Source organism: Micromonospora sp. NPDC005257 (genome assembly GCF_042872445.1).
GTDB lineage: Bacteria > Actinomycetota > Actinomycetes > Mycobacteriales > Micromonosporaceae > Micromonospora.
In genome coordinates this window covers 57394-113424 of the sequence record NZ_JBIAKL010000008.1, presented here as the reverse complement: position 1 = coordinate 113424, position 56031 = coordinate 57394, and the positions used below count along the sequence as shown (strand labels likewise).

General features: G+C 73.7%; 58 protein-coding genes (2 of these 58 cut by a window edge). 18 read left to right on the top strand and 40 right to left on the bottom strand.

Annotation, left to right across the window (positions count from 1 at the left end; translation table 11 throughout):
- Positions 1 to 697, top strand: partial view of a DNA-processing protein DprA gene (locus tag ACFYO8_RS18315; protein ID WP_354865755.1) — the 3' portion only. The gene continues 482 nt to the left of window position 1, outside the view; 697 of the gene's 1179 nt are visible here — the last part of the coding sequence; its start codon lies beyond the left edge, outside the window; its stop codon occupies positions 695 to 697.
- 5 nt (positions 698 to 702) lie between these two features.
- Here ACFYO8_RS18315 and ACFYO8_RS18310 read toward each other — a convergent pair whose 3' ends face one another.
- The gene (locus ACFYO8_RS18310) at positions 703 to 1044 is read right to left on the bottom strand and encodes a hypothetical protein (RefSeq protein WP_355095848.1); all 342 of its coding nucleotides are present in this window, start codon (positions 1042 to 1044) and stop codon (positions 703 to 705) included.
- A 394-nt stretch (positions 1045 to 1438) separates the two neighbouring features.
- Here ACFYO8_RS18310 and ACFYO8_RS18305 point away from each other — a divergent pair, with 394 nt between their 5' ends.
- Positions 1439 to 2422: a tyrosine recombinase XerC gene (locus ACFYO8_RS18305; protein ID WP_354866016.1), complete on the top strand. Its 984-nt coding sequence runs from the start codon at positions 1439 to 1441 to the stop codon at positions 2420 to 2422.
- 160 nt (positions 2423 to 2582) lie between these two features.
- Positions 2583 to 3764, top strand: coding sequence for an aminotransferase class V-fold PLP-dependent enzyme (locus ACFYO8_RS18300; protein WP_354865759.1), 1182 nt, complete (start codon positions 2583 to 2585; stop codon positions 3762 to 3764).
- Between the two features lie 70 nt (positions 3765 to 3834).
- Here the strand turns inward: ACFYO8_RS18300 and ACFYO8_RS18295 are convergent, their stop codons facing one another.
- Positions 3835 to 4443, bottom strand: coding sequence for a murein hydrolase activator EnvC family protein (locus ACFYO8_RS18295; protein WP_387187424.1), 609 nt, complete (start codon positions 4441 to 4443; stop codon positions 3835 to 3837).
- A 131-nt stretch (positions 4444 to 4574) separates the two neighbouring features.
- On the opposite strand from ACFYO8_RS18295, the gene ACFYO8_RS18290 reads away from it, so the two are divergent.
- Both ACFYO8_RS18290 and ACFYO8_RS18285 read left to right on the top strand, forming a co-directional pair.
- Positions 4575 to 5234: a methyltransferase domain-containing protein gene (locus ACFYO8_RS18290; protein ID WP_354865761.1), complete on the top strand. Its 660-nt coding sequence runs from the start codon at positions 4575 to 4577 to the stop codon at positions 5232 to 5234.
- Positions 5231 to 6337, top strand: a complete 1107-nt coding sequence (locus tag ACFYO8_RS18285; RefSeq protein ID WP_354865763.1) for a sulfite oxidase — start codon at positions 5231 to 5233, stop codon at positions 6335 to 6337. The genes ACFYO8_RS18290 and ACFYO8_RS18285 overlap by 4 nt, the downstream gene beginning before the upstream one ends.
- A gap of 25 nt (positions 6338 to 6362) precedes the next feature.
- Here the strand turns inward: ACFYO8_RS18285 and ACFYO8_RS18280 are convergent, their stop codons facing one another.
- The 12 genes from ACFYO8_RS18280 to proS all read right to left on the bottom strand — a co-directional run bounded on the left by ACFYO8_RS18280 (position 6363) and on the right by proS (position 14687).
- Positions 6363 to 6686: a DUF2469 domain-containing protein gene (locus ACFYO8_RS18280; protein WP_011905215.1), complete on the bottom strand. Its 324-nt coding sequence runs from the start codon at positions 6684 to 6686 to the stop codon at positions 6363 to 6365.
- On the bottom strand, positions 6683 to 7561 hold the full coding sequence (locus ACFYO8_RS18275) for a ribonuclease HII (protein WP_354865766.1): 879 nt from the start codon (positions 7559 to 7561) through the stop codon (positions 6683 to 6685). Before ACFYO8_RS18275 ends, ACFYO8_RS18280 begins: the two co-directional genes overlap by 4 nt.
- On the bottom strand, positions 7555 to 8022 hold the full coding sequence (locus ACFYO8_RS18270) for an NUDIX domain-containing protein (RefSeq protein ID WP_354865768.1): 468 nt from the start codon (positions 8020 to 8022) through the stop codon (positions 7555 to 7557). The genes ACFYO8_RS18275 and ACFYO8_RS18270 overlap by 7 nt, the downstream gene beginning before the upstream one ends.
- 90 nt (positions 8023 to 8112) lie before the next feature.
- Positions 8113 to 8745: a signal peptidase I gene (gene lepB / locus ACFYO8_RS18265; RefSeq protein WP_354865770.1), complete on the bottom strand. Its 633-nt coding sequence runs from the start codon at positions 8743 to 8745 to the stop codon at positions 8113 to 8115.
- Complete coding sequence (gene lepB / locus ACFYO8_RS18260) at positions 8742 to 9623, bottom strand: signal peptidase I (protein ID WP_354865772.1); 882 nt, start codon at positions 9621 to 9623, stop codon at positions 8742 to 8744. Before lepB (ACFYO8_RS18260) ends, lepB (ACFYO8_RS18265) begins: the two co-directional genes overlap by 4 nt.
- Before the next feature lie 169 nt (positions 9624 to 9792).
- A complete protein-coding gene (gene rplS / locus ACFYO8_RS18255; RefSeq protein ID WP_354865774.1) occupies positions 9793 to 10152 on the bottom strand; it encodes a 50S ribosomal protein L19 in 360 nt (119 codons plus the stop codon).
- Positions 10153 to 10292: 140 nt separating this feature from the next.
- Positions 10293 to 11081 (bottom strand): tRNA (guanosine(37)-N1)-methyltransferase TrmD, encoded by a 789-nt coding sequence (trmD, locus tag ACFYO8_RS18250; protein ID WP_354865776.1) that lies wholly within the window; start codon positions 11079 to 11081, stop codon positions 10293 to 10295.
- 27 nt (positions 11082 to 11108) lie between these two features.
- Positions 11109 to 11648 (bottom strand): ribosome maturation factor RimM, encoded by a 540-nt coding sequence (gene rimM / locus ACFYO8_RS18245; RefSeq protein ID WP_354865778.1) that lies wholly within the window; start codon positions 11646 to 11648, stop codon positions 11109 to 11111.
- Positions 11648 to 11908 (bottom strand): RNA-binding protein, encoded by a 261-nt coding sequence (locus ACFYO8_RS18240; RefSeq protein ID WP_030500803.1) that lies wholly within the window; start codon positions 11906 to 11908, stop codon positions 11648 to 11650. Before ACFYO8_RS18240 ends, rimM begins: the two co-directional genes overlap by 1 nt.
- Positions 11883 to 12359, bottom strand: a complete 477-nt coding sequence (gene rpsP, locus ACFYO8_RS18235; protein WP_354865780.1) for a 30S ribosomal protein S16 — start codon at positions 12357 to 12359, stop codon at positions 11883 to 11885. Before rpsP ends, ACFYO8_RS18240 begins: the two co-directional genes overlap by 26 nt.
- Before the next feature lie 242 nt (positions 12360 to 12601).
- Positions 12602 to 13222 (bottom strand): DUF402 domain-containing protein, encoded by a 621-nt coding sequence (locus ACFYO8_RS18230; protein WP_354865782.1) that lies wholly within the window; start codon positions 13220 to 13222, stop codon positions 12602 to 12604.
- Between the two features lie 49 nt (positions 13223 to 13271).
- Positions 13272 to 14687, bottom strand: a complete 1416-nt coding sequence (gene proS / locus ACFYO8_RS18225; protein WP_354865784.1) for a proline--tRNA ligase — start codon at positions 14685 to 14687, stop codon at positions 13272 to 13274.
- A gap of 93 nt (positions 14688 to 14780) precedes the next feature.
- Here proS and ACFYO8_RS18220 point away from each other — a divergent pair, with 93 nt between their 5' ends.
- The gene (locus tag ACFYO8_RS18220; RefSeq protein WP_354865786.1) at positions 14781 to 15356 is read left to right on the top strand and encodes a TetR family transcriptional regulator; all 576 of its coding nucleotides are present in this window, start codon (positions 14781 to 14783) and stop codon (positions 15354 to 15356) included.
- 12 nt (positions 15357 to 15368) lie between these two features.
- Here the strand turns inward: ACFYO8_RS18220 and ACFYO8_RS18215 are convergent, their stop codons facing one another.
- From ACFYO8_RS18215 to ftsY, 8 genes are all read right to left on the bottom strand, one after another.
- Complete coding sequence (locus tag ACFYO8_RS18215; RefSeq protein WP_354865788.1) at positions 15369 to 16448, bottom strand: amidohydrolase family protein; 1080 nt, start codon at positions 16446 to 16448, stop codon at positions 15369 to 15371.
- 91 nt (positions 16449 to 16539) lie between these two features.
- Positions 16540 to 18093, bottom strand: a complete 1554-nt coding sequence (gene ffh / locus ACFYO8_RS18210) for a signal recognition particle protein (RefSeq protein WP_355015020.1) — start codon at positions 18091 to 18093, stop codon at positions 16540 to 16542.
- A 64-nt stretch (positions 18094 to 18157) separates the two neighbouring features.
- Positions 18158 to 18637 (bottom strand): ATP-binding cassette domain-containing protein, encoded by a 480-nt coding sequence (locus tag ACFYO8_RS18205; RefSeq protein ID WP_355015019.1) that lies wholly within the window; start codon positions 18635 to 18637, stop codon positions 18158 to 18160.
- Between the two features lie 128 nt (positions 18638 to 18765).
- Positions 18766 to 21027 (bottom strand): [protein-PII] uridylyltransferase, encoded by a 2262-nt coding sequence (locus ACFYO8_RS18200; protein ID WP_357707669.1) that lies wholly within the window; start codon positions 21025 to 21027, stop codon positions 18766 to 18768.
- 17 nt (positions 21028 to 21044) lie between these two features.
- The gene (locus ACFYO8_RS18195) at positions 21045 to 21383 is read right to left on the bottom strand and encodes a P-II family nitrogen regulator (protein ID WP_013284578.1); all 339 of its coding nucleotides are present in this window, start codon (positions 21381 to 21383) and stop codon (positions 21045 to 21047) included.
- Positions 21384 to 21408: 25 nt separating this feature from the next.
- Positions 21409 to 22764 (bottom strand): ammonium transporter, encoded by a 1356-nt coding sequence (locus ACFYO8_RS18190; RefSeq protein WP_354865802.1) that lies wholly within the window; start codon positions 22762 to 22764, stop codon positions 21409 to 21411.
- Positions 22765 to 22931: 167 nt separating this feature from the next.
- A complete protein-coding gene (locus ACFYO8_RS18185; protein ID WP_269701506.1) occupies positions 22932 to 23795 on the bottom strand; it encodes an aminoglycoside phosphotransferase family protein in 864 nt (287 codons plus the stop codon).
- A gap of 8 nt (positions 23796 to 23803) precedes the next feature.
- Positions 23804 to 24994 (bottom strand): signal recognition particle-docking protein FtsY, encoded by a 1191-nt coding sequence (ftsY, locus tag ACFYO8_RS18180; protein WP_355015017.1) that lies wholly within the window; start codon positions 24992 to 24994, stop codon positions 23804 to 23806.
- Between the two features lie 146 nt (positions 24995 to 25140).
- Between ftsY and ACFYO8_RS18175 the strand changes: the two genes are divergently transcribed.
- From ACFYO8_RS18175 to ACFYO8_RS18155, 5 genes are all read left to right on the top strand, one after another.
- Positions 25141 to 26853, top strand: coding sequence for an alkaline phosphatase D family protein (locus tag ACFYO8_RS18175; RefSeq protein ID WP_357707666.1), 1713 nt, complete (start codon positions 25141 to 25143; stop codon positions 26851 to 26853).
- On the top strand, positions 26850 to 27293 hold the full coding sequence (locus tag ACFYO8_RS18170) for a MarR family transcriptional regulator (RefSeq protein ID WP_354865808.1): 444 nt from the start codon (positions 26850 to 26852) through the stop codon (positions 27291 to 27293). The genes ACFYO8_RS18175 and ACFYO8_RS18170 overlap by 4 nt, the downstream gene beginning before the upstream one ends.
- Positions 27294 to 27399: 106 nt before the next feature.
- Entirely contained in the window at positions 27400 to 28989 is a 1590-nt protein-coding gene (locus ACFYO8_RS18165; RefSeq protein WP_354865810.1) for an MDR family MFS transporter, read from the top strand.
- A gap of 2 nt (positions 28990 to 28991) precedes the next feature.
- Positions 28992 to 29480 (top strand): universal stress protein, encoded by a 489-nt coding sequence (locus ACFYO8_RS18160; protein WP_387257350.1) that lies wholly within the window; start codon positions 28992 to 28994, stop codon positions 29478 to 29480.
- A 52-nt stretch (positions 29481 to 29532) separates the two neighbouring features.
- Positions 29533 to 30063, top strand: a complete 531-nt coding sequence (locus ACFYO8_RS18155; protein WP_252449419.1) for a DinB family protein — start codon at positions 29533 to 29535, stop codon at positions 30061 to 30063.
- A gap of 6 nt (positions 30064 to 30069) precedes the next feature.
- On the opposite strand, the gene ACFYO8_RS18150 is transcribed toward ACFYO8_RS18155, so the two are convergent.
- From ACFYO8_RS18150 to ACFYO8_RS18140, 3 genes are all read right to left on the bottom strand, one after another.
- Positions 30070 to 30687, bottom strand: coding sequence for an HAD family hydrolase (locus ACFYO8_RS18150; protein WP_120571189.1), 618 nt, complete (start codon positions 30685 to 30687; stop codon positions 30070 to 30072).
- Positions 30684 to 34283: a chromosome segregation protein SMC gene (gene smc / locus ACFYO8_RS18145; RefSeq protein ID WP_252449420.1), complete on the bottom strand. Its 3600-nt coding sequence runs from the start codon at positions 34281 to 34283 to the stop codon at positions 30684 to 30686. Before smc ends, ACFYO8_RS18150 begins: the two co-directional genes overlap by 4 nt.
- 315 nt (positions 34284 to 34598) lie before the next feature.
- On the bottom strand, positions 34599 to 34793 hold the full coding sequence (locus tag ACFYO8_RS18140; protein ID WP_354866020.1) for a hypothetical protein: 195 nt from the start codon (positions 34791 to 34793) through the stop codon (positions 34599 to 34601).
- A gap of 372 nt (positions 34794 to 35165) precedes the next feature.
- Here ACFYO8_RS18140 and ACFYO8_RS18135 point away from each other — a divergent pair, with 372 nt between their 5' ends.
- Together ACFYO8_RS18135 and ACFYO8_RS18130 are read left to right on the top strand one after the other, a co-directional pair.
- Positions 35166 to 36377: a CAP domain-containing protein gene (locus tag ACFYO8_RS18135; RefSeq protein WP_355015014.1), complete on the top strand. Its 1212-nt coding sequence runs from the start codon at positions 35166 to 35168 to the stop codon at positions 36375 to 36377.
- 77 nt (positions 36378 to 36454) lie between these two features.
- The gene (locus ACFYO8_RS18130) at positions 36455 to 37324 is read left to right on the top strand and encodes an endo alpha-1,4 polygalactosaminidase (protein ID WP_354865822.1); all 870 of its coding nucleotides are present in this window, start codon (positions 36455 to 36457) and stop codon (positions 37322 to 37324) included.
- Between the two features lie 148 nt (positions 37325 to 37472).
- On the opposite strand, the gene ACFYO8_RS18125 is transcribed toward ACFYO8_RS18130, so the two are convergent.
- The 9 genes from ACFYO8_RS18125 to rsmD form a co-directional block, all read right to left on the bottom strand.
- A complete protein-coding gene (locus tag ACFYO8_RS18125) occupies positions 37473 to 39686 on the bottom strand; it encodes an MMPL family transporter (RefSeq protein ID WP_355015013.1) in 2214 nt (737 codons plus the stop codon).
- A gap of 239 nt (positions 39687 to 39925) precedes the next feature.
- Entirely contained in the window at positions 39926 to 40783 is an 858-nt protein-coding gene (gene mutM / locus ACFYO8_RS18120; protein ID WP_354865826.1) for a bifunctional DNA-formamidopyrimidine glycosylase/DNA-(apurinic or apyrimidinic site) lyase, read from the bottom strand.
- On the bottom strand, positions 40776 to 41570 hold the full coding sequence (rnc, locus tag ACFYO8_RS18115) for a ribonuclease III (protein WP_354865828.1): 795 nt from the start codon (positions 41568 to 41570) through the stop codon (positions 40776 to 40778). Before rnc ends, mutM begins: the two co-directional genes overlap by 8 nt.
- The gene (locus ACFYO8_RS18110; RefSeq protein WP_354866022.1) at positions 41567 to 42526 is read right to left on the bottom strand and encodes a phosphate acyltransferase PlsX; all 960 of its coding nucleotides are present in this window, start codon (positions 42524 to 42526) and stop codon (positions 41567 to 41569) included. Before ACFYO8_RS18110 ends, rnc begins: the two co-directional genes overlap by 4 nt.
- Before the next feature lie 132 nt (positions 42527 to 42658).
- A complete protein-coding gene (gene rpmF, locus ACFYO8_RS18105) occupies positions 42659 to 42832 on the bottom strand; it encodes a 50S ribosomal protein L32 (RefSeq protein ID WP_030500827.1) in 174 nt (57 codons plus the stop codon).
- Between the two features lie 5 nt (positions 42833 to 42837).
- Complete coding sequence (locus ACFYO8_RS18100) at positions 42838 to 43401, bottom strand: YceD family protein (RefSeq protein WP_354865830.1); 564 nt, start codon at positions 43399 to 43401, stop codon at positions 42838 to 42840.
- A 124-nt stretch (positions 43402 to 43525) separates the two neighbouring features.
- Positions 43526 to 44023 carry a hypothetical protein gene (locus tag ACFYO8_RS18095; RefSeq protein WP_354865832.1) on the bottom strand — a complete coding sequence of 166 codons (498 nt, stop codon included), beginning with the start codon at positions 44021 to 44023 and terminating at the stop codon, positions 43526 to 43528.
- Between the two features lie 245 nt (positions 44024 to 44268).
- Complete coding sequence (coaD, locus tag ACFYO8_RS18090) at positions 44269 to 44745, bottom strand: pantetheine-phosphate adenylyltransferase (protein ID WP_354865834.1); 477 nt, start codon at positions 44743 to 44745, stop codon at positions 44269 to 44271.
- Positions 44742 to 45305 (bottom strand): 16S rRNA (guanine(966)-N(2))-methyltransferase RsmD, encoded by a 564-nt coding sequence (gene rsmD / locus ACFYO8_RS18085; RefSeq protein WP_354865836.1) that lies wholly within the window; start codon positions 45303 to 45305, stop codon positions 44742 to 44744. The genes coaD and rsmD overlap by 4 nt, the downstream gene beginning before the upstream one ends.
- 246 nt (positions 45306 to 45551) lie before the next feature.
- Here rsmD and ACFYO8_RS18080 point away from each other — a divergent pair, with 246 nt between their 5' ends.
- On the top strand, positions 45552 to 46514 hold the full coding sequence (locus ACFYO8_RS18080) for a cell wall anchor protein (protein ID WP_355015012.1): 963 nt from the start codon (positions 45552 to 45554) through the stop codon (positions 46512 to 46514).
- A 65-nt stretch (positions 46515 to 46579) separates the two neighbouring features.
- Here the strand turns inward: ACFYO8_RS18080 and ACFYO8_RS18075 are convergent, their stop codons facing one another.
- The 3 genes from ACFYO8_RS18075 to ACFYO8_RS18065 all read right to left on the bottom strand — a co-directional run bounded on the left by ACFYO8_RS18075 (position 46580) and on the right by ACFYO8_RS18065 (position 51419).
- A complete protein-coding gene (locus ACFYO8_RS18075; RefSeq protein WP_355015011.1) occupies positions 46580 to 47515 on the bottom strand; it encodes a serine hydrolase domain-containing protein in 936 nt (311 codons plus the stop codon).
- Between the two features lie 92 nt (positions 47516 to 47607).
- On the bottom strand, positions 47608 to 49809 hold the full coding sequence (gene recG / locus ACFYO8_RS18070) for an ATP-dependent DNA helicase RecG (protein WP_355015010.1): 2202 nt from the start codon (positions 49807 to 49809) through the stop codon (positions 47608 to 47610).
- The gene (locus ACFYO8_RS18065; protein ID WP_355093680.1) at positions 49806 to 51419 is read right to left on the bottom strand and encodes a DAK2 domain-containing protein; all 1614 of its coding nucleotides are present in this window, start codon (positions 51417 to 51419) and stop codon (positions 49806 to 49808) included. Before ACFYO8_RS18065 ends, recG begins: the two co-directional genes overlap by 4 nt.
- 210 nt (positions 51420 to 51629) lie before the next feature.
- On the opposite strand from ACFYO8_RS18065, the gene rpmB reads away from it, so the two are divergent.
- Together rpmB and ACFYO8_RS18055 are read left to right on the top strand one after the other, a co-directional pair.
- The gene (rpmB, locus tag ACFYO8_RS18060; protein WP_013284551.1) at positions 51630 to 51821 is read left to right on the top strand and encodes a 50S ribosomal protein L28; all 192 of its coding nucleotides are present in this window, start codon (positions 51630 to 51632) and stop codon (positions 51819 to 51821) included.
- 225 nt (positions 51822 to 52046) lie between these two features.
- Positions 52047 to 53303, top strand: coding sequence for an ATP-grasp domain-containing protein (locus tag ACFYO8_RS18055; protein ID WP_355093682.1), 1257 nt, complete (start codon positions 52047 to 52049; stop codon positions 53301 to 53303).
- On the opposite strand, the gene ACFYO8_RS18050 is transcribed toward ACFYO8_RS18055, so the two are convergent.
- Positions 53300 to 53767, bottom strand: a complete 468-nt coding sequence (locus ACFYO8_RS18050) for a GNAT family N-acetyltransferase (protein ID WP_354865848.1) — start codon at positions 53765 to 53767, stop codon at positions 53300 to 53302. The genes ACFYO8_RS18055 and ACFYO8_RS18050 overlap by 4 nt on opposite strands.
- A gap of 76 nt (positions 53768 to 53843) precedes the next feature.
- Entirely contained in the window at positions 53844 to 54791 is a 948-nt protein-coding gene (locus tag ACFYO8_RS18045) for a thiamine-phosphate kinase (RefSeq protein ID WP_355093684.1), read from the bottom strand.
- 162 nt (positions 54792 to 54953) lie between these two features.
- Between ACFYO8_RS18045 and ACFYO8_RS18040 the strand changes: the two genes are divergently transcribed.
- Both ACFYO8_RS18040 and ACFYO8_RS18035 read left to right on the top strand, forming a co-directional pair.
- Positions 54954 to 55187: an Lrp/AsnC ligand binding domain-containing protein gene (locus tag ACFYO8_RS18040; protein ID WP_013284547.1), complete on the top strand. Its 234-nt coding sequence runs from the start codon at positions 54954 to 54956 to the stop codon at positions 55185 to 55187.
- Positions 55188 to 55778, top strand: a complete 591-nt coding sequence (locus tag ACFYO8_RS18035; protein ID WP_354865851.1) for a DUF3515 domain-containing protein — start codon at positions 55188 to 55190, stop codon at positions 55776 to 55778.
- Positions 55779 to 55793: 15 nt separating this feature from the next.
- Here ACFYO8_RS18035 and ACFYO8_RS18030 read toward each other — a convergent pair whose 3' ends face one another.
- Positions 55794 to 56031, bottom strand: partial view of a D-alanine--D-alanine ligase family protein gene (locus ACFYO8_RS18030; RefSeq protein WP_355093686.1) — the 3' portion only. The gene runs 866 nt beyond the window's last position; the window shows 238 of its 1104 coding nt (coding positions 867-1104); the start codon falls outside the window, past its right edge; its stop codon occupies positions 55794 to 55796.

Sequence of the window (56031 nt, the reverse complement as noted above, 5' to 3'; positions counted from 1 at the left end):
GTGGACGGTGGTGTCCGGTGGCGCGTTCGGCATCGACGCCGCAGCGCATCGCGGGGCATTGACAGCGGGCGGACGCACCGTCGCCGTGCTCGCCTGCGGGGTGGACCGGCCGTACCCGATGGGCAACGCCGCGCTGTTCGACCGCATCGCCGACACCGGCCTACTGGTGAGCGAATGGACTCCCGGCGCGGAGCCGCTGCGCCCACGGTTCCTCATCCGCAACCGGGTCATCGCGGCGGCGACGAACGGCACGGTGCTGGTCGAGGCCGCCGCCCGCAGCGGCGCCACCCAGACACTCAACCGGGCGCTCGGCCTGCACCGGCCCGCCATGGTGGTGCCGGGCCCGGTGACCTCAGCGATGTCCGTCGGCGGGCACGAGGTGCTGCGGGAACAGCCGCGGGCCCGGCTGGTCACGAACGTCGCGCACGTGCTGGAGGAGGTGGGACGCATCGGGTACGACCTCGCTCCGCCCGCGCGAGCGCCCGAACGTCCACGGGACCGGCTCGACGAGGAGGCCACCCAGGTACTGGAGGCACTGCCCCGCCGCCGTGCCCTCGACCTGGAGAGCGTCGCGGCACGCGCGGGGATGGACCTGCGCACCACCATGCGCAAGCTGTCCATGCTGGAGGAACTGGCGATGGTGGTACGCCGCGACGACGGCTACGCCCTCGCACCGCCACCGGCAGCCCACCCGTGAACGCGTCAGTCGCCCTCGAACCGGATCTCGGCGTCGCGGCGCTCGGCGCATCGGTGGACGAGCCGGGCCAGCCGGCGGACGTGGTCGGCCTCCGCCTGCGCCCGGGCCACCTCGGCCAGGCACCGCAGCTCGGCGAGCAGCTGCGCCAGGCGCTCGGCGCCCACTGTCAGCTCACCGAGCGGGTCGACGCGGTCCAGCAGTGGGGTCCGGCCACCGCCGCGGACACGCTTGAGCAGGTCGAGCAGCAGATCCTGCGGGTCCGCCACCACCTCGATCGAGACGTACACGGGTCGGCGGCGGCTGTCGCCCGCGGATACCTGCCGGTAGAGGACGGCGTCCACTCCCACTCTCGGCCCTCCTCGTAGCGGCGTCACCGACGCGGGGACGCGTTCGCCCGATCGCGGCCGGATCGACCTCCGTCGGGGTCGGCTCGGGCCACGCTGCCCGCCGGTCGCCGCACCGGAGCGTGCCGCAGCATGAGTTTCCCCTGTCCAGACCCGCTTCTGCCACCCCACTCAGCGCGCCGGCAGGTAATCGACGCCGGGAGACGGGAACCACGGCCGGGCCGACACGGCGAACGGCGGGGATGGCGGCACGGCGAACGTGGGGCCTCCAGCCTTACGCTGGGGCGGTGACGGCTGTCCGCCTCCCCCGCCGCGAGCGCGTGCGCTCGGGCCGGATGCCGCGGTGAGCAGGCAGCGGCGCGGCACGCGGGACGCGCACGAGGAACTGCCTGCCTCGATGCGCGAGGCGGTGGACGACTTCGCCGACCACCTGTCGCGGGTGCGTAACCGCTCCGTCCACACCGTCCGGGCGTACGTCACGGATCTGGTGTCGCTGCTGGACCACGCGGCCCGGATGGGCTGCGCGGAGTTGCCGGAGCTGGACCTCGCCGTGGTGCGTAGCTGGCTGGCGAAGCAGCGGACCATGGGAGCGGCCCGGACGACGATGGCGCGGCGTGCAGCCGCGGCCCGGACCTTCAGCGCCTGGGCGCACCGGACCGGCCTGCTCGCCGACGACGTGGCGGCGCCACTGGCCAGCCCTCGGGCCCGGCGGGAGCTGCCCACCGTGCTGCGGGCCGACCAGGCCGCCGCTCTGGTGGAGGCCCCGTCGCGGCAGCGCCCGAGCCCGGCCGAGGCCGACCGCCCGAGGGTCCACCTCGACCGCGCCGGGCTCGGACGAAGGGTCGCCGCCGAATCGGCCGGCGACGCGCCGCCCGACGCGGTGCTGCTGCGCGACCGGCTGCTGCTGGAACTGCTCTACGGCACCGGGGTACGCGTCAGCGAGGCGTGCGGCCTGGACGTCACCGACGTCGACCAGGCCCGCCGGGTGGTACGTGTGCTCGGCAAGGGCGGGCGGGAACGCTCGGTGCCCTACGGGGTGCCGGCGCAGCGCGCGCTCGACACCTGGCTGCGCGACGGCCGGCCCGCCCTGGTGGCCCCGGGCTCGGGCCGGGCGCTGCTGCTCGGGGCACGGGGCGGGCGGCTCAACCCGACCACCGCGCGGCGGATCGTGTCCGGCTGGACCGAGGCCGCCGGTGTGCCCCGGGTGACGCCGCACGGGCTGCGCCACTCCGCCGCGACGCATCTGCTCGAAGGGGGCGCGGACCTGCGGGCCGTGCAGGAGCTGCTGGGGCACTCGTCGCTCGCCAGCACCCAGATCTACACGCACGTCTCGGTGGAGCGGCTCCGCGCCGCGTACCGGCAGGCGCACCCCCGCGCCTGACCGCCGCGAGCGCACAGGCAACGCCGGTGGAACACCACGGGTGTCTACGGCGCGCAGGACACCCATCACGTTCCACCCGAGCAGGCGGGGCGGGCGGGCGGCGGAGCGGTTGGCGGGCGAAATCGACCGGGCATGATCCATCTCGGGCTAGGATCGGCGGATGACGGTGCCGCAGCCGCCCGAGCCGATTCCCGGTGCTCGGCTGCTCTTCTCCCTCGATCCCTCCGTCAGCCACCTCAATCACGGCTCGTTCGGCGCCGTACCCATCGCCGTGCAACGCGCCCAGCAGCGCCTGCGCGACGAGATGGAGGCCAACCCGCCGCGGTTCTTCACGCGGGGCCTGGTCGACCGGATCGCCCACGCCCGGCGGCACCTGGCCGCGTTCCTCGGCGCCGACCCGGACGGCACCACGCTCGTCGGTAACGCCACCGCGGGCGCGGCCGTGGTGTTGCAGTCGCTGGGGCTGCGCCCGGGCGACGAGATCGTGACCACCGACCACGGGTACGGCGCGGTGGCGCTGTCCGTCGCCCGGGAGTGCGCCCGTACCGGTGCGGCGTCCCGCACCCTGCCGGTGCCGTCGACCGCCACCGACGAGGAGGTGGTCGAGATCATCCGCGACGGGCTGCGCCCCGGGCGCACCCAGCTGCTGATCGTCGACCAGCTCACCTCGCCGACCGCCCGGCTGTTCCCGACCGCGGCAATCGTCGCGGTGGCCCGGGAGCAGGGCGTGCCGGTGCTGGTCGACGCCGCCCACGCACCGGGCATGCTGCCGGCCACCGTCGCGTCCGTCGGCGCCGACTTCTGGGTCGGCAACCTGCACAAGTGGGCGTACGCGCCACGCGGCACCGCCGTGCTCGTGGTGGCGCCGCAGTGGCGGGAGAGGATCCAGCCGCTCGCCGTCTCGTGGGAGCAGGACAGCGGCTTCCCGGTCCGTGTCGAGTGGCAGGCGACGCTCGACTACACCGGCTGGCTGGCCGCCCCGGTGGGCCTGTTCACGTTGCGCAGCCTGGGCGTGGACCGGGTACGCGCGCACAACGCGGCGCTGGCCGCGTACGGGCAACGGGTCGTCGGGGACGCGCTCGGTGTGGCGCCCGAACGGCTGCCGGAGCCCGGCGGACCGGCGGTCGCCATGCGGCTCGTGTCGCTGCCGCCCGGTGTGGCGACCACGCTCGACGCGGCCCGGGAGCTACGGACCCGGATCGCCGAGCGGATCGCCGCAGAGGTGTCGATCGCCGCCTGGAACGGGCGCGGCTACCTGCGGCTGTGCGGCCAGGTCTACAACACCCCCGACGAGTACGACCGACTGGCCGTCCGGCTGCCCACGCTGCTCGCCCAGGGCTGAGCGGCCCGCGCGCCGACCGCCGACCGGCGCTCGTCGGTCACCGGCGGCATCGGTCACCTGGTGACGTCGCTCAGCCGGCGACGTCGGCGAGACCGCCGGAGACAGGGTGCAGCGGGAGCAGCCGGACACGACCGAGGCCGAGCAGTGCCAGCGGGTCGAGGTATTCCGCGTCGCGGCGCAGCCCCCAGTGCAGGCAGGCCGCCTCGGCACAGCCGGGGTGCCCGGCGAGCAGGGCGCCGACCGGCGTGCCGGCGTCCACAGGGGTGCCGGCGGTGAGCCGGGAGCGGACCGGTTCGTATGTGGTGCGCAGGCCGTCGGAGTGGCCGACGGTGAGCACCGGCCGGCCGGCGACGGCGCCGGCGAACAGGACGGTCCCGGCGCCGGCCGCCAGCACCGGCGCACCCGGCGCGGCGGCGAGGTCGACGCCCCGGTGCCCGGACAGCCAGGGCTGCGGCGGCGGGTCGAACCGCCGCACCACCCGTGGCGTACCGGCCAGCGGCCACCGGAACCGGCCAGTGGCACCCGCAGGCGAACCCGACGACGGCCCGACCGCGAGCGAGTGGGCCCCCGGTCGAGACGACGGTGCCGCCCGGGACGGCACGGAGGCGCCCGGCAGGCAGGCGACGAGGAACAGCACCACCAGCCCGGCCCTGCCGGCATGAGAGATAGAAGGGCGCACGCCGGCCACCCTGCCGCCCCGAGCACCGGCCCGCGAACCCCACCCGACCGGCCTGTGGACAACGCCCGGCTTGTGGACGAGCGCCGAAATCGGAGCGGATCTGCTACGGCCCGCACGCCTATGCTGGCCGGGTGACGAAGGACTGGTACGCCTGGCACAGCGACTACGACCAGCCCGAGTCCGCACTGGCGCGGCGGCTCGCCGAGGTGCGGCGGCGTGTCTCCGACGCGCTGGACGCGGCGCCGTCCGGTCCGCTGCGCGCGCTGAGCCTGTGCGCGGGTCAGGGCCGCGACCTGATCCCGGTGCTGGCCGCCCATCCCCGGGGCGGCGACGTGACCGCGCGCCTGGTCGAGCTGGACCCGCGCAACGCCGATCTGGCCCGTCGCGCCGCCGCCGACGCGGGGCTCACCGGCGTGGAGGTGGTGACCGCTGACGCCTCGCTGACCGACCGCTACGCCGATCTGGCCCCGGCGGATCTGGTGCTGGTCTGCGGCATCTTCGGCAACATCGGCGACGACGACATCCGGGCGACGGTGCGGCACTGCGCCTCGCTCTGCACCACCGGCGGCACGGTGCTGTGGACGCGGCACCGGCGCGAGCCGGACCTGGTGCCGGTCATCTGCGAGTGGTTCGCCGAGGAGGGCTTCGAGCCGGTCGCCGTGGGCAGCCCGGCCGACGGCGTGGGCGTCGGCGCGCACCGCTTCACCGGCACACCCCGCCCGCTGCCGCCAGGGGTGCGGATGTTCCAGTTCGTGGGCTACGACGTGCTGGAGCGGACGGAGCAGCGATGACCACAGTGGACGACGTCAGCCGGCCCTCTCGCCTGGCCGGGCCGGACGAGGCGATCAGCGCCGAGGAGCTCCAGCTCGCCGCGCGCAACCACGGCATCCCGCTGGAGGCGCTGCGGTACGACGTGACCCCGGCGGGCCTGCACTACCTGCTCATCCACTACGACATCCCGGACGTCGACCCGGCGGCGTACGCGTTGAGCGTCTCCGGCGCGGTCGAGCGTCCACTGCGGCTGGACCTGGCGGCGCTGCGCGACCGGCCCCGGGTGACCCACCGGGTCACGCTGGAGTGCGCGGGCAACGGCCGGGCGCTGCTGCGTCCCCGTCCGGTCAGCCAACCCTGGCTGGTGGAGGCGGTGGGCAACGCGGAGTGGACCGGCACGCCGCTGGCGCCACTGCTGCGCGAGGCCGGCCTGTCCGGCGACGCGGTGGACGTGGTGTTCACCGGCGCGGACCACGGGGTGGAGCGCGGCGTCGAGCAGGACTACCAGCGGGCGCTGCCGGTGGCCGACGCGCTGCGCGAGGAGGTGCTGCTGGCGTACGAGATGAACGGCGCTCCCCTGCTGCCGCAGCACGGGGCGCCGCTGCGCCTGATCGTGCCCGGCTGGTACGGCATGGCGCACGTGAAGTGGCTGCGCGACATCACTGTGACGACGGAGCCGTTCGACGGCTACCAGAACGCGGTGGCCTACCGGCTGCGGCGCGACGCCGACGACCCGGGTGTGCCGGTGACCCGGATCGAGCCGCGTGCCCTGGTGCGTCCGCCCGGGTTCCCGGACTTCATGTCCCGCACCCGGGTGCTGCGTCCCGGACCGTGCACTCTGGACGGCCGGGCCTGGTCCGGCCACGCGCCGGTGACCTCGGTCGAGGTGACGGTGGACGGCGGCGAGACGTGGGCGCCGGCGGTCCTGGACGAGCCGGCCGGTGGCGAGTGGGCGTGGCGCCGGTGGTCGGTGAGCTGGACGGCCACGCCGGGGCGGTACGTGCTCGGCGCCCGGGCGACCGACGCCTCGGGGCGTACCCAGCCGGTCGAGCAGTCGTGGAACCGGGGCGGGTTCGCGAACAACCTGGTGCAGCGGGTCGAGGTGGTCGTGCCGGCGGAGTGATCCGGGAGCGTTCCGCCGCCTGCGGTCAGCTCCCGAATCCGGAATCTGCGGGAAGCGAGATGTCGGGCTTTTCGAGCTCTTCCACATTGACGTCCTTGAACGTCATCACTCGAACATTCTTGACGAAACGGGCAGGACGGTACATGTCCCACACCCAGGCGTCGTGCATCTCGACCTCGAAGTAGACCTCGCCGTCGGAGTTGCGCACGTGCAGGTCGACCTGGTTGGCCAGGTAGAAACGGCGCTCGGTCTCCACCACGTAGGAGAACTGGCGGACGATGTCGCGGTACTCCCGGTAGAGCTGCAGCTCCATCTCGGTCTCGTACTTTTCGAGATCTTCCGCGCTCATCGCACTCCGCCTTCCATGACCACATCTTCCCCCACCGACGCCGGAGGTCGCGGCTGCTCGCCCAACGCCACGCCGACGGTACCCCCTGACGCGCCGCCGCGCCCCATCGGCTCGTCTGGGCGGCCGGCGAACACGCCGGGCCCCAGGCCCGGCAGCCCGGCCACGGGCTCGGGCGGCGCCCCGCCGGCGTCACCCGCCGGGCGGCGGGCGCGGGGAGGCCGGCCGTCCCGTCCGGAGACGGCGGCCACGTTCACGTACGAGAAGCGGTGTTCCCGGCAGGGCCCGAGCGCGCGCAGGGCGGCGCTGTGCTCGGCGGTGATGTAGCCCTTGTGCTCGGCGAACCCGTAGCCGGGGAACCGCCCGTCCAGCTCCACCATGATCCGGTCCCGGGTGACCTTCGCCAGCACGCTCGCCGCCGCCACACACGCGGCCACCCGGTCGCCCTTCCAGACCGCCAGGCCCGGCACGTCCAGCCCGTCGACGCCGAAGCCGTCGGTCAGCACGTACTCCGGGCGGGTGGTGAGCGAGGCGAGCGCCCGCCGCATCGCGGCGAGGTTGCACACGTGCAGCCCGCGCGCGTCGACCTCTTCGGCCGGGATGACGACCACGGCGTACGCCAGGGCCCGTGCCACCACCTGCTCGTAGACGCGCTCGCGGGCGGCGGCGGTGAGCAGCTTCGAGTCGGCCAGCTCGTCGATCTCGCCGCGCCGGCCCTCGGGCAGGATCGCGGCGGCGGCCACGAGCGGCCCGGCGCAGGCGCCACGACCGGCCTCGTCGGCGCCCGCCACGTGCCGGAAGCCGCGCCGCTGCAGGGCCCGCTCCAGCGCGTAGAGGCCGCCGTCACGGCGGACCACGGTGCGCGGCGGGGTCAGCATGCGCCGCCTCCCGCCAGTACGGCGCCGAGCCGGCCGGGCAGGTCCGGCGGGTAGTAGCGCTCGGCGCAGGCGGCCAGCTCGGCGACCGGCCACCAGCGGTGCCCGTGCACGCTCGCCCGTTCGACGTCGTTGAAGCCCGCGGTGTCGACCTCCCAGCCCGACACCCGGACCAGGTAGAACTGCTGCTCCTGGCGATACCAGACACCGTCGAACGGGAACTCGACGGTGTCCGACCAGACCGGCGTGCCCAGCTCGGCCGGGGCCAGCCGCAGGCCGGTCTCCTCGGCCAACTCCCGGGCGGCGCCGTCGGCCGGGGGCTCCCCCGGCTCCAGCCCGCCGCCGGGCGTGAACCAGTAGCGGTGGCCCGGCCGGGCCGGATCACTGCCCTCGAACAGCAGCACCCGGTCGGACGCGTCGACCAGCAGCACCCGGGCCGCGCGACGAGGGGTGAAGACAGTCACCGGAACAGCCTGCCAGACGCCTGTGACGAACGACCACGCCCCTCCGCCGCCGGCGCCGGGCCGACGTGCCGGCGCGTGGCGCGGGCCCGCTCAGGGATTGGGGATCCCGTCGAACTGCTCGGGCACGGTGAGCCAGGTCGCGCGGCTGACCGGCCAGAAGATCGTGAAGGCCCGCCCGACGACCTCGCCCTCGGGGATGGTGGCGACGTTGATGTCCTCGCCTGACTGCTGCCAGTGCTCGAGCGAGTCGCCGGACGCCTCCCGGTGGTCACCCATGACCCACAGGCGCCCCTTCGGCACGGTGATGTCGAAGTCCTGGTCGGCGGGCTTGTTGCCGGGGAAGATGAACGGCTCGTCGATCGGCTTGCCGTTGACGACCAGCCGCTCCTGTCCGCCGGTGCGGTCGCAGCAGACCACGTGATCGCCGCCGACGCCGATCACCCGCTTGATGAAGTCCTCGCCGTCGGGGTTGCCGCTCCACTCGGTGGGCGCCTTGAAGACGATCACCTCCCCCCGGTGCGGCGAGCGGAAGTCGTAGACCAGCTTGTTGACAAGCACCCGGTCGTCGATCTTGAGAGTGTTCTCCATGGACGGTGACGGGATGAAGAAGGTCTGCAGCACGAAGGCACGCACCAGCACCGCGACCAGAATCGCCACGCCCAGGAGGATGGGCAGCTCCTTCCAGAAGGAGCTGCGGGGCTTCTCGGTCTGCTCGTCGATCACGGGAGGAGCCTACGTCGCCCGGTGCGGCGCGGTCGTCCCGAACCCGCCAGAACGGTGAGCGTCGCCGCGACCGGAAGGATCAGGACGACCCCGCCGAGCGGGTCGGGATCCACCGGGACCGGCCGGGCCGGCGCGGCCTCCGCGCGCGGCACGCTGGTGAACGTCTCCGGTACGGGCAGGGTGGTCCATCGCTGCGACGGCCAGACGATCATGAAGGCGCGGCCGACCACGTTCTCGATCGGCACCGGCCCCTGACACCGGGCGTCCTGCGAGACCAGCCGGTGGTCCCCCATCACGAAGATCTGCCCCGGCGGCACCACCACCTCGGTGAACTGCCGCGACCGGCACTCCTTGGGATTGGGCGGCAGCTCGACCGGGGAGTCCTCGGAGACGTACGCCTGCTCGTCCAGCGGCACCCCGTTGACCACCACCCGGCCGTCGTCGCAGCACCAGATCTTGTCGCCCGGTACGCCGATGACGCGCTTGATGAAGTCCTTCTCGCCGGGGCGGCTGACGCCCACCAGGTCGCCGAGCGTACGGCCGACCCGGCCGGCGAAGTTGGCCGGCGGCGCGGGCGCCTCCTGGGCGACCCAGCGGTCGGTACCCCGGAAGACCACCACCTCGCCGCGGACCGGATCGCGGACGTCGTAGACGACCTTGTTGACGAGCACCCGGTCGCCGATGAGCAGCGTGTCCTCCATCGACCCGGACGGGATGAAGAACGCCTGGAGCAGGAACGTGCGGATCAGCACCGCGAGGCAGAACGCCACGATCAGCAGCAGCGGCAACTCCTGCCAGAGCGGCATCTGGCGGCGGCCACGCCGGGCCCGTCGGCGCCAGGGGTCGGCGGCGCCGTCCTCGTCAACCATCTGCACCATGCCACTCTCCGGTCCGCGGAAACGACACTACCGCCCGGGAGTCCCCTCGGAGACCCCACGGGCGGTAGTGGACCGTTTCGCACCGTCCGGTCGCGCCCGTACCGACCAGAGTAATGCGATCCGGTCGATACGACATCCGCGCAGCTCGGGCGGCGTGGCGTACGGGAATTCAGTTCGCCGGCTGCTTCTCCCGCAGCTCCTTGATCTTGGCCTTCTTGCCGCGCAGCTCACGCAGGTAGTAGAGCTTGGCGCGACGCACGTCACCGCGGGTCACGATCTCGATCCGGTCGATGCCCGGGCCGTTGAGCGGGTAGGTCCGCTCCACGCCGACGCCGAAGCTGACCTTGCGGACCGAGAAGGTCTCGCGCAGACCGTCACCCTGGCGGCGGATGACGACGCCCTGGAAGATCTGGACCCGGGACCGGTTGCCCTCGACGACCCGCGCGTGCACCTTGACGGTGTCACCGGCACGGAAGTCGGGCAGGTCGGTACGCTTCGACTGGGCGTCAAGGGCGTCCAGGATGTTCATCGCTGCGTCCTCGTGAGGCTCACGGCGCATCGTCAGTCGATGCGCGGATGGGTGATTCTGACCCCCGGGCGACCGGCGAGACCGGCCCCGGCCGAGGGTCCTCGCATCCGCTCACGGCGTGGGCGGATGCGGCAACCCCTCTACTTTGCCACATGCCCCGGTGACGAGGAAAATCCGCCCCGGTCCAGCGCGGCCCGGTCCCGCCCGTCGAGCGTCCCGGGGGCCAGCGCTTCGATCATGTCGGGGCGCCGGGCCGCGGTCCGCAGCAGCGACTCGTCCCGCCGCCAGCGGTCGATCCGGGCGTGGTCGCCGGAGCGCAGCACCTCGGGCACGTCCAGCCCGCGCCAGCTCGCCGGCTTCGTGTACAGCGGGGCCTCCAGCAGGCCGTGCGCGTGCGACTCCTCGTCCAGCGACCCGGCGTTGCCCAGCACGCCGGGCAGCAGCCGGGTGACCGCCTCCAGCATCACCAGCACCGCCACCTCGCCGCCGAACAGCACGTAGTCGCCGAGGGAGACCTCGGTCACCGGCATCCGGCTCGCGGCGTGCTCCAGCACCCGCTGGTCGATGCCCTCGTACCGGCCGCAGGCGAACAGCAGGTGCGACTCGGCGGCCAGCTCGTGCGCCATGGCCTGGGTGAACGGGACGCCCGCGGGCGACGGCACGAGCAGCCGGGGCAGCGTGTGCCCGTCCGGGCTCAGCTCACCGGGCGCCAGCGCGTCCAGCGCCTCACCCCACGGCTCCGGCCGCATGACCATGCCGGGACCGCCGCCGTAGGGCGTGTCGTCGACGGTGCGGTGCACGTCGTGGGTCCAGGTCCGCAGATCGTGTACGGCCAGCCGCAGCGTGCCGTTCGCGCGGGCCCTGCCGATGAGCGACAGGTCCAGCGGGGCGAAGTACTCGGGGAAGATCGACACGATGTCGACGCGCATGCGGTGGCTCCAGCCGGAGGTCGAGAGCTAGAGATCGAGCAGGCCACCGGGCAGGTCGACGACGACGCGACCGCCGGCCAGATCCACCTCGGGCACGATCGTCTTGACGAACGGGACAAGCGCGGTACGCCCGTCGGGACGCCGCAGCACCAGCAGGTCCGACGCGGGCGCGTGGTCGATGCGGGTCACCTCGCCCACGTGCTCCCCGTCCCGGGTCACCACGGCGAGCCCGACCAGCTGGTGGTCGTGGAACTCCTCCGGGTCCTCCGGCGGGTTGACGTCGGCGCTGTCCACGCCGAGCAGCGTGTTGCGCAACGCCTCGGCGACGTCGCGGCCCAGCACGCCCTCGAAGACCACCAGCAGGCGGCCCTGGTGCCAGCGGGCCGACTCGACGGTCAGCGTCGGCGGCACCCGCCAGGCGCCGGGCTCCGACGGGGTCACCCCCGGCTCGGTGGTCAACACCGAACCGGGGGCGAACCGTGCTTCGGGCTCATCGGTGCGCACTTCCACGGTGACCTCACCGCGGATGCCGTGCGGTTTGCCGATCCGGCCGACGACGAGAAGCATCAGTACGAGTCGACGATGTCGACGCGTACCCCACGCCCGCCGATGGAGCCGATCACCTGGCGCAGTGCCTTGGCGGTCCGGCCGGACCGCCCGATCACCGTGCCGAGGTCCTCGGGGTGCACGCGGACTTCGAGGCGCTTGCCCCGACGGGAGTCGACCATGCGCACCCGGACGTCGTCCGGGTGGTCGACGATGCCCTTGACCAGGTGCTCCAGGGCGGGACGCAGTGCCATGTCAGGCCTGCTCGCCGGACTCGGCACCGGTCTGCTCCTCGGCCTTGGGGGCCTCGGTCTTCGGCGCCTCGGCCTCCGGCTTGGCGGTCTCCGGCTTGGCGGCCTTCTTGGCCGGCTTGGCCGGGGTGTCCGCCACGCCGGCGGCGGCCTTCGCCTCGGCCTCGTACGCCGCCTTGCGGTCGGCCCGCTCGGGGGCGACCTTCAGCGGCGGCGGGGCCGGCAGGCCCTTGAACTTCTGCCAGTCACCGGTCAGCTCCAGCAGGCGCTGCACGGCCTCGCTCGGCTGGGCGCCGACCGACAGCCAGTACTGGACCCGCTCCGACTTGACCTCGATCACCGAAGGGTCTTCCTTCGGCTGGTACACACCGACGAACTCGATCGCGCGACCGTCACGCTTGGTGCGCGAGTCGGCGATGACGATGCGGTACTGCGGGTTGCGGATCTTGCCCATCCGCAGGAGCCGGATCTTTACGGCCACAGTTGTTTCGCTCCTGTTGCGATCTCACCGGCCCGTTCGGGCGGTGTGGCGGGTGAGCGCCGACCGGCACAGTGGGGTTTGGGCCGGAGACTGCTCGGTGAACTGGCGACGCGCCCGGGTTAGAGGGCGCCGGACGCGCGCCGGATACCAGCGGTCCATTCTGCCAGATGCGGCCCGGAACTCTCACACCGGACCCGGACATCACGCCCGGGGCGGGTCGGGCCGTGACGGAGGACACCGGTTCAGCGCACCGGCGGGCGGTCCCACCCGGGCGGAAATTCGTCCGGTACGTCCCATTCCGGAGGTGGGGTGAAGTCGCACCAGGTGCCGTCGAACGGGAACTCCCCCGCCTCGGCGATCCGGATCACCCGCTCGCCCTCGGCGCGTACCGCCTTCTCGTCGGTCACCCAGTAGTGCTCCGGGAGGGCCAGCCGCTCGGCGAACTCGTCCTCGTCCTTCCACTCCCAGCTCAGGTCCGGACGGACCACCACGTCGAGGTCCTGGTCGATCATGTCGACGCCGGCCACCGTGCCGTCGTCCCAGCGGACGCCGGGCTCCTCCAGGTTGACGTACCAGTTCTGGAATCGGCCCGCCGCGTCGCGGAACCACCAGACGGAGTGGGCGGCGCCCGCCGGCAGGAACTCCAGCACCGGCGGGCCGTTCCACCGCCCCCGCGCGAGCCGGTAGGACGACGTCGCCCACTCGGTGAACGGCACGGCCCGCATGCCCAGGCCGGCGGCTGTCACCTCGTGCGCGACGGGCGTGTCCCGCGCCACCCAGAGCAGCAGCCCACGCTCGTCGTCGGAGACCACCCGGGCCGACCGGACCCAGCCGATCCGGCCGTGCCGCACGTTCCGGTGCATGATCAGCCGCCCCGGCTCGAACCGGCCGGAAGGATCGCCGGGCCGCACCTCAGTAGGCGCGGGCGAGGATCGCCACCAGGTCGGGCTCGTCCTCCGAGTCCGGCACCGAGCCGTCGGCGCGCACCAGGCAGCGGACCGTCACGCCCTGGCCGTTCGCCTCGGCCTCGCCCTCGACGCCGACCGCCGACCACGGCACCCGCGCCCAGCCGGTGGCGGACGCCTCGATCGCCTCGGCAAGCGTCGACACCTCGACGGTGCGGGACCGGCGGAACTCCAGCGCCTGGTCGTGCAGCGCCCGCTGGTCGGCCTCCAGCGCGGCCAGGACCGCGCCGACCACGTCGGCCACCGGCGTCGGGGCCTTCGAGCCGTCCGTACGCCGGACCACCACCGCGTTGCCGGCGGCCAGGTCACGCGGGCCGACCTCGACGCGGACCGGGTAGCCGCGCAGCTCGGCGTCGACGGCACGGCGGCCGAACGCGGTGTCGGTCCGGTCGTCCAGCGCCACCCGCACCCCGGCGTCGCGCAGCGCGTCACAGAGCTTTTGTGCCGCCTCGGCAGGGCCGCCAGGGCCCTCGCCGTCCTTGACGATCATCACGTACGCCTGCACCGGCGCCAGCTTCGGCGGCACCCGCAGCCCGTTGTCGTCGCCGTGGCACATGATCAGGCCGCCGAGCATCCGGGTCGACGTGCCCCAGGAGGTGGTCCACGCGTGCTCCCGGCCGCCCTCGGCCGAGGAGTAGCTGATGTCGAACGCCTTGGCGAAGTTCTGCCCCAGCTCGTGGCTGGTGCCCAGCTGGAGCGCCTTGCCGTCGCCCATCATGCCCTCGCACGTGTACGTGGCGGTCGCGCCGGCGAAGCGCTCCCGGGCGGTCTTCAGGCCGACCACCACCGGGATGCCGAGCACGTTGACCATCAGGTCCTCGTACGCCTCGTGCAGGATCCGCCGGGCGTAGGCGCGGGCGTCGTCCCGGGTGGCGTGCGCGGTGTGCCCCTCCTGCCAGAGGAACTCGCTGGTGCGCAGGAAGATCCGCGGGCGCAGCTCCCACCGGACCACGTTGGCCCACTGGTTGAGCAGCAGCGGCAGGTCGCGGTACGAGTCGATCCACTTGGCCATGAACTCGCCGATGACCGTCTCGCTCGTGGGGCGGACCACCACCGGCTCGGCGAGCTGCTTGCCGCCACCGTGCGTCACCACCGCCAGCTCCGGCGAGAAGCCCTCGACGTGCTCGGCCTCCCGCTTGAGGTAGCTCTCCGGGATGAACAGCGGGAAGTAGGCGTTCTCCGCGCCGGCCGCCTTGATCCGGGCGTCCATCTCGGCCTGCATCCGCTCCCAGATGGCGTAGCCGGCCGGTCGGATCACCATGGTCCCCCGGACCGGGCCGTTGTCGGCCAGCTTCGCCTTGGCGATCAGGTCCTGGTACCAGCGGGGAAAGTCCTCCGCACGGGGAGTGAGCACGCGTGCCATGACCGCACATCCTATGCGCCGTGCGGGGGCGCGGATGCGCGGGGGAGCCGGGCCGCGCCGTTTCGGGCGGCGCACCCGTAGACTTCGACGGCTATGGGTGAGACGCGGGACGCGATCGTGGAGGCCGCTCGGGGGCAGACCGTCGCCTACGGCTGGGACCGCGTCCGGATGGGCATGGTGGCTCGCGCCGCCGGGGTCAGCCGGCAGACGGTCTACAACGAGTTCGGCACCAAGGCCGGGCTGGGCGAGGCGCTGGCCCGGCACGAGGTGGACCGTTTCGTCGGCCAGGTCCGGTCCGCACTCGCCGAGCACGACTACGACGTGCGCGCGGCCGCGTACGCGGCGATCCACCGCACCCTCGCCTCGGCAGCCGAGAACCCGCTGGTCCGGGCCGTGCTGACCAGCACCCGGGGCGGTTCGGATGAGCTGCTGCCGTACCTGACCACCCGGTCCGAGCTGGTGCTCGCCGAGGCCGCGGCGGCGCTGCTGAAGTGGACCGGCGCACGCCTGCCGGACGCCGACCCGGCAGCTCTGGCGTTCGCCGCGGACAGCGTCGTACGCCTGGTGGTGAGCCACATCGTGCTGCCCGGGGGGCCGGTCGACGAGACCGCCGACCGGTTGGCCGACGTGGCGGTACGCCTGTTCCTGATGGCGGCGGCGAAGCGCTAGGCCGGCGGCCGGTCAGCGGACGATTCGGCCGCGCAGCACGATCCGGCTCGGCGTCCGGACCACCCGCAGGTCGCGGCGCGGGTCCTCGGGGTAGACCACCAGGTCGGCGAGGCCGCCCTCGACCAGCCCGGGGAAGCCGAGCCACTCCCGGGCCCGCCAGGACGCGGCAGCGAGCACGTCCGGCGCGGACATCCCGGCCTGCTCGTGCAGCAGCAGCATCTCCTCGGCCGCCAGACCGTGGTCGATGCCGCCGCCCGCGTCGGTGCCCACGTAGATCGGCACACCGGCCTCGTGCGCGGCCCGCACCACCTCGGGGAAGCGGTCGCGCAGCGCGAGCATGTGGTCGGCGTACCCGGGGAACTTCGCCCGCGCCTGCTCCGCGATGTGGCCGAAGGTCCTGATGTTGATCATCGTGGGGACCAGCGCGGTGCCCTGCCGGGCCATCAGGTCGATCAGGTCGAGACTCAGCCCGGTGCCGTGCTCCACCGAGTCCACCCCGGCCCGCACCATGATCTCCACCGCCGACTCGGAGAACGTGTGCACCGCCGCGCGTACCCCGGCGGCGTGCGCGGCGGCGACCGCCGCGGTCATGGTGTCGGCGTCCCAGGCCGGCGCCAGGTCGCCCACTCCCCTGTCGATCCAGTCGCCGACCAGCTTGACCCAGCCGTTGCCGGCCGCGGCCTGCGCGGCGACTGTCGCGGCCACCTCGGCGGCGCCGACCTCCACGCCGATGTCGCGCAGGTAGCGCTTCGGCGGGGCGACGTGCCGGCCCGCGCGCGCCAGTCGCGGCAGGTCCGCCTCGTCCTCCAGTTCGGGGTACGGGTACGGCGAGCCGGCGTCGCGGATGGCCAGCACGCCCGCGTCCCGGTCGATCCGGGCCAGTTCCCGGGCCTGGTCGAGCGAGGTGATCGGGCTGCCGCCGCGGGCGATGCCGATGTGGCAGTGCGCGTCGGTCAGGCCGGGCAGCACGAAGCCGCCGTCGGCCACCGTCTCGGCGCCGGGCACCGGTTCGAATGTCACCCGGTCGCCGACCAGCCAGACGTCCCGGACCTCGTCGTCGGGAAGGAACACACCGCGCACGTGCAGAGCCATGTGCACAGTCCTACCCGATCAGTCCTCCCCGCGGGCGAGCAGGTCGTTGCGCCGCGCGGTCAGCGCGGCGTCAGCCACCGCCACCGACACGCTAGCGCGGGTCCTTGTCGCCGCCCTTGCCGAGCTTGTTGAAGTCGATCTTCGGGAGCTTGAAGCCCGGGGGCAGACCCTGACCACCGGCCAGGTCGCCCGGGTCCAGTCCCGGCGGGAGCTGCGGCATGCCACCGGGGAAGCCGCCCGGCATCCCGGCACCGGTACGCGGCCGCCCGCCACCCTTGGTGCCCTTGCGCTTGTTCTTCGGCGACTTGGTCGCCTTGCGCCGCCCGCCGCCGGGCAGGCCCATCATGCCGCCCATCTGCTTCATCATCTTCTGCGCGTCGGCGAAGCGGTTGAGCAGCTGGTTGACGTCCATGACCGTCACGCCGGAGCCACCCGCGATCCGGGCCCGGCGGGAGCCGTTGATGATCTTCGGGTTGGTCCGCTCGGCCGGGGTCATCGACCTGATGATCGCGGTGACCCGGTCGAAGTGCTTGTCGTCCAGATCGGCGAGCTGGTCCTTCATCTGCCCCATGCCCGGCATCATGGCCAGCACGTTGGCGATCGGGCCCATCCGCCGGACCGCGATGAGCTGATCGAGGAAGTCCTCCAGCGTGAAGGTCTCCCCGCCCATCAGCTTGGCGGTCATCTTGTCCTTCTGATCGGAGTCGAAGGCCGCCTCGGCCTGCTCGATCAGAGTGAGGACGTCGCCCATGCCGAGGATCCGGCTGGCCATCCGGTCCGGGTGGAAGACGTCGAAGTCCTCCAGCTTCTCGCCGGTGGAGGCGAACAGGATCGGCTGGCCGGTCACCTCGCGGACGGACAGCGCGGCGCCACCGCGGGCGTCGCCGTCGAGCTTGGACAGCACCACGCCGGTGATGCCGACGCCGTCGCGGAACGCCTCGGCGGTACGCACCGCGTCCTGACCGACCATCGCGTCGATGACGAAGATGACCTCGTCGGGCTGGACCGCGTCGCGGATGTTCGCGGCCTGCTGCATCATCTCGGTGTCGATACCGAGCCGGCCGGCGGTGTCGACGATGACGATGTCCCGGGCGGCGCGGCGGGCGTGCTCGATCGAGTCGCGGGCCACCTGCACCGGGTCGCCGACGCCGTTGCCGGGCGCCGGGGCGTACACCTCGACCCCGGCCCGGCCACCGAGCACCTGGAGCTGCCCGACGGCGTTGGGACGCTGGAGGTCGGCGGCGACGAGCAGCGGCTGGTGGCCCTGGCTCTTGAGCCAGCGGGCCAGCTTGCCGGCGAGCGTCGTCTTGCCGGAACCCTGGAGGCCGGCCAGCATGATCACGGTCGGCGGGTTCTTGGCGAACTGGAGCCGCCGCCCCTCGCCGCCGAGGATGTTGATCAGCTCCTCGTTGACGATCTTGACGATCTGCTGCGCCGGGTTGAGCGCCTGGGAGACCTCGGCGCCGCGCGCCCGCTCCTTGACGTTCGCGATGAAGCCCTTGACCACCGGCAGGGCGACGTCGGCCTCCAGCAACGCCATCCGGATCTCGCGCGCGGTGGCGTCGATGTCGGCGTCGGTGAGCCGGCCCTTGCCGCGGAGCTTGGTGAAGATCCCGGACAGGCGGTCACTCAAGGTGTCAAACACGCGAACATCCCGTTTGTCGTTTTCCGGCGGGCACATGCTGCCGGGCCGGTGGTCCAGCCCACCGTTAGGGTAGCCCGCCGCCCGCACCCCCGCTCCGGCCCGGCCGCCCCGCGCCCGCTCCCTTCCGAGGACGGGCCCGGCGATCACGCCGATCCGGTCGCAGATCTGCTCGACCTCGCCGAGCAGGTGACTGGAGACCAGGACCGTGCAGCCGGCCGCGCCGAGCCGCCGGATCAGCGGCGTAGCGGGCCAGCACGCGCAGGTTGTCCCGGCCCGACAGGTACGGGTAGAAGGCCGGCCCCTCGATCAGCGCGCCGACGCCGGTGAGCCGCCCGGCGCCGGGGGTGCGGCCGAGCAGCCGCACCGTCCCCGCGCTGGGCCGGACCAGGCCGAGCAGCATGCGCAGCGTCGTGGTCTTGCCGGCGCCGTTGGGGCCGAGGAAGCCGTACACCTCGCCGGCCCGGACGGTCAGGTCGAGATCGCGTACGGCGGTCTGGCCGCCGTACCGTTTGCTGGGCCCTTGGGTCTGCACTGGCAGGTTCATGCCGTCGAGCGTCGCGCCGCCGAGCGCGCGGCGCGTCGGCCCGTCGGCGGCTCCCGGCGTACGTCAGCGGACGTAGCTCTGTCAACAGTGGCCCCTGCTCCACCGGAGGCGTCGAGAAGGGCCCTTCCCTACACGGCGCCCAGCACGGCGGCCTCGATCCGGGCCCGTTCCTCGTCCGAGGGCCCGCCGCCGACCAGGTAGAACGCGTCCACCACGTCGCCGCCCAGCGTCGAGATCCGGGCCGCCCGCACCTGGGCGCCCGCCTCGTCCAGCGCACAGGTCACCCGGTACAGCAGCCCGGCCGCGTCGGCGGCCCGCAGCTCCAGCAGCACCGCGTCGGTGGCCGCCTCCCGGTGCCAGACCACACGGGGTGCGGCGCCCTGGCTGCGCGCGGCCAGCGCCCGGCCGCGCAGCCGCTGGATGACCGAGACGTCGCCGCCGACCGCGCGGCGCAGGTCGGCGCTGAGCGCGATCGGGTCCGGGGCCAGCCCGTAACGCGGCTGCACCCGGCACTCGACCAGGGCGCGGCCGTCGACTGTGGCGGCGTCCGCGGAGATCACCTCCAGGCGGTGCAGCGCCAGGCACCCGGCCACCGTCGCGAGAAGCCCGCGCCGGTCGGCGGCGGCCACCGACACCCGGTCCTCCCCCAGGTGTACGACAGGCAGTGGCCCGGCCACGAGCGCCGGGTCCGGGGCCGGCGGGGCGGGCACCACGCCGGTGTCCAGCGTGGTCCGCACCCGGCTCACCAGTTCGGCGATGAGCCGGCCCTTCCAGCCGGACCAGGCGGCCGGGCCGGTGGCGGCGGCGTCGGCGCGGACCAGGGCGTGCAACAGTTCCAGCGTGCCGGTGTCACCGACGCGCTCGGCCACACCCGCGACGGTCTTCGGGTCGGACAGGTCGCGCCGGGTCGCCACGTCGGGCAGCAGCAGGTGCAACCGGACCAGCGTGCCGATGAGCGCCGCCTCGTCCGGCGGCAGGCCGATCCGGGTGGCGACCGCCTCGGCCAGCGGCGCGCCCACCGTCGAGTGGTCTCCCTCCAGCCCCTTGCCGATGTCGTGCAGGAACGCGCCGAGCAGCAGCAGGTCGGGTCGTTCCACGTCGCGGGTGTGCCGGCTCGCCTCGTACGCGGTCTGCACCAGGTGCCGGTCGAGCGTGAACCGGTGCACCGGGTTGTGCTGGGGCAGGCTGCGCATCCGGGTCCACTCGGGCAGCCAGCGGTCGACCAGCCCGTACCTGTCGCAGGTCTCCCAGGCGGGCACCAGGCCGGGACCGGCGCCGAGCAGGGTGATCAGCGCGTCGCGGGCCGCCGGCGGCCAGGGCGCGGGCAGCGGCGGGCAGTACGCGGCCAGCCACTCGCAGGTGGCGCGCGCGATCGGCAGCCGGGTGGTGGCGGCAGCGGCGGCCACGCGCAGCGACAGGCTCGGGTCGGGGCGGGCCCCGATCGCGGTGCGGGCGAGCACCAGTTCCCCGTCCTGCTCCACCACGTCCCGGGCGACCGGGCGGCGCAGCGGACGGCCGGGCGCGGCGCGGTGCCGGCCGGAGCGGAGCCGGTCGGCGGCCCGCCAGGCGTCGTCGAGGGCGTGACTCACGGTGCGGGCGTCGCCGGCCACCAGCCGGAGCAGCGCGTCGCCGTCCTCGGCGCCGAGGAGCCGCGCCACGCCGTCGCGTTCCTGCGCGACCACGCGGTCGCCCCGGCGGCCCACCTGCTGGTGCAGCGCGTCGCGGGTGTCCAGCAGCCGCCGGTGTGCCGCGTACACGGCCGGGCGGAGCGCGTCGGTGACCCCGGCGGTGGCGATGGCGCGCAGGATGCCCACGTCGCGCAGCCCGCCGGCCGCCTCCTTGAGATCGCCTTCGAGCAGGAACGCCAGTTCGCCGTGCGCCTCCCAGCGGGCGGTGGTGATCTCGCGCAGGCCGGGGAGCTGACGGATCGCGGTCCGCCGCCAGTGGTCCGTGGCGGTGCGGGCGAGCTGGTCGGTGAGCGCCGGGTCGCCGGCCACGTGCCGGGCGTCGAGCAGTCCGAGGGCGACCTTGACGTCGTCCTGGGCCACCGACAGCGCCTCGGCGACGGTACGCACCGAGTGGTCCAGCCGCAGCCCGGCGTCCCAGATCGGGTACCACAGGGACGCGGCCAGCTCGTCGATGCCGGGCACCCCGGCGTGCAGCAGCACCAGGTCGAGGTCGCCGTAGGGGGCGCACTGGCGGCGGCCCAGCCCGCCCACCGCGACGAGCGCGACCCCGTCGCGGTCCGGGAAGGCCCGGCGCAGCCAGGCGTCGAGCGCGGCGGCCCGCGCGGTCCGGGCCGCCGCGCCGATGCCCGCGGGAACGCCGACGACCTCGTTGACCACCGCCGGACCCCCGGAGGGGCCGGTGGCGGTGGTCAACGAGGTCATGTCGGCGGATCCGGCGATCAGAGGGCGTCGAGCCCGCGCTCGCCGGTACGCACCCGGACGACCTCCTCGACGCCGGTCACCCAGACCTTGCCGTCGCCGATCTTGCCGGTCCGGGCGGCGCCGACGATCGCGTCCACGATCTTGTCGACGTCCATCTCGTCGGTGAGCACCTCGACCCGGATCTTGGGCAGGAACTCGACCGTGTACTCGGCACCCCGGTAGACCTCGGTGTGCCCCTTCTGCCGGCCGTAGCCCTGGACCTCGCTGACCGTCAGCCCGGCCACGCCGAGGGCGTGCAGGGCCTCCTTCACCGCGTCCAGCTGGTACGGCTTGATGACCGCGGTCACCAGCTTCATGTCCAACCCCTCCATCCCAGGAACGTTAACCGGCGACCTTCTCGCTTACCGGCGCGGACTCGTCGGTCTCGACGGCGGGCTCCGTGGCCGGCTTGCCGGCGCCGATCCCCGCCATCGCGAACGCGCCACCGCTGCTGCCCGTGGTGGGCGACAGGTCGTAGCCGCTCTCCGCGTGCTCGGCGATGTCGATGCCGTCGACCTCGGCCTCGGCGGAGACCCGGAGGCCGATCGTCTTGTCGATCACGAAGCCCAGGACGAAGGCGACCACGAAGGAGTAGACGCTGACGATCAGCGCGCTGAGCGCCTGCTTGCCGAGCAGCGTGGCGTCGCCGCCGACGAACAGGCCGTCGGTCTCCACCAGCGAGCTCACCGAGGCGGTGCCGAACAGGCCGATCCAGAGGCAGCCGATCCAGCCGCCGACGAAGTGCACGCCGACCACGTCGAGGGAGTCGTCGTAGCCGAGCCGGTACTTCAGGCCGACCGCGAGGGCGCAGACCGCACCGGCCACCACGCCCAGCAGCACCGCTGCGGCCGGGGTGATGAACGCACAGGCCGGGGTGATGGCGACCAGACCGGCGATGGCGCCGGACGAGGCGCCGACCAGGGTCGGCTTGCCGTCGCGCACCCACTCGACCACGATCCAGCCGAGCAGCGCCGCGGCGGTGGCGACCTGGGTGTTGATGAACGCCAGCGCGGTGACCCCGTCGGCGGTCAGCTCGGAGCCGGCGTTGAAGCCGAACCAGCCGAACCACAGCAGCGCGGCGCCGAGGGCGACCATCGGGACGTTGTGCGGCTTCATGCTCTCGCGCGGCCAGCCGACCCGCTTGCCGAGCACGAGCACCAGCGCGAGCGCCGCGGCGCCGGCGTTGATGTGCACAGCGGTACCACCGGCGAAGTCGATCGCGCCGATGTCGCCGCCGATCAGCCCGCCGCCCCAGACCATGTGGGCGACCGGGAAGTAGACCAGGGTGGCCCAGCCGAACGCGAACAGCAGCCAGCCGGCGAACTTCACCCGGTCGGAGAGCGCACCGCTGATCAGCGCCACGGTGATGACCGCGAACATCATCTGGAAGGCGATGAAGACGTAGATCGGGATGCCCGTCTCGCCCCACAGGTCGTTCTCGCCGACGAAGGTCTTGGTGCCCAGGTACTGGCCCAGGTCACCCCAGAACTTGCCGCCCTCGCCGAAGGCGACGGTGAAGCCGTAGAAAAGCCACAGGATGCTGACGAGCCCGATGGACGAGAAGCTCATCATCATCATGTTCAGAACGCCCTTGGACCGGTTCAGTCCGCCGTAGAACAGCGCGAGACCGGGGGTCATGAGCAGCACGAGGGCAGTCGAGACAAGCAACCAGGCAGTGTTCCCGGTGTCGATCTCCACGCTGCCTCCTCTCGTTGTCGTATTCCTCCCTCCGGCTGAAGACCTGGCAGCATCGCCCGTCAGCCGGTTGCGCGGAAGCTTTGTCGCCGGCTGTTTCCTTCAGCGACACCGCGCGATTTCCGACACGTGACGGGTTGTTTCCGGCGTGTGAAGAACGCCGATCTTGCTCAGCGGAGCGCGGCCTCCAACTGGTGCCGCTCGTAGTCGAGCAGCCGCAGGTCGCGCATAGGGCGACGCAGGTGGCCCTTGTGGACGATCCGGACGAACGCCGGCTCACCGGCCGCGGCCATCCGCCGGATGCCCTCGACGTGGTCGACGATGCGCTTGCGGATGGTCCGGATGAGCCGGTGCCGGTCACGCGGGATCAGCCCGTACGCGTCGGCGAACAGCCGCAGCCGGCGCGGCCGGTCCGGGTGCTTCCAGCCGAGCGTGATCGAGTCGCGGTCCGAGAAGATGGGCACCCAGGTCCAGGCCGCGTACGCCACGTCGTAGATGCGGGCGCCGGGCGAGGCGAGGTCGAAGTCGATCAGACCCAGCGTGCCGTCCGGCCGCCAGATCACGTTGTGCGGCGCGGCGTCGTGGTGACAGATGACCTCGGTGTCCGGCGGGGGCGGCCCGAAGGAGCGCCAGACCGCCCCGGGCGGCGGGGTGAAGCCGTACTGCGCGTCGTGGAACATCCGCAGCATGGTGGCCACCGTGACCAGGGCCTCGTCGGTGACCCAGTGCGGGGCCAGCGGGTACTCCCCGCACTCCCCCTCCAGGTACGACAGGACCTCCCGGTTGCGCTCGTCCATGCCGAGCGCCCGGGGAGCGCCGGTGAAGCCGACGTACTCCAGGTGGCGCAGCAGCGCGTGCACGGAGGGCGTCCACGGGCCGGCGTTGCGCCGGACCGTGTCTCCCACACGGACCACGGTGCTCACGTTCCCGCCGTGCAGCGGGATCTCCTGCGAAGTCACGTACGGTCTCCCGAGGCGTGGCGACGGGTGGCTGGGGTCGCGCCACCCCGCGTAGGCGCGATCGTCAGTCGTCACGGGAGAGGCTACGCGTCCCGGGCGAGCGGCTCGGTGCCGAGCAGCGCGTCGACGAACTGTGCCGGGTCGAACGGGGCCAGGTCGTCCTTGCCCTCGCCGAGGCCGACGAGCTTGACCGGGATGCCGAGCTTGCGCTGCACGGCGATCACGATGCCGCCCTTGGCCGTGCCGTCGAGCTTGGTCAGCACCACGCCGGTGACGTTCACCGCCTCGGTGAAGACCCGCGCCTGCTCCAGCCCGTTCTGGCCGGTGGTGGCGTCCAGGATCAGCAGTGTCTCGTCGATCGGGCCGTGCTTCTCCACCACCCGCTTGACCTTGCCCAGCTCGTCCATCAGGCCGATCTTGTTCTGCAGCCGGCCGGCGGTGTCGATGAGCACGGTGTCCACGCCGGTGTCGATGCCGCGCTTGACCGCGTCGAACGCGACGCTCGCCGGGTCGGCCGCCTCGGGCCCGCGGACGGTCTCGGCGCCCACCCGGCCACCCCAGGTCTCCAGCTGGTCGGCGGCGGCGGCCCGGAACGTGTCGGCCGCGCCGAGCAGCACGCTGCGGCCGTCCGCGACGAGCACCCGGGCGATCTTGCCGCAGGTGGTGGTCTTGCCTGCGCCGTTGACGCCGACCACGAGCACCACCGCCGGGACGCCCTCCTTGGGCGCGGTACGCAGCGAGCGGTCCAGCGTCGGGTCGAGCGCGTTGACCAGCTCGGCGGCGAGCAGCGCCCGCAGTTCCTCCCCGGTACTGGTGCCGAGCACCCGGGTCCGCTCACGCAGCCGGTCGACGATGTCGCGGGTGGCGTCGATGCCGACGTCGGCGGTGATCAGGCTGTCCTCGATCTCCTCCCAGGTGTCCTCGTCCAGCCGATCGCGGCTGAGCAGGCCGAGCAGGCCCTTGCCGAAGACGTTCTGCGAGCGGGACAGCCGCGAGCGCAGCCGGACCAGCCGGCCGGCGGTCGGCTCCGGCACCTCGACCGGGGGCGCCTCGACCGGAGGGGCGGGCGGCGCCTCGACCACCACGCCGGTGGTGAGTTCCGCCTCCGGGGCCTCGACCGGCGGGCCGGCCAGGTCCTCCTCCGTCCGGGTGTCGACCTCCGTGCGCGGCAGCGGTGGCTGCGGGCGCCGGCGCAGCCGGGGCACCACGAGGCTCAGGCCGCCGATGATCAGCACGCCGAGCAGGGCGAGAGCGACGAGGAGGTATTCCGTCATGCCCGAAATCCTGTCAGATGGCGGCGACGGCGTCCCACTCACCGCCTCGGCACGCGAACAACCTGCGGGTACGCTCGCACCGGAAGGCGTACCGCAACCGCCGGCCGGGTAGGAAACAGCCGAAACGATCTTGTCGGAGGTACGTGGTGCCCGGTTCCCGCCTGCTCATCGGCCCGCTGCTGCGCCGGGTCGTCGACACGCGGGCGACCGTCTGGGTGGAGACCAGCTCGCCCGCCGTCGTCACCGTCCGCACCGCCGACGGCGCCACCGGCAGCGCGCCCACCTTCTCCGCGTACGACCACCACTACGCGATCGTGGTGGTGACCGGGCTCACGCCGGACAGCACCACGACCTACGACGTGCTGATCGACGACGAGGTGGCGTGGCCGCTGCCGGAGTCGTCGTTCCCGCCCAGCGTGATCCGGACCCGCGCGCTCGACGACGCCGACCAGCCGGTGCGCCTGCTGTTCGGCTCCTGCCGGGAGACCACCCAGCACTCCACCGCCCGCCGGCTGCCGCCGGACGCGCTGGACGCGTACGCCCGGCGGGTGATGGCCACGCCCGACCAGGCCGTGCTGCCCGACCTGCTGGTGCTGCTCGGCGACCAGGTGTACGCGGACGAGACCTCGCCGACCGTGCGGCGGCTGCTCAAGCGGCGCCGGAAGCGGCCGAAGGACGCCCCGGCGACGCAGGTGGTCAGCTTCGACGAGTACACGAAGCTCTATCTGGAGTCGTGGCGCGACCCGGAGATCCGCTGGCTGTTCTCCACCGTGCCGAGCGTGATGATCTTCGACGACCACGAGGTGATCGACGACTGGAACACCTCGCAGTCGTGGCGCGCGGACATGCGCGAGCAGCCGTGGTGGGCCGAGCGGATCCGCAGCGGCCTCGCCTCCTACTGGATCTACCAGCACCTGGGCAACCTCAGCCCGGACGAGATCGCCGCCGACCCGGTGTACGCGAAGGTGATCGCCGCCGAGGACGCCACGGGCGTGCTGCACGAGTTCGGCGAGCGGGTCGACAAGGAAGCCGACCTGGCGCACGACACCGAGCGTTGGCGGGCCGTGCAGTACCAGTGGAGCTACGCGCTGGATCTGGGCCGCACCCGTCTGGTGATGCTGGACAACCGGTCCAGCCGGGTGCTGCTGCCCGGCAGCCGGGCGATGCTGCCGCCGGGCGAGTGGTCGTGGTTCCTCGACCAGGCGCACGGCGAGTACGACCATCTGGTGGTGGGCAGCTCGCTGCCGTGGCTGCTGCCGCCGGGCATCCACCACGTCGAGGCGTGGAACGAGCGCCTGGCCGACTCCAGCCGTCCGTGGGTGGCCCGGATCTCCGAGCAGATCCGCCGGGCCCTGGACCTGGAGCACTGGGCGGCGTTCCGGCGCTCGTTCGAGGCGCTGGGCGAGCTGTTCGCGCGGCTGGGCAGCGGCACCGCGCCGCGCACCGGGGCGCGGGTGGGCGCCGGGCCGGCGTACGCGCGACCGGCGTCGATCAGCGTCCTCTCCGGCGACGTGCACCACTCGTACGTGGCGCGGGCCCGGTTCGCCGACCGCGACGTCCGTACGCCGGTGCACCAGCTCACCTGTTCGCCGATCCACAATCAGGTGCCCGCCGGCATGCGACCGCTGATGACGCTGGGCTGGAATCCGGGGCCGGCCGGGGCGACCCGGGCGCTGGCGCGTTCGGCCGGGGTACGCCGCCCGTCGGTGCGCTGGCGGAAGCTGGCCGGGCCCTACTTCGGCAACGCGGTGGCCACGCTCACCCATCAGGGGCGTAAGGCGGCCGTGGTGGTCGAGGGCACGACCAGCGACGGCGAGCTGCGACCGGTGGCGCACCAGCAACTCAGCGACGGGGCTTGAGTAACCTTCTGGGCGTGGACGAGACGCTGCGCGCCGTGGAGCACGAGTTGACCGCGTTGCTGCGCCGCGGCCGGGCGCTGTCCTGGGAGATCGCCCGCGAGGTCCACCCGAACCTGGAACCGAACGCGTACGGCCTGCTGCTCTGGCTGCGCCGCTACGGCTCGATCCGGCTCACCGACCTGGCCGCGAAGCTGGGCATCGGCAAGGGCACGCTCAGCCGCCAGATCGGCGGTCTGGAGGCGCTGGGCCTGGTCCGCCGCGACCCGGACCCGACGGACCGGCGGGCGGCCCAGCTCAGCCTCACCGAGGAGGGCACCCGGCGGTTCGACGCGGCCCGCGCGGCCCGACTCGGACAAATCCGACGATCGCTGGAGAGCTGGCCGAAAGAGGACGTGGCGGACCTGGCCCGGCTGATGCACAGGTTCAACGAGTCGTTCTGAGCCCACGGCGGGGAACAATCCCGGCCCGGCCGAGGTTCTTCCTCAAGATAACGGCTCTTATGGTTGCCCGAGGCAACCTTCTCCCCCGCTCCGGAGGCACCCCACGATGACTCAGGCGACTGCGCCCGCGCGGACGACCGCCGTCGACATGTCCCACCGGCAGATCCTGGAGGCGCTCTCCGGCCTGCTGCTGGGCATGTTCGTCGCGATCCTCTCCTCCACCGTCGTCTCCAACGCGCTGCCGCGGATCATCACCGACCTGCGCGGCGGCCAGTCCGCGTACACCTGGGTGGTCACCTCGACGCTGCTGGCGACGACCGCGACCACACCCATCTGGGGCAAGCTCTCCGACCTGTTCAGCAAGAAACTGCTGGTGCAGCTCTCGCTGGTGATCTTCGTGCTGGGCTCGGTGCTGGCCGGGCAGGCGCAGACCACGGGCGAGCTGATCGCCTGCCGGGTCGTGCAGGGCGTCGGCGCGGGCGGCCTCACCGCCCTGGCCCAGGTGATCATGGCGACGATGATCGCCCCACGTGAGCGTGGCCGCTACAGCGGCTACCTCGGCGCGGTGATGGCCGTCGGCACCATCGGCGGGCCGCTCATCGGCGGCGTGATCGTGGACACCTCCTGGCTCGGCTGGCGCTGGTGCTTCTACGTCGGCGTGCCGTTCGCCGTGCTCGCCCTCATCGTGCTCCAGCGGACGCTGCGCCTGCCGGTGGTCAAGCGCGAGGTGAAGATCGACTGGTGGGGCGCCACGCTCATCACCGCCGCCGTCTCACTGCTGCTGGTGTGGATCACCCTGGCCGGCGACAGGTACGACTGGATCTCGTGGCAGAGCGGTGTGCTGGTGGCCGGCGCGGCGCTGCTCGGCGCGCTCGCCGCCCGGGTCGAGACGCGGGCCGCCGACCCGATGATCCCGCCGCGGCTGTTCCGCAACCGCACCATCACGCTCGCCGTGATCGCCAGCATCGCGGTCGGCGTCGGCATGTTCGGCGCCTCGGTCTTCCTCGGGCAGTACTTCCAGATCAGCCGCGGCGCCAGCCCGACCATGTCCGGCCTGATGACGCTCCCGATGATCGGCGGCCTGCTGGTCTCCTCCACGGTGGTCGGCCGGATCATCACCGCCACCGGCCGCTGGAAGAGCTGGCTCGTCATCGGCTCGGTGCTGCTCACCGCCGGCTTCGCGCTGATGGGCACCATGCGCGCGGACACCCCGTACTGGCACCTCGCCGTCTTCATGGCCCTGATCGGCCTCGGCGTCGGCATGAGCATGCAGAACCTGGTGCTGGCGGTGCAGAACACGGTCCACCCGGACGACCTGGGCGCGGCCAGCTCGGTGGTGGCGTTCTTCCGCAGCCTCGGCGGCGCGATCGGCGTGAGCGCGCTCGGCGCGGTGCTCGGGCACCGGGTCACCGGCTACATGGCCGACGGCCTGAGCCGCCTCGGCGTACCGGCCTCCGGGTCGGGTGGCGGCGGGCTGCCGGACGTGCACACGCTGCCCGGTCCGATCCGGACGGTGGTCGAGGCCGCGTACGGGCACGCCGCCGGTGACATCTTCCTGGCCGCCGCCCCGTTCGGGCTGCTCGCCCTGATCGCCGTGGTCCTCATCCGGGAGGTGCCGCTGCGCCGCTCGAACGCCGAGCCGGTCCCCGCCGTACGGGAGACGGCCGAGGCGCTCCACGCCGGAGGGCGGGACTGACCATGGGCGCCGCGGAACGCGAACGGTACGGTCCGCAGACCCGGCCGCTTCCCTACGAGCGCGGTACCGACGGGCCACGGGTGGTGCTCGTCGGCGTGGACGGCAGCCGCACCTCGATGCGGGCCGCCGCGTACGCCGCCGGACTGGCCCGGCGGCAGGGCGCCACGCTCGTGGCGGTGTTCGTCAGCTCGCCGACCTCGTACAGCGCGATGCTCTCCGGCGTGGTGGCCGGGGCGGTCCAGCAGACCCACGACGAGCTGGCCGACGAGCTGCGCGCCGAGTGCCGGCGCGGGGCCGAGGAGCTGGACCTGCCGGTGACGTTCCTGTGCCGGCGCGGCGACGCCTACACCGAGCTGTGCCGGGCCGCCGACGAGCACCGGGCCGACATGGTGGTGGTCGGCTCCTCCGAGCAGGCCGGGCACAGGCTGGTCGGCTCGGTCGCCACCCGGCTGGTCCGCACCGGCCGCTGGCCGGTCGTCGTGGTGCCGTGACCCGGCGGTTAACGCGTCGCGGCGTGCCCGGCGCTCACCTAGCATCCCTCGGATGACCTGGACCGCACCCGAGATCGACCGCCGCCACGAGCCCTACGTCGCCGACGAGCGCACAATGCTGCAAGGCTGGCTCGACCTCCACCGTGACACCCTGCAACACAAGTGCGCCGGGCTGACCGCCGAGCAACTGCGCACACCGAGCGTGGAGCCCTCCGGGCTGACGCTGCTCGGCCTGGTCCGGCACCTGGCCGACGTCGAACGGTGGTGGTTCCGCCACCGCGCCGCCGGCCTGGACCTGCCGGACCTCTACGACTACAGCACCGACCCGGACGCCGACCTCAACGACGTCGCCGACGCGGACCCGGCCGAGGCGTTCGCCACGCTGCGGGCCGAGATCGAGGCGGCCGACCGGGCCGTTGCCGACCTGCCGCTGGACCACACGTTCCGGCACCGCCTGCCCGACGGCAGCACCGGCGAGATCAGCCTCCGCTGGGTGTACGTGCACGTGATCGAGGAGTACGCCCGGCACAACGGCCACGCGGACCTGATCCGGGAACGCGTCGACGGCGTGACCGGAAGCTGACCCGGCTCAGTACGCCAGCGCCGCCCGCAGGTACCGCAGGTCGGCCGGGCCGCTCCAGCGGTGCGCGGACAGGCCCGCCACCCGGGCACCGGCCACCGCGCGGTCCTCGTCGTCGACGAACAGCACCCGCCCCGGCGGCGTCCCCAGTGCCTCGCAGGCGGCCTGGAAGTACTCCTTCGCCGGCTTGTGCACCCCGATGACCGAGGAGTTGACGATCACGTCCAGCTCCTCGGTCAGGCCCAGCGCGGCCAGGTCGGCGTCGAGCAGGTCGGTGGCGTTGGTGCCCAGCCCCACCCGGATGCCCGCCGCCCGCACCTCGCGGACGAACGCCAGCACCTCCGGGTCGACCTCGCCGCGGTAGCTCTGCCACTCCGCAACGGCCGCACGCGCCCGATCCACGCCGACCGCGGGGGTCAGCGCGTCGGCGACGCTCATCATCCACTGGGCGTGGCTGACCTGGCCGGTCAGCACCGGCTGGAGCATTCCCCAGGACATCGCGATCTCACCGAGGACACCCTCGGTCAGCCCGTACTCCCGCTCGACACCCGCGGCCACCGCCGGATCCCAGCGGCGCAGCACGCCGTCGAAGTCCACCAGGAGCGCCGTGGCGCGTTCCCGACTCACTCGCTCGTCACCTGTTCCTCGTCGTCGGCCCGGTTGAGCCGCTGGCTGATCACCTGGGTCACACCGGCGCGCATGGTCACCCCGTAGAGCGCGTCGGCGATCTCCATGGTCCGCTTCTGGTGCGTGATCACGATGAGCTGGCTCTTCTCCCGCAACTGCGCCAGCAGCGTGATCAGGCGGCCCAGGTTCACGTCGTCGAGCGCCGCCTCCACCTCGTCCATGATGTAGAACGGGCTGGGCCGGGCGCGGAAGATCGCCACGAGCATCGCCACGGCGGTCAGCGACCGCTCCCCGCCGGAGAGCAGCGAGAGCCGCTTGATCTTCTTGCCCGGCGGGCGGGCCTCGACCTCGACACCGGTGGTGAGCAGGTCCTCCGGGTCGGTGAGCACCAACCGGCCCTCGCCGCCGGGGAACAGCACGGTGAAGACCTGCTCGAACTCCCGGGCGGTGTCTTCGAACGCGCTGGCGAAGACCTCCAGGATGCGGTCGTCCACGTCCTTGACCACGGTGAGCAGGTCGCGCCGGGTGGCCTTGAGATCCTCCAGCTGCTCGGAGAGGAACTTGAAGCGCTCCTCCAGCGCCGCGAACTCCTCCAGCGCGAGCGGGTTCACCTTGCCCAGCAGGGCCAGTTCCCGCTCCGCCTTGGCCGCCCGCTTCTCCTGCACCGGCCGCTCGTAGCGGACCGGCTCGGGCACCGGCCGGCCGTCCTTCTCGGCGAGCGCCACGTCCGCGTCGGTGGGCGGGACCAGCCGGTCCGGGCCGTACTCGGCGACGAGCGTGGCCACGTCCAGCCCGAAGTCCTCGGCGGCCTTCGCCTCCAGCTGCTCGATGCGCATCCGCTGCTCGGCGCGGGCCACCTCGTCGCGGTGCACCTGGCTGGTGAGCCGTTCCAGCTCGGCGGCGAGGCGCTTGGCCGCACCGCGTACCTCGGACAGCTCGGCCTCGCGGGCGGCGCGCTCGCGGGCGACGGCGTCGCGGTGCTCCTCGGCCCGGGCGATCGAGACGGTGAGCCGGGTGAGCGCCTCGCGGGCGCCGCCGACCACGGCCCGGGCGATCTGGGCGCCGCGCGTGCGGGCCGCGCGCCGGGCCGCGGCGCGCTCCCGCGCCGCCCGTTCGGCGGTGGCCTGCCGGGCCAGCGAGTCGGCCCGCCCGGCGATCGAGGCCACCCGCTCCTCGGCGGTACGCACCGCGAGCCGGACCTCCATCTCGTTCTGCCGTGCCTGCGGCACCATGGCGGCGAGCTGGTCCCGCTCCTCGGTGGACGGCTCGGCGTCGATCGGGGTGGCCTCGGCCAGCCGGAGCCGTTCCTCCAACTCGGCGAGCGCGGCCAGATCCCGTTCCCGGGCCGCCTCGGCGCGGGCCCGGGACTCGCCGAGACGGTCGGTCTCCGCCTTCGCCGAGCGGGCGGCGGCGCCCAGTTCGGCGAGGCGGCGCGCTGCGGCGTTGCGGTGGCTCTCCGCCTCCCGCTTGGCGGCGGCGGCGTGCTGCACCGCCTCCTTGGCGGCGGTCACCTCGGCGCGCGCCTCGGCCAGCTGTTCGCGCAGCTCGGCGGCGGTGCGTTCGGCGGTGGCCCGGTTGGCGCGCGCCTCCTCGACGGCGGCCTGCACCTCGATGAAGCTCGGCGCCTTGGCCGACCCGCCCGCCGCCGCGTACGCACCGACCACGTCGCCGTCGGGGGTGACCGCGCGCAGCTCCGGGTTCGCGGCGACGAGCGCGGACGCGGCGGCCAGGTCGTCGACGAGCGCCACGTCGCGCAGCGCCCGGTGCACGGCCGGGCGGATCGCGGCCGAGCACTCCACCAGGTCCGGGGCCCAGCGGGCGCCCTCGGGCAGCTTCGGGCGCAGCGCGTCGGCGGAGCCGTCCATGCCCGGCCCGGCGGGGCTGCCGACGAGCAACCCGGCCCGGCCGGCGTCGGAGATCTTCAGCAGCCGCATCGCCTCGACTGCCTCGTCCACGCCGCTGACCGCGACCGCGTCGGCCAGGCCGCCCAGCGCGGCGGCCAGCGCCGCCTCGTCACCGGGGGCGACGGTGAGCAGCCCGGCGAGGCTGCCGAGCAGCCCCGGCACCTGGTCGGCGCGGGCGAGCAGCTCACCGGCACCGTCCTTGCGGCGCAGGCCCATGGCGAGCGCCTCCTCGCGGGCCTTCCAGGTGGCGGCGTCCTTCTCGGCGGCGCGCTCACCGTCGGCCAGGCTGCGCACCGCCGCCTGGGCCCGCTCGTGCACGGCCACCGCCTCGTCGTGCCGGGCGTCCAGGTCGGCGTTGTCCCGGTCCGCCTCGGTCGACTGTTCGGCGACCGCGTCCAGGTCGGCCTGCGCCTTCTCGGCCCGGCCCATCGCGTCGGTGTGCGCGGCGGCCAGCCGTTCGATCTCCTCGCCGGCGCTCGTGGTCCGCGCCCGGGCGGAGTTGACCTGGCCGGTCAGGCGGGCCAGCCCCTCCCGCCGGTCGGCGATGGCCTTGGCGGCGGCGACCAGTTCCCGCTCGGCGGCGGCGAGCTGCCGTTCCAGCTCCTGGCGGTGCTCGACCGCCTCGGCCAGCCGGATCTGGTCCTCGGTGAGCGCGGCGCGCAGCTCCTCCTCCTGCTCGCGTACGCGCCGCGACTCCGCCTCCAGCTGCTCCGGGTCGCGGCCGGGGCGCTCGTCGTCGCCGGCGGCGCTGAGGTGACGCAGCCGCTCCCGGGCCAACTGCTCGATCGAGCGGAACCGCTCCTGGAGCGCGGAGAGGCGGTACCAGGTGTCCTGCGCCGCCGCGAGCAGCGGCGCGTCCTCGGCCAGCGCCGCCTCCAGCTCGCCGAGGCGGCCCTGCACCTCGCCGTGCTCGGCCTCGATCAGCTCGCGCCGCTCGCGCAGCGCGGTCTCGTCGGCGATCTCCTTGTCCAGTGTGGTCCGCAGCGTGTGCAGGTCGTCGGCGAGCAGCCGCAGCCGGGCGTCGCGCAGGTTGGCCTGGATCCCGGCGGCGCGGCGGGCCACCTCGGCCTGCCGGCCCAGCGGCTTGAGCTGGCGGCGCAGCTCGGCGGTGAGGTCGGTCAGGCGGTTGAGGTTGGTCTGCATCGCGTCGAGCTTCCGCAGCGCCTTCTCCTTGCGCTTGCGGTGCTTGAGGACGCCCGCCGCCTCCTCGATGAACGCCCGCCGGTCCTCCGGCTTGGCGTGCAGCATCCCGTCGAGCCGGCCCTGCCCGACGATGATGTGCATCTCGCGGCCGATGCCCGAGTCGGACAGCAGCTCCTGGATGTCCAGCAGACGGCAGGAGTCGCCGTTGATCTCGTACTCGCTCTCGCCGGAGCGGAACATCCGGCGGGTGATGGAGACCTCGGTGTACTCGATCGGCAGCGCGCCGTCGGTGTTGTCGATGGTGAGCGTGACCTCGGCCCGGCCCAGCGGCGCCCGCCCGGCGGTGCCGGCGAAGATGACGTCCTCCATCTTGCCGCCGCGCAGCGCCTTGGCGCCCTGCTCGCCGAGCACCCAGGCGATGGCGTCGACGACGTTGGACTTGCCGGAGCCGTTCGGGCCCACCACGCAGGTGATCCCGGGCTCCAGCTTCAACGTCGTGGCGGAGGCGAAGGATTTGAAGCCCTTCACCGTCAGGCTCTTGAGATGCACCTTCTCGATCCTCGTCCGGTGGCCGCCGTACCGTCGCCGGCTGCGCGGACCTGGTGAACCCGCAGACTAACCCGGGAGAGGGACGCCACCGCCACGCGACCCACCCGCCGTCGGCGGTGTCCGCTTTCCGCCCGGCGTCGGGGAACGGAACCGAAATGCATGATCACAATTACTGGGCGCAATTCCGTACGGCTCCGCAAGATCGGGAATTGCGGCGGCGGCGACGAAAAGGGTACGAACATGGCTGCGCGCCGGCACTTTGCGTGTCGGCGCGCTTTTCGGTGTGGTGCGTTTCAGTTTTCCGGTGACTGAAGATCAGGTCAGCGCGGGCTCGGCCAGACGGAGGAGGTCATCGGCCTCCGCCGCTGCCGCCGCAAGCCGATCGTTGTCGGCGCGCAGACGCGTGATCTCGAACTCCAGTGCCTGAACCCTGGAACGCAGACGGGTGACCTCGTCGAGCAGACGCCGGTCGGGCGCTGCACTTACGTGGCCGTAGAGGGCCTTCGCCATGCTGAACTCCTTGATGTGCGCTGCCGGAAAGGCCGGCCAACGCGCGCCCATGATGTTCGCGGCTGCCATTCCCACTGCACGGGACATGGCTGGGCGCGACTGGCGACACCTACATATTGAGCCGAAAACCCCTCCGGCGTCAAGTTGACCAAGGCCGTAGATCATCTCCACGTCGGCCGGTCCACTCGTCAGGGGGTCGCCAGAAGGCGCGGACACGCTCTGTCCGGACGCCTTTACTGTACGCCCGGAACGCGCGAACGCCCTACCCTCCGCACCGGCTTCGCCTTAACTCTTTCTTAGCCACGTTGCCGCAGCTCCGAACGCGCCCGTAGCGTCACCCCGGCCCGCAACCGACCCGTGGAGGGGACAGGCGTGTACCGCTGGAACGACCCGATCGAACCGGAGGGCGCCCCTCGACGCCCCGAGCAGCCGACCGACGAGGGTCCGGCGTGGCTCAGCGACCGGCCCGAGCCGCGGTCGTCGTACCTGTTCGGCGACGGTGCACAGCAGCCGCCCGCCGGTCACGGACGCGCCGGCTACGCCGCCGAGGACCACCGCCCCGAGAGCACGCCCCCGGCCTATGGGCCGGCCGGCTCCTACCCGCCGCCCCGCGACCGCTGGAACGGTGAGGAGCAGCCCACCGCCGCGTGGCAGGGCGAGCAGCCCACGTGGCAGGGCCGGGAACAGCCGGCGGCGTGGCAGGGCCAGGAACAGCCCACCGCCTGGCCCGGTCACGAGCAGCCGGCCGGCGGCTGGGAGCAGCCCACCGCGACCTGGCAGCCGGCCACCGACACCCCGGCCGACGAGCGGCGGCGCCCGAAGCGGCGCCTGTCCCGGCCGCTCGTGATCGGCGGGGCCGCCGCCGCGGCGACGCTCGTGGTGAGTCTCGGGGTGGGCGCCGTCCTGCTGCCCGGCGGCGACCAGGGCACGAAGCGCACCTCCGCCGACGCGCCGGTGGCCGCCGCGCCGCAGGCGCCCGAGGGCGCCGAGGAGGCACCCGCCGACGCGCTCGCTCCGGAGTCGGCCAGTCCGTCCGCCGTACCGACCACCGCCGCGCCGAGCCCGACGAAGAGGGCCACGCCGAAGTCGAGCCGCAGCACCGCGCCGTCGCGGCAGCAGGAGCGCAGCAGCGCCCCGGGCGGCGGCTCGTCGAGCGGCGGCACCGGGAGCACCGGCACCAAGGCCGCCGCCACGACCGGGCTCAGCGCCGAACTCCAGCAGGTCGTCACGATCGTGAACCAGGAGCGGGCCAAGGCCGGCTGCAAGGCGCTGACCGTCAACGCCAAGCTGAACCTGGCCGCCCAGCGGCACAGCCAGGACCAGGCCGACCACAAGAAGATGGACCACACGGGCAGCGACGGCAGTCAGCCCTGGGACCGGGTCAAGGCTGCCGGCTACTCGTACAGCATGGTGGGCGAGAACGTGGCCTGGAACTACCAGACCCCGGCCGCCGTCATGGAAGGCTGGATGAACTCCGAGGGCCACCGGAAGAACATCCTCAACTGCTCGTACACCCAGATCGGGGTGGGCGTGGCGCGCAGCAACGGGCCGTACTGGACGCAGGTCTTCGCCACCCCGCGCTGACCACGCGTCGTGACCGGCCCGGCGCTCGTTGACCCATCGGGGGCGGCGCCGGGCCGCCCGCGTCCGGGGAGCTGTCGATGCGGATCCGGCCGGTGTGGGCCGTGCCGCGCTCCCGGCCGGCCCGCGTCCGCCGACGTGGTCCGCGCCGGGGCGCAGCGCTCGCGCTGACCGCCCTGCTGCTGGTCCCGGTGCCGGCCTGCCGCCGGCCGATCACCCCGCCCGGTGCGCCCACGCCCTGGCCGGCCGCGCAGGCCGGCCGCTGGCGTTGGCAGTGGCAGCTCACCACCCCGCTGGACGTCACAGTCGACGCCGACGTCTTCCTCCTCGACCCGGTGGCGGCCACCTCGGCCGAGACCGCCGCGCTGCGCGAGCGGGGCCGCCGGCTGGTCTGCCACGTCCGGGTCGGCACGTACGCCGCCGACGAGCCGGACGCCGCCCGCTTCCCCGCCGCCGTGCGCGGCGCCGCGGTGCCGGGACGACCGGGGAGGCGGTTCCTGGACGTACGGCGCTGGGACGCGCTCGCGCCGGTGCTGGCCGACCGGTTCCGGCTGTGCCGCGGCAAGGGGTTCGGCGCGGTGGCCCTGGCCGACGCGGACGGCTACCGGCACCGCCCCGGCTTCCCGCTGGACTTCGACGACCAACTGCTGTTCAACCGCCGGCTGGCCGGGCTGGCCCGCGGGCTGAGCCTCTCCCCCGGCCTGGTGGACGACGTGGCTCAGGTGGCCGCGCTGGCCCCCGACTTCGACTTCGCGGTCAACCAGGAGTGCGTACGCCGCCGCCAGTGCGCGAAGCTGCTGCCGTTCGTCGACGCCGGCAAGCCGGTCTTCCACGTCGAGTACACCGGCGAGCCGGCGGACTTCTGCGTCACCTCGGTCGGCTACGGCTTCGCCTCGATCCGCAAGGATCGGACGCTGGACGCCTGGCGGGAGCCGTGCGCGCTGCCGTGACGCCTCGGCGCCCCCGCCCGTCGGGAGCGGGGGCGCCGAGGTTCGGGTCAGTGGGTGGTCGCGCCGGTGCCCGGGGTGGTGGTCTCACCGCCGCTCCCGGGCATGTCGCGGAGACCGGATGTCCCCCGGGGGCGGCCCGGGCACCTGGTCAGCCGGCGCCGACCAGCTCCGGTGCCGGGGCGGGCGGCGGCCCGACCGCCGGGGCGGCGGTACGGCGGCGCATGAAGCGCGGCGCCCACCAGTTCGCGTCGCCCAGCAGCGTCATCACCGAGGGCAGCACGACCGCGCGGATGATCGTGGCGTCCAGCAGGATCGCCGCCGCCAGGCCGATGCCGAGCTGCTTGAAGTCGATCGTGCTGAGCGTGGCGAAGATGGAGAACACCGCCACCATCACCACCGCCGCGCTGGTCACCACACCGGCCGACGAGATGATGCCGTGCGCCACCGCCTCCCGGTTGGGCATGCCCCGGTCGACCGCCTCGCGGATCCGGCTGACCACGAAGACGTGGTAGTCCATGGACAGTCCGAACAGCACCACGAACAGGAACAGCGGCAGCCAGGTGACGATCGCGTCCATCGAGGTGAAGCCGAGCAGCCCTTCCGCCCAGGTGCTCTGGAAGACCAGCACCAGCAGCCCGTACGCGGCGCCGGCCGAGAGCAGGTTCAGCACGATCGAGGTCAGCGCCACCACCACCGACCGGAACGTCCACGCCATCACCAGGAACGTCAGCGCCAGCACGAACGCCGCGACGATCGGCAGCTTCGCCCAGATGTGTGCCGCGTAGTCCTCACTGGCGGCCACGCCGCCGCCGACCGCGTACTCCACGCCCGGGATGCCGCCGAGCGTCGCGGGGAGCAGGTCCTCGCGCAGCTCGTGCAGCGACCGGGACGCCTCGTCGGAGCGGCTGGCGTGCGGCGTGGCCACCTCCAGCACGGACACCCGCCGGTCCGCGGACACCTCGATCTCCGGGCCGTCCCCCTCGGCCGGCGCGAAGAGCGGGTCGGCGGCGGTGCGGCCGGCCAGGTCGGTGAGCGCGGCCCGCACCCGGTCGGCCTGCTCGGCCGGCGCCCGCACGGCCACCGTGTGGCTGGTGCCGTTGCTCGGGAAGGCGGCGGTGAGCCGGTCGTACGCCTGCATGGCGGCGGTGGTGCGCGGCACGTCCTCCGGGCCGGGGAACTTCAGCTTCATGCCGAGCGCGGGCGCGGCGAGCGCGAGCAGCAGCGCGACCGAGATCAGCAGCGTGGCCACCGGCGCGCGCAGCGCCGGCTTGAGCACCGCCGGCCAGAAGCGGGGCCGGGTCGGCTGCCCGTCGCGCGGGGCGGTGAGGCGCCACAGCAGCGGCACCCGCGGCCGGTCCACCCAGCGGCCGAGCTTCGCCAGCAGCGCCGGCAGCACGGTCAGCGAGCCGATCACCGCGACCGCCACCACCAGGATCGAGCCGACCGCCAGCGAGGAGAAGATCGCGTCCTGGGCGAGCAGCAGACCGCCCATCGAGATGATCACGGCGGTGCCGGAGACCACCACGGCGTGCCCGGAGGTCTCCGCCGCGATCTCCACCGCGTCCAGGCCGGACCGGCCCCTTGCCCGCTCCTCCCGCTCCCGCCGCACGTAGAACAGCGAGTAGTCCACGCCGACCGCCAGGCCGATCAGCAGGATGACGCTGGCGGTGGTGTCGGTGGCCGGCACCAGGTGTGAGGCGAGTGTGGACAGACCCATCGCGGCGGCCACCGAGGAGAGCGCCAGCAGCACCGGCACCCCGGCGGCGATCAGTGCGCCGAACGCGATGATCAGGATGGCCAGCGTCACCGGCAGGCTGAGCAGCTCGGCGCGCTTGAAGTCCTTGCCGAGCGTGTCGTCGAGCGCCTTGTCGATGGACGGGCCGCCGACCTGCTCCACCCGCAGTTGCGGGTGCGCGTCCTGCACCTTCGCTGTGGTGTCCCGCAGCGGCTGCACCCGGTCGCCGGCGGTGCCCGGGTCGCCGGACATGGTGATCGGCACCAGCAGCGCGCTGCCGTCGCGCGACGGCATCGGCGTACCGATCGACGCCACGCCGTCGACCTGCCGCAGCCGGTCCGCCGCGTCCTGGGCCGCGGCCTTCGCCGCGGCCTGGTCGAGCGAACCCGAGCGGGCGGTGATCAGCACGTTCTCGGTAGCCGGCCGGTCGAACCCGCCACTGTCGACGATCAGCTGTGCCCGTCCGAACTCGCCGATCGCCTGATCCTCGTCGGTGGCCTCGTTCAGCCCGGCGGCGCTGCCGCCCACGAAACACACCGCCACGAAGACCACCCACAACGCGATCGCGCGCCACGGATGCTCCGCACTCCACCGTGCCAGCCGCACGGTCACCGGTCGCCTGCCCATGTTCCGGGTTCCACCCTCCTGATGCCGGCCCTGCGCCGACGCAGGATGACGCTAGGCAGGCGGTAGGGCCGCGACATCGGGGAACGGCCCCCGCTCGTCCCCGATCCGGCGGGCGCGGTCCGCGCGGCCCGGAACGGCCGTACGGACCGGGCGGAAAAGGGCATCTCCGGGTACGCTCCGGCGCGTCTCCGGGGACCGTCCGGCGATGCACACCGGCGCAACCCCGAATCGGCTCGGGGTCATCCCCGGAGGGTGCCCCTGGGCCGGGGCTGACATCGCGGGCAGCTGTAGGAGGAGCGGTTCATGAACGCCTCGCGCCGGATCGGCGCCCCGCAACGCGGGCAGGGCTCCCCCTCCCGGCCGTACGCGTTGAGCGACCGGTCGAAGTAGCCGCTCTCGCCGTTGACGTTCACGTACAGCTCGTCGAAGCTCGTGCCGCCCTGCTTGATCGCCTCGGCGAGCACGTCCCGGACGTGCCCGAGTAGCCGCAGCGCGGCCGGGCGGGTCAGCGCGTCGGTGGGGCGGGCGCCGTGCAGCCTCGCCCGCCACAGTGCCTCGTCGGCGTAGATGTTGCCCACCCCGGAGATCAGCGTCTGGTCGAGCAGCGCGCGTTTGACCTCCGTACGCCTGCGGCGCAGCGCCGCCACGAACGCCTCGTCGGAGAACTCCGGGTCCATCGGATCCCGCGCGATGTGGGCGATCTCGGCGGGCAGCTCCGCCCCGTCGGCGGACACGGACAGCCCGCCGAACGTGCGCTGGTCGACGAAGCGCAGCTCCGGCCCGTCGTCGGCGAACCGGAACCGGACCCGCAGGTGCAGCTCGTCGGCCGCGCCGACCGGCTGCAACAGCAACTGGCCGGACATGCCGAGGTGACCGATCACCGCGTCGCCGCTGTCCAGCGGCAGCCACAGGTACTTGCCCCGGCGGCGTACGCCGGTGATCGTCCGCCCGGCGAGCACGTCGGCGAAGTGCGCGCCACCCGGCGCGTGCCGGCGTACCGCCCGGGGGTGGCGCACCTCGACGGCGGCGATCCGCCGGCCGATCACCCACTGGGCCAGCCCCTGCCGGACGGTCTCGACCTCGGGCAGCTCAGGCACGGCCGGCGCCCGCCTCGACGTCCGCCTCCTCCTGGGCCTGCGCCTCGGCCTCGACCCGCGCCGCCGCCTCGGCCTCGGCCTGCTCGTTCAGCGTCCGCCAGGCCGACTCGGCCGCGCGCTGCTCGGCCTCCTTCTTGCTGCGTCCCTCCGCGCCGCCGTAGCGGTTCCCGGCGACCACCACCCAGGCGGTGAACGTCTTGAGGTGATCCGGTCCGGTGCCCTCGATCCGGTACTCCGGCACGCCCAGCCCGAGCGCGGCGGTCAGCTCCTGGAGGCTGGTCTTCCAGTCCAGCGCCGCGCCCCGGCCCGCCGACTCGGCCATCAGCGGGTCGAACAGCCGGTGGATGACGATGGCCGCGGTGTCCAGGCCGTACTGGAGGTAGATCGCGCCCAGCAGCGCCTCCAGCGTGTCGGCCAGGATGCTCGCCTTGTCCCGTCCGCCGGTGGCCTCCTCGCCCTTGCCCAGCAGCAGGTACGCGCCGAGCCCGTCCGGGCCCAGGCCCCGCGCCACGTCGGCCAGCGCCCGCATGTTGACCACGCTGGCGCGCAGCTTCGCCAGTTGCCCCTCGGGCAGGTCGGGGTGGTTGTGGAACAACGCGGTGGTGATCACCACGCCGAGGACCGAGTCGCCGAGGAACTCCAGCCGCTCGTTCGTGGGCAGGCCGCCGTTCTCGTACGCGTACGAGCGGTGGGTGAGCGCGCGTTCCAGCAGCTCCGGGTCGAGCGACACCCCGAAGGCCGTCTCAAGGTGGCCGACGGGAGCACGCCGCCGCTTGTCGTTGGTCATGGTGCTACCTCGGTGTCGTGTCGGTCAGAAGTGAGATCGTGCGGGATGTCGGCGAGCAGGGTGCGGACCGTCCCGGCGGCGTCGCGGCGCCACAGGTGGGCGGCCAGCGCGATACCGGAGGCGACGTCCTCGGAGCCGGCCGCGCCGTGGCACACGACCACGGTGCCACCCACCCCGAGCAGGGCGGCGGCACGCGGGGCGCCACCGCGCGACGGTGGGCCGCCGGCCATGGCGTACGCGCCCTCGATAGCCTTGAGCAGGACGTTTCCGGTGAAGCCGTCGGTCACCACGACGTCGGCGCGGGCGCCGAGGGAGATGTCGTACCCCTCGACCAGGCCGACGTAGCGGCCGTCGCAGGGCAGCGGCGCGGCGGCGAGCGCGGGTGCGGCGGCGCGGCGCAGCCGGTCACCCTTGCCGGTCTCGTGGCCGACCGAGAGCAGCCCGACGCGGGGCGCGGTGAGGGCGTGCGCCACCGACGCGTAGGCGGCGCCGAGGAGGGCGTGCCGGGCCAGCGTGGCGGGGCCGGGTTCGAGCGTGCCGCCGACGTCGAGCAGCACCACCGGTCCCTCGACGGCGGGGAGCGTGGCGGCGAGCGCGGGCCGGCGTATTCCGGTCCAGCGGCCGAGGCCGAGCGCGGCGGCGGTGACTGTGGCGCCGGTCGAGCCGGCGGAGACGACGGCGTCGGCGAGCCCGTCGCGGACGGCCTGCACGGCCGCGCGTACCGTGCTCTCGCCGCGGCCGGCGGTGGGATGGTCGGCCATGCCGACGACGGCCCGCACCGCGCGGACCGTGACCCGGGCGCGCTGGGCCGGGTCGAGCGCACCGATCAGCTCGTCGGCCACCTCGATCGGGCCGACGAGCATCAGGTGCAGGGCGGGATCCGTGCGTACCGCTCGCAGAGCGCCGTCAACCACGACGGCGGGAGCATCGTCCCCGCCGAGGAGGTCGACGGCGATCCGCGCGGTGCCCGGCTCCGACGGTCCGCCGGCCGGAAGCCGGTCGGCGGCGGAGGGAGCCGGGGCACCGGGCGAGAGCCTTGGTGCGCGCGTCACCCGACCGGCGGTCGGGGACGTCACTCGGCAGCCGGGTCAGACCTCGAGGACCTGGCGGCCGTTGTAGGTGCCGCAGACGGAGCAGGCGGCGTGCGGCAGCTTGGCCGACTTGCACTGCGGGCAGGCCACGGTCGCCACCGCCGAGGCCTTCCAGTTCGCCCGGCGGGCGCGGGTGTTGCTGCGCGACATCTTGCGCTTGGGGACGGCCACGGTTCTTACTCCTCTGTACGGGTCAGTTGCGTCAGGCTCGCCCAACGCGGGTCGACCTGCTGATGGCTGTGGTCGGCCGGCAGATCGTCCCAGTGCACCCCACACTCGGGGCACAGCCCTGGGCAGTCCTCCCGGCAGAGCGGGTTGGTCGGCAGCGCCAGCACCACCGCGTCCCGCAACGCCGGCTCCAGGTCGATCAGATCGCCCTGCATCCGGCCCACCTCGTCTTCGTCGGCCGTGTCGTCCGTGGTGCTGTTCTCGTACGCGTACAGCTCCTGGATCGTCACGGCCAACGAGTCGTCGATCTCGCGCAGGCAGCGCCCGCACTCGCCCTTGACGGGACCGGTGACGGTCCCGGAGACGAGCACGCCCTCGGACACCGACTCCAACCTCAGGTCGAGGTCGAGGTCCGCGCCCTCCGGCACGCCGATCAACTCCACGCCGAGGTCCGCCGGTGCCGGCACGACCCGCTTGTGCGTACGCAACGCGCCAGGTCGGCGCGGCAGTTCCCTCGTGTCGAGGACCAGCGGCGACCTGGGGTTGAGTGTGCTTGGCGAGTGTTTGGGCATAGTCAGACTCCGGCCGTCGAGAGGCCGACAAAGAAGGTTACCTGGCTGGGGGGCGGACCGTCGAACCGGGGGCTCACCTCCGGCCCGGCGGCAGCCGGCTGTCGGCGACCGGCCCGCGCGCCGCTCAGAAGGGTAGCGGGCGGTCCGTCTCGTCCCCGCCGAAGGTGCCGATCTCGCGCAGCGCGTGCATCTTGTCCCGGCCGCGCTCTATCGAGGCCAACGCCCGGGTGAGGAACTGCTCGAAGTTGGCCAGCGCGGTGTCGACGTAGTCGTCGACCTCCTCGCGGAGGCGCTGCGCCTCGGCCCGCGCCTCGCCGATGATCCGCGCGCCCTCGTGCTCGGCCGAGACGGTGATCTCGTTGACCGAGACCAGCCGGGCGTGTTCCGCCTCACCCTCGCTGATGATCCGGTCGGCCTCGCGCTTGCCGGCCTCCATGATCTTGTCCCGCTCCTCCAGCAGCGCGGCGGCGCGGCGCAGGTCGGCGGGGAGCTCCGCGCGCAACTCGTCGAGCACGGCGATCATCTCGCCCCGGTCGACCATGCAGTTGTTGCGCGACATCGGGACGGAGCGGGCCTGCTCCACCATGGCGATCAGTTCGTCGATGCGATCGAGCGGGTCCACCGGTACCTCACTCCTGTCTTCGTCGGCCGCCCTCCATCATGCGGCCTGCGCCCGGCTTCGGCGCTGCAGACATCATGTCGCGCCGGAGCCACAAGCACCCCACCCGCCCCACCCGCGCGTCTCCCTCCCTCCCCCGCCCCCACCCCGGCGATCTTGCACTTGCGGCCCGGCACTCGTCCCTTGCGGGAGGAATGTCCGGGCCGAAAGTGCAAGATCGCGAGGGCCGGGCGGGCGGGGGCGGGGGGTCAGGGGCGGAGGCGGGCGGAGAGCTGCTCGCGGACCAGGTCGGGGACGTGCGCGGAGATGTCGCCGCCCCACTTCGCCACGTCCTTGATCAGGCTGGACGAGATGAACGAGTAGAGCGGGTTGGTCGGCATGAACAGCGTCTCCACGCCGGCCAGGCCGATGTTCATCTGGGCCATCTGCAGCTCGTAGTCGAAGTCGCTCACCGCACGCAGACCCTTGATCAGGACGCTCGCCTGCTGCGCACGGCAGAAGTCGACGAGCAGGCCGCGGAACGACTCCACCCGGACGTTGTCGTACGAGGCGGTGACCTCCTGGAGCATGGTGATCCGCTCCTCGACCGTGAACAGGCCCTGCTTGGACTGGTTGATCAGCACCCCGACGATCACCTCGTCGAAGAGCCGGCTGGCCCGGCCGATGATGTCCAGGTGTCCGTTGGTGACCGGGTCGAACGAGCCCGGGCAGACCGCACGTCTCATGATCGGCGACCGTACCAAAGAGTGGTCTCGCCGTAACGCCTGCTGCGCTCCGGAGTGACACCTTCCACCCACGTGACCGGTCCGGTACGGCTGGACCGCTCGACGACCACCAGGGCGTCCGGGGCGAGCCAGCCGCCGTCGACGAGCGCCGCCAGCATGGCGGTGATCTCGGAATCCGGCACCGCGTACGGCGGATCGGCGAACACCACGTCGTACGGCCCGCCGTCCGGACCTGCCGCCAGCACCGTGGCGACCTTGCCGGTGACCAGGCGCGCGGCCGGCGCGGCACGGAGCGCGGCGATGTTCTCCCGGACCACCCGGGCGGCCCGCGCGTCGGACTCGACGAGCAGCACGTGTGCCGCGCCCCGGGACAGCGCCTCCAGACCGACCGCGCCGGAACCGGCGTACAGGTCGGCGAAGCGCGCCCCGTCCAGGTCGACGTGCGACTGCACGGCGCTGAACAGCGCCTCCCGCACCCGGTCGGAGGTCGGTCGGGTGCCGGCGCCGGGCGGCGCGGCGATCCGCCGGCCGCCGAGCGTGCCGGCCACGATCCGGGTCACCGTCGCCCTCTGCGCATGCCCCGACGCTACGCGACGCCGCGAGGCGCGAACGACGTACCCGGCGCGACGATCAGTGACTCGATGTACATCAACGATCTCAAATGCATAACGGACCCTTTACGACCTTTCGATCACGGTGACGCCCGCACTGTCGATCTCGCTAGGGTCTGGCCCGATTGCCAGGCGGACGCGTGGCTTCGGTTCCTCCGCCCGGTCTCTCCCATCCTCCCCTCGTCAGGAGTAGGCGTGAACCGTCTCCACCTCCGGCGTGCCGCCGCCCTCACCGCCGGCACGCTGCTCGGCCTCGCGGGCGTCGCCACCGTCGCCGGCCCGGCCGCCGCCCACCACCCCGAGCCGTCCGGCAGCTACTGCGCCGCCGCGAACGGCACGGTCACCGTGACCTGGTCGGTGATCAGCAGCGAGACCGACATCTCCGGCCGGATCACCAGGCTCGAATCCACGGTGCCCGGCGCGATCGGCGGCGGACTGGCCGTCGGCGCGGAACTGAAGCCGGCCGGCCAGGGCCCGCTGACCGGCACCCAGACCCACACGTTCTCCGGCCCGATCCCGGAGCTGAAGCTGACCGTCGGGGCGCACTGGGAGCGGGGCCGCAAGTCGCACGACGGCGAGCGGACCGTGACGGCCCGCCCGGAACGGAACTGCGCGGCGCAGAGCCCGTCACCGTCGCCGTCGCCCAGCACGCCGCCGAGCGCCGGCCCTTCGCCGAGCACGCCCGTCTCGCCGACCCCGACACCGTCGGCGTCCGTCCCGCCGAGCCCGTCCGTCCCGTCGAGCCCGTCCGTCCCGCCCAGCTCTCCCGCCCAGCCTGCGGAGCCGATCTTCAAGCTGGACCAGGACTGCGACTCGATGACCTTCGTCGTGGAGAACCCGGCCGACGGCGTGCCCTTCACCGCCACGCTCACCACGGAGAAGGGCGTCACCAGGAAGCTCGTCTCCGAGCCGGGCAGGACCAGCTCGGTCGGGTTCGACGCCTACCCGGGCCTCAAGGTCACGGTGAAGTACGACGTGGTCGAGGACGCGGAGACCATTCCGTACGCCCAGCCGGACGACTGCTCCGGCCAGGGTGGCGGCCTGCCGGTGACCGGCCCGGCGGCGGGTGCCGTCGCCGGTGGCGCGACGCTGCTGCTGGCCGCCGGCGCGGTGCTGTTCGTGCTGGCCCGCCGCCGCCGGATCCGCTTCACCGCCTGATCCCCACCGAGGGCGCGCCGACCACCCGGTCGGCGCGCCCTCGCCATTTGCGTGCCACCGACGGCTCAGACGGTGTCGAGCACCGACGTGACAGCGGCCGGGTTCACCTCGGCCTGGTTGGCCAGCAGGACGAGCCGCTCGTCCGAGTCGGGCAGCCAGGCGGCGAACGCCTTGTAGCCGCCGTTGTCCCCCGAGTGGTGCACCGCCCGCCGGCAGGCCAGCGGGCCGACGAAGAACCCGTAGCCGTACGCCTCCCCGGGCCGGCCGGTCGGCGCGTGCGGGGTGGTCAGCGCCGCCACCGAGGCCGGGGTGAGCAGCCGGCCCCGGCGCGGTACGTCGAGCCAGGTCAGCAGGTCCGCAGCGGTGCACCAGACGTCACCCGCGCCCATGCTCACCGTCGCCAGGTCCCAGGACGGCACCGGACGGCCGTCCTCGTGCCCGACCGCCACGTCCGGCCGGTCGTCGCCCGCACCGGCGAAGCTGCCCGTCATGCCCAGCGGCGCGAAGACCTCCTCGGCCAGGAACCCGGCGTACGGCCGCCCGGCCACCCGTTCCACGGTCCGGGCCAGCAGCACGTAGCCAGGGCTGCTGTAGTGCCACCCCGTCCCGGGCGGGAACAGCGGCGGCAGCGCGGCGAACCGGCCGAGCAGCTCGTCCGGCTCGGCCGGCCCGTGCAGGTCGACAGCCGGGTACTCCTCCCAGTGGCCCAGGCCGGAGGTGTGGGTGAGCAGATGGTGCAGCGTGATGCCGGACCACTCCGGCGGCGGCGTGCCGGGCAGCCACCGGGTGACGGGGTCGGTCAGGCGCAGCGCGCCGCGCTCGGCGAGCAGCAGCACCGCCACGGCCGCCATCTGCTTGCTGATCGAGGCGATCTGGAACCGCGTGGCCGGGGTGCACGGTCGGCCGGACGTCTCGTCGGCCGCCCCGACGACCCGGTCCACAAGGAGTTCGTCGCCCCGGGCCAGCAGCAGCACACCGCGTTCGAGGAATGGTGTCGACATCTGCGCGAGCCTAGGCACGCGACGCGGGTGCCGCAGTCCCGCGGACCCGCACCAGCGCGTTCACCGGGCACGCCGGCCGCCGCCCTCGTGCGTCAGCCCTTCTCCAGGTATTCGGCGCGTTCCTCGTCGACGAGCGCGGCGACCGACGCCGCCAGCGCCGGATGCCGGGACAGATCCGGGTCCTCCTCGACCAGCTCGATCGCCTCGGCCCGCGCGTCGCGGATCAGCTCGGCGTCCCGCAGCAGCGACAGCAGCCGCAGGTGCGAGCGGCGGCCGGACTGGGTCGCGCCCAGCACGTCGCCCTCCCGGCGCTGTTCCAGGTCGAGCTCGGCGAGCTTGAAGCCGTCGGTGGTGGAGGCGACCGCGTCCAGCCGCTCCCGCGCGGAGGATCCCTCCACCGCCTCGGTGACCAGCAGGCACAGACCGGCGGCCGAGCCCCGGCCGACCCGGCCGCGCAACTGGTGGAGCTGGGAGACGCCGAACCGGTCGGCGTCCAGCACGATCATCACCGTCGCGTTCGGCACGTTCACGCCGACCTCGACCACAGTGGTCGCGACCAGCACGTCCAGCTCGCCGTCGGCGTACGCGCGCATCACCGCGTCCTTCTCGTCGGCCGGCAACCGCCCGTGCAGCACCCCGATCCGCAGCCCGTGCAGCGGCCCCTCGGCCAGCAGCGGGGCCACCTCGGTCACCGCCAGCGGCGGGCGCCGGCCGTTGTCGTCCTCCCGCGGCGCCTCCTCGTCCGACACCGGACCCTCGCCGATCCGGGGGCACACCACGTACGCCTGGTGGCCCTTCGCGACCTCCTCGCGCAGCCGGCGCCAGGCCCGATCGAGGAACGCCGGCTTCTCGGCGGCCGGGACCACGTGCGAGGCGATCGGCGAGCGGCCCTGCGGAAGCTGGGACAGCGTGGAGGTCTCCAGGTCGCCGTAGACGGTCATGGCGACAGTGCGCGGGATCGGGGTGGCGGTCATCACCAGGACGTGCGGCGGCTGCTCGGCCTTGGCGCGCAGCGCGTCGCGTTGCTCCACGCCGAAGCGGTGCTGCTCGTCCACGACCACCAGGCCGAGGTCGTGGAAGTCGACGCCCTCGTACAGCAGGGCGTGCGTGCCGAGCACGATGCCGGCGCGGCCCTCGGCCACCTCGGCCAGCGCCCGGCGCCGGGCCGCCGCGCCGAGCGAGCCGGTGATCAGCTCCACCCTCGTGGCGTCGTCGGCGGCACCCAGCTCACCGGCCCGGCCGAGCGGCCCGAGCAGGTCGAGGATGCCCCGGTGGTGCTGGGCGGCGAGCACCTCGGTCGGGGCCAGCAGCGCGGCCTGCCCGCCGGCGTCGACCACCTGGAGCATGGCGCGCAGCGCCACCACGGTCTTGCCGGAGCCCACCTCGCCCTGCAGCAGCCGGTGCATCGGGTGCGCCCGGGCCAGGTCGGCGGCGATCTCCCGCCCGACGACCTGCTGGCCGGAGGTCAGCTCGTACGGCAGCCGGCCGTCGAACGCGTCCAGCAGGCCGCCCGCCTTCGCCGGCCGGGCCCGTCCCGGCGACGCCGCCGCCCGGTGCTTGCGCTGCACCAGCGTGAGCTGCACGGCGAACGCCTCGTCCCACTTCAGCCGGCGGCGGGCCCGGTAGAGCGCCTCCTTGCTGGTCGGGCGGTGGATCTCACGCAGCGCGGTGCCGATGTCGGCCAGGTTGCGGGTGGCCCGCACGGTGGCCGGCAACGGGTCCTCCGGCGGGGTGAACGTGTCGAGCACGACGCGGACGCAGCGGGCGATCACCCAGGTCGGCACCGCCGCCGCGGCCGGGTAGACCGGGATCAGCGCCCCGGCGAACTCCTCGACCTCCTCGTTCGCCGCCGCCTCTCCCTCGCCGCCCTCGCCGAGCAGGACGTACTCCGGGCCGTTGAGCTGCCGCTTGCCCCGGAACTCGGTCACCTTGCCGGCGAACAGGCCCCACCGGCCGGGTCGCAGCTCCCGCTCCCGCCACGCCTGGTTGCCGAAGAACGTGCAGGTGAGCAGGCCGCCGGAGCCGTCGCCGACGGTCACCTCCAGCAGGTTGCCGCGCCGCTGGCGCATCGGGCGCACGGCGGTGCGCTGCACCTGGGCGAGCACCGTGACCTGCTCCCCCACGTCGAGCGAGCGGATGTCGGTGTGCTCGCCGCGCTCGTCGTACCGGCGCGGGAAGTGGTAGATCAGGTCGCCCGCGGTGTGCAGGTCGAGATGCCCGGCCAGCGCCTTCGCCGTGCGCTCGCCGACCAGCTTCTTCAGCGGCGTGTCGACAGTGGCCGCTTCACCCGTCATTCGACCCCCACCAGGAGCGGATAGTGCGGCTGACCGCCCTCGTACGCCTGCACCTCGACGAACGGCCACGCCCTCTCGACGTGCGCGCGGACCCGGTCGGCCAGCCCGGCCGGCGCATCGGCGCCGCAGAGCAGCGTGACCAGCTCGCCGCCGCCACCGAGCATCCGGTCGACCACGGCGGTGCAGGTGTCGACCAGATCCTGCCCGATCAGGTGCACCTCGCCCTCGACCAGGGCCAGCACGTCGCCCGGGCGGGCCGGTCCGGCGACGGTGAGCGCCTCCCGGGCGGCGTGGCAGACCTCGGCGTACCGGCAGGCGCCGGCCGCCTCGGCCATCGCGATCACGTCGTCCTCGAACCGCCGCTTCGGATCGCGTACGGCCAGCGCCGCGAGCGCCTGCACCGGCGAGCGGGTCGGCACCACGCTCACCTTCACGCCCAGGCCGTGCGCCTCCCTGGCCGCCGCGCTCGCCACCGACTGGGTGTTCGGGTCGTTCGGCAGCACCACCACCCGGGCGGCGCCGGTGGCCCGGATCGCGTCGAGCAGCTCGCCGGTGGACGGGTTGGCGGGCACCACCACGGCGCCCTCGGCCGCGAACAGCTCCGCGATGCCCGCGCCGGTGGCCACCACCACAGCGGCCCGTCCCTCGGGCAGCGGCGCCTGGGGTCCGGGCGCCGGGGCGGCCCGGTCGGCGAAGCGGGTCACGCCGATCCGGTGCGGGCGGCCGGCGACCACGCCCGCCTCGACCGCCGCCCCGATGTCGTTGACGTGCACATGCACGTTCCAGGTGCCGGCGCCGTCGCCGACGATCGCCAGGGAGTCGCCGAGCGCGTCCAGCTCGGCGCGCAGCCGGGCCACCGCCTCGTCGTCCGCGTCGAGCAGGTACTGCACCTCGTAGGCGTACGCGTCGGAGCCGCTCTCCCGCACCGCGGTGGCCGGCGCGCGGCGGACGGGCGGCGCGGGCGCCGGCTGCGCCGGGCTCTCCCCCGTGATCACCTCGACCAGCGCGTCCAGCAGCAGGCACAGGCCCCGCCCGCCGGCGTCGACCACGCCCGCGCGGGCCAGCTCCGGCAACTGCTCGGGGGTACGCGCCAGCGCGTGCGCCGCCGCCTCGGCGGCGGCCCCCGCCACGGCGCGCAGGTCGTCGCTGTCCGCCCGGCGGGCCGCGTGCGCCGCGGCGGAGACCACGCTCAGCAGCGTGCCCTCGACCGGCCGGGCGACTGCGGCGTAGGCGGCGGCGGTGGCGTCGGACAGGGCGTCCGCGAGCTGCCGCCCGCGCACCGCGGGCACGGCGGCGAGTGTGTCGGCGAGGCCACGCAGGATCTGCGAGAGGATCACGCCGGAGTTGCCGCGTGCCCCGAGCAGCGCGCCCCGGGCCATCAGCCGCAGCGCGTGCCCGTGCGGGGTGTGCCCGTCGTCGGGGAGCGTGCCGAGGTCCATGGCCAGGGCCTGCTGGGCCGAGGTGAGCGTGAGCACCAGGTTGGTGCCGGTGTCGCCGTCGGGCACCGGGTAGACGTTCAGGCCGTCGATCTCGCCCTGGTGGGTGCGGAGGGCGGCCAGCCCGCTCGCGCACCAGCGGCGTACCGCTGCGGCGTCGAGGGTCTCCAGCACGTCGGGAAGCCTACTGGCGCGTACCGACACGCGCCGGGGTCGTCCGCCGCGTGTCCGCCCCGGCGAACGGCCCGGCCGGGACGCCGGTACGCTGGGTGGGCTCGCGAAAGGGCCGGTTGGGCGTACCGACTGTCATCGGGTAACCTGACCAGGTTGCCCGGGCAGCGCCTGGCGGCGACCTCATGAACGTTTCAATCCCAGGAGTATCCCGTGGCTAGCGTGTGCGACGTCTGTGGCAAGGGGCCGGGCTTCGGCCACAACGTGTCCCACTCGCACCGGCGGACCAACCGCCGCTGGAACCCGAACATCCAGTCGGTGCGTACCCCGGCCGGTGGTGGCACCACCAAGAAGTTGCAGGTCTGCACCTCGTGCATCAAGGCCGGCAAGGTCACCCGCGCCTGACGCGGTAGCGCCACCGGAAACATCGTCGGTCGCCGGCGGATCCCTTCGGGGGTCCGCCGGCTTCTGTCGTGTGTCCGGCAACCCGCCGCACCCACCGGCTCGGTATCGGCCGAGCCGCCCTGGCACCCCTGACCGACCGCCCGGTGACCTGCTGGAACCAGCCGGTTAGGGTGCTGCTGCGCCGGCCGTCCGGTTCCGGCGCGAGCCGTGGGGAGGGTGTGACCGGTGGACCTCGATCTGGGTCGCGAGCAACTGGTGGTGGTGGGCGCGTCGTTCGGCTCGCTGAGCTGGTTCGACCAGGAGTTGCCGCCCGGCAGCGTGGTGCTCATCGAGGAGCCGGACGTGGCCGCCCGCCGCAACCTGGCCCGGTTCGCCGACCGGCTGCCGATGATCGGGCGCCTCGTCGTGGCCGAGTACCAGACCGGCTTCGACGCGGACGCCCTGCTCGCCCGCGAGCCCGGCCTCGCCGACGCCCGGCTGGTCCTGCCCGGCCTGGAGTACGCGGTCGGCGCCACCGCCCGGCTCGCCGAGCGGCTCGGCCTGCCGGGCGCCGGGGTGGAGGCCGCCGACGTCTTCTCCGACAAGCACCGGATGCGGCTGCTCGCCGACCGGATCGGGCTGGCCAACCCGGCGTACGAGCTGGTCGACGACCCGGCGCGGGCGGTGGAGTTCGCCGAGGCGCACGGCGGCCGGTGCGTGCTCAAGCCCACCCGCCGCTCGGGCAGCCTGGGCGTGCAACTGATCACCGAGCCAGCCGAGGTGCCGGCCCACTGGGCGGCCAGCGCCGCCCCGCCCGACCCGGCCGAGGCCACCGAGCGCGGCCTGCCCACCGGTGTGCTGGTGGAGGAGCTGCTGGTCGGCTCCGAGCACAGCGTCGAGCTGCTGGTGGCCGACGGCGAGGTGATCTTCGCCAACGTGACCGACAAGCGGATCGCCGGTGGCCGCTACCCGGTCGAGACCGGCCACACGGTGCCGTCCGCGCTGCCCGCCGCCGCGCACGACGCGCTGCGGTCCGCCACGGTACGCCTCGCCGAGGCGGCCGGCTTCCGCAGCGGCATGCTGCACAGCGAGTGGATCCTGGTCGACGGCGTGCCGACGCTCGTGGAGTGCGCGGCCCGGATGCCCGGCGACATGATCACCGCGCTCATCTCGATCGCCTACGAGCGGGACGTCATCGAGGCGTACCTGCGGGTGCTGCGCGGCGAACGGCCGGCGCTGCCGGCACGGGCCAGCGGCGCGGCGGCGATCGAGTTCCTGATCGCGCCGCCCGGCCGGGTCACCGCCGTGGACGGCCGGCGCGACGCGCTGCGCGTGCCGGGCGTGCTCGACGTGCAGGTGGAGACGAAGGTCGGTCAGATCGTGCCGGAGCTGCTCTCCTCGGCGCACCGCAGCGGGCACCTGATGGCCTGGGGCGCGACACCGGACGAGGCCGCGGATGCCGTACGCCGCGCCGCGAGCGAGATCCGCATCTCGGTGGGCTAGAGGGTGCGGCCGTACGACAGGCAGCCCGGGGCGTCCTTGTAGAAGCCGAAGTTCGGGATCCGCTCGTAACCGGCCGAGGTGTACATGGCGATCGCCTCGGGCTGCTTGTCGCCGCACTCCAGCACGATCCGCTTGCGGCCGTGGTCGCGGGCGGATCGCTCGACCGCGGCGAGCACCGCGCGGGCCACGCCCCGGCCCCGGGCCGCCGGGTCGGTGTACATGCGCTTCAGCTCGGCCGTGTCGTCGCCGTCGCCGTGGCTGCGCCAGCCCCCGCAGCCCACCGGCCGCCCGTCCAGGTAGGCGACGAGAAACGTGCCGTCCGGCGGGGTGAACTCGGCCGCGTCGACGGGGGTCTCGTCGCCGCTGCCGCCGTACCGGGCGCCGAGGTCGGCCAGCGCCGCCCGGATCAGCGCCTGCGACTCGGGCGCGTCGAAGCGCCGCTCCCGGATCTCGATCTCGCTCACCGTGCCAGGTTACGACCGCCGCCGGTCCGGCCCCGGCCGGGCGGCCCGGGGTCGGACGCAGATCACTCCGGACCCGCTACTCCGCTCGCCTGAAGTGGTCCCAGCCGCGCGGGCCGCTGTAGGCGGCGCCGTCGACGGTGACCCCGGCGCCGTCGGCCACCCGCCCGACCGGCTGCCATCCGTCGGGCAGCGCGGCGTCCCCGGGGAACGTCGCCGCCAGCGCGTGGTCCTCGCCGCCGGCCAGGATCCAGGTGTACGGGTCGACGCCGAGCGCCTGCGCCGCGTCGCGCATCTGCCGGGGCACCTCGAACGCGTCGCGGTTCAGGTCGATCGCCACGCCGCTGGCGGTCGCCACGTGCCCGAGGTCGGCCAGCAACCCGTCCGACACGTCGATCATGGAGGTGGCCCCTGCCGCTGCGGCAGCCGGTCCGGCGGCGTACGGCACCTCGGGGCGGCGGAACGCCTCGACCAGCAGCCGGGGCGTGCGGAAGCCCCGGGAGAGCACGGTGTAGCCCGCCGCCGACCAGCCGGTGCGCCCGGCAAGCGCCACCACGTCCCCCGGCCGGGCGCCGGAGCGGACCACCGGGGCGCGGCCGGCCAGGTCGCCGAGCGCTGTCACCGCGACGGTGAGCGTCGGGCTGCCGGACATGTCCCCGCCGACCACGCTCGCGCCGACGAGCGCCGCCTCCGCGCCCAGCCCGTCGGCCAGTTCCTCGGCCCAGGCCGGGTCCAGCTCGGCCGGCATGCAGAGCGCGACCAGCAGGGCGGTCGGGGTGGCGCCCATGGCGGCGATGTCGGCGAGGTTCGCCGCCGCCGCCCGGTGGCCCACGTCCCGTGCCGACGACCAGTCCCGGCGGAAGTGCCGCCCCTCCACCAGCACGTCGGTCGAGGCGACCACCCGCCGGTCCGGCGCGGCCACCACTGCGCCGTCGTCGCCGGGGCCGAGCAGGCAGTTCCGTCCCTGCGCCAGCCGGGCGGTCACCCGGCCGATCAGGCCGAACTCGCCGACATCAGTGACAGTCATTCCGTTCCCTCGCTCCGCTGCGTCGTTCCGCACGTCCCACCCCACCCGTACCGGCGTGTGCTCGCTCACCGCGTCCGACCGGCAACCGATAGGGATCACGGCCGCTCAGTACGGTAGTTTCACCCTTCAGGTCGCCCGGAGGCGACGGACGGAGGTCGAGTCGTGGTACAGGCGTACATCCTCATCCAGACCGAGGTCGGCCGGGCGCGTGACGTGGCCGGTCTGATCGCGGATCTGGCCGGTGTGGTACGGGTCGACGCCGTCACCGGGCCGTACGACGTGGTCGTGCTCACCGAGGCGAACACCGTCGACGAGCTCGGCAAACTCATCGTCAGCAAGGTGCAGATGGTGCCCGGCATCACCCGCACCCTCACGTGTTCGGTGGTGCGGCTGTAAGTGGACGAGAAGGACACCTCCTCTCCCCGCCGGGACGGCGGCACCCGCCGTGCCGCGCTCTGGGCCACGCTCGTCGCGGTGCCGGTGACCGTGGCGGTGGCCGCGTTCACGTTCGCCAAGCTCGCCCCGGAGTCGCCGGAGGCCGAGCCGAGCGCGTCGGCGAGTCCCCGGGCGCAGTCCAGCGCGCCGGTCGAGATGCCCGCCCCGGCGCTGGCCGAGCGCCCGACCGTGCTCTGCCGGGCCCTGATGTCGCAGCTTCCGGACCGCGTGCGTGACCTGCCGCAGCGTCCGGTCACCGCGGGCCCGGAACAGAACGCCGCGTACGGCGACCCGGCGCTGACGGTGGCCTGCGGCGGCAGCCCGGCGCAGTTCCCGCCCACCGACGAGGTGTGGACGGTCAACAAGGTCTGCTGGCACGCGGCCGAGGAGGCCGACGCCACGGTACTGACCACCGTCGACCGGGAGACCCCGATCCGGGTCCGGGTGCCGAAGTCGTACGAGCCGCCGCTGCAGTGGGTGACCTCGATCTCCGACACGATCGTCAGCTCGGTCCCCTCGGCGAAGCAGGCCCCCTCGGGCTGCTCCGCCTGACGCCCGGCCGGCCGGTCAGCGGCCGGCGCGGCGGTGCAGGGCAGTACGGATCAGACGGTTCACCAGCTTCGGGTACTCCAGCCCGCTTGCCGACCACATCCGCGGGAACATCGACGTCGGGGTGAAGCCCGGCATCGTGTTGATCTCGTTGAGGTAGACGTCCATCTGCGGGGTGACGAAGAAGTCGACGCGGGCCAGGCCGGAGCAGTCCAGCGCGGTGAAGGCCCGGGTGGCGTAGTCGCGCACCTGCCGG

Coding starts and splice junctions, on each gene's coding strand:
- ACFYO8_RS18220 (WP_354865786.1), top strand. CDS start 14,781: ATGGGTGAGACGCGGGACGCGATCGTGGAGGCCGCTCGGGGGCAGACC.
- ACFYO8_RS18300 (WP_354865759.1), top strand. CDS start 2,583: ATGACGGTGCCGCAGCCGCCCGAGCCGATTCCCGGTGCTCGGCTGCTC.
- ACFYO8_RS18155 (WP_252449419.1), top strand. CDS start 29,533: ATGACCTGGACCGCACCCGAGATCGACCGCCGCCACGAGCCCTACGTC.
- ACFYO8_RS18100 (WP_354865830.1), bottom strand. CDS start 43,401: ATGCCCAAACACTCGCCAAGCACACTCAACCCCAGGTCGCCGCTGGTC.
- rimM (WP_354865778.1), bottom strand. CDS start 11,648: ATGCTTCTCGTCGTCGGCCGGATCGGCAAACCGCACGGCATCCGCGGT.
- ACFYO8_RS18305 (WP_354866016.1), top strand. CDS start 1,439: ATGCGCGAGGCGGTGGACGACTTCGCCGACCACCTGTCGCGGGTGCGT.
- ACFYO8_RS18140 (WP_354866020.1), bottom strand. CDS start 34,793: ATGGCGAAGGCCCTCTACGGCCACGTAAGTGCAGCGCCCGACCGGCGT.
- recG (WP_355015010.1), bottom strand. CDS start 49,809: ATGACGGGTGAAGCGGCCACTGTCGACACGCCGCTGAAGAAGCTGGTC.
- ACFYO8_RS18160 (WP_387257350.1), top strand. CDS start 28,992: ATGGGCGCCGCGGAACGCGAACGGTACGGTCCGCAGACCCGGCCGCTT.
- ACFYO8_RS18215 (WP_354865788.1), bottom strand. CDS start 16,448: ATGGCTCTGCACGTGCGCGGTGTGTTCCTTCCCGACGACGAGGTCCGG.
- ACFYO8_RS18045 (WP_355093684.1), bottom strand. CDS start 54,791: ATGACTGTCACTGATGTCGGCGAGTTCGGCCTGATCGGCCGGGTGACC.
- proS (WP_354865784.1), bottom strand. CDS start 14,687: ATGGCACGCGTGCTCACTCCCCGTGCGGAGGACTTTCCCCGCTGGTAC.
- ACFYO8_RS18075 (WP_355015011.1), bottom strand. CDS start 47,515: ATGTCGACACCATTCCTCGAACGCGGTGTGCTGCTGCTGGCCCGGGGC.
- ACFYO8_RS18230 (WP_354865782.1), bottom strand. CDS start 13,222: ATGCACCGGAACGTGCGGCACGGCCGGATCGGCTGGGTCCGGTCGGCC.
- ftsY (WP_355015017.1), bottom strand. CDS start 24,994: ATGACGGAATACCTCCTCGTCGCTCTCGCCCTGCTCGGCGTGCTGATC.
- rplS (WP_354865774.1), bottom strand. CDS start 10,152: ATGAACATCCTGGACGCCCTTGACGCCCAGTCGAAGCGTACCGACCTG.
- ACFYO8_RS18205 (WP_355015019.1), bottom strand. CDS start 18,637: ATGAACCTGCCAGTGCAGACCCAAGGGCCCAGCAAACGGTACGGCGGC.
- coaD (WP_354865834.1), bottom strand. CDS start 44,745: ATGAGACGTGCGGTCTGCCCGGGCTCGTTCGACCCGGTCACCAACGGA.
- ACFYO8_RS18195 (WP_013284578.1), bottom strand. CDS start 21,383: ATGAAGCTGGTGACCGCGGTCATCAAGCCGTACCAGCTGGACGCGGTG.
- ACFYO8_RS18125 (WP_355015013.1), bottom strand. CDS start 39,686: ATGGGCAGGCGACCGGTGACCGTGCGGCTGGCACGGTGGAGTGCGGAG.
- lepB (WP_354865772.1), bottom strand. CDS start 9,623: ATGGTGCAGATGGTTGACGAGGACGGCGCCGCCGACCCCTGGCGCCGA.
- ACFYO8_RS18165 (WP_354865810.1), top strand. CDS start 27,400: ATGACTCAGGCGACTGCGCCCGCGCGGACGACCGCCGTCGACATGTCC.
- trmD (WP_354865776.1), bottom strand. CDS start 11,081: ATGCGCGTCGACATCGTGTCGATCTTCCCCGAGTACTTCGCCCCGCTG.
- ACFYO8_RS18130 (WP_354865822.1), top strand. CDS start 36,455: ATGCGGATCCGGCCGGTGTGGGCCGTGCCGCGCTCCCGGCCGGCCCGC.
- ACFYO8_RS18280 (WP_011905215.1), bottom strand. CDS start 6,686: ATGAGCGCGGAAGATCTCGAAAAGTACGAGACCGAGATGGAGCTGCAG.
- ACFYO8_RS18275 (WP_354865766.1), bottom strand. CDS start 7,561: ATGCTGACCCCGCCGCGCACCGTGGTCCGCCGTGACGGCGGCCTCTAC.
- ACFYO8_RS18200 (WP_357707669.1), bottom strand. CDS start 21,027: ATGACCTCGTTGACCACCGCCACCGGCCCCTCCGGGGGTCCGGCGGTG.
- ACFYO8_RS18285 (WP_354865763.1), top strand. CDS start 5,231: ATGACCACAGTGGACGACGTCAGCCGGCCCTCTCGCCTGGCCGGGCCG.
- rnc (WP_354865828.1), bottom strand. CDS start 41,570: ATGACCAACGACAAGCGGCGGCGTGCTCCCGTCGGCCACCTTGAGACG.